At 72.7% G+C, this 56,028-nt stretch carries 53 protein-coding genes (1 of these 53 only partly in view); 14 read left to right on the top strand and 39 right to left on the bottom strand.

The window, feature by feature from the left end; translation table 11 throughout:
• From pheS to infC, 6 genes are all read right to left on the bottom strand, one after another.
• Positions 1-806 carry the 5' portion of a phenylalanine--tRNA ligase subunit alpha gene (pheS, locus tag ABT122_RS22725; protein WP_351555124.1) on the bottom strand. Its footprint begins 316 nt before the window's first position, so the window shows 806 of its 1,122 coding nt (coding positions 1-806); it begins with the start codon at positions 804-806; its stop codon lies off the left edge, out of view.
• Between the two features lie 213 nt (positions 807-1,019).
• Complete coding sequence (locus ABT122_RS22720; RefSeq protein ID WP_351555121.1) at positions 1,020-2,141, bottom strand: sensor histidine kinase; 1,122 nt, start codon at positions 2,139-2,141, stop codon at positions 1,020-1,022.
• A gap of 140 nt (positions 2,142-2,281) precedes the next feature.
• On the bottom strand, positions 2,282-3,118 hold the full coding sequence (locus tag ABT122_RS22715) for a TrmH family RNA methyltransferase (RefSeq protein WP_351555118.1): 837 nt from the start codon (positions 3,116-3,118) through the stop codon (positions 2,282-2,284).
• Between the two features lie 229 nt (positions 3,119-3,347).
• Positions 3,348-3,734, bottom strand: a complete 387-nt coding sequence (rplT, locus tag ABT122_RS22710; protein WP_351555115.1) for a 50S ribosomal protein L20 — start codon at positions 3,732-3,734, stop codon at positions 3,348-3,350.
• Positions 3,735-3,852: 118 nt separating this feature from the next.
• On the bottom strand, positions 3,853-4,047 hold the full coding sequence (gene rpmI, locus ABT122_RS22705) for a 50S ribosomal protein L35 (protein WP_250920741.1): 195 nt from the start codon (positions 4,045-4,047) through the stop codon (positions 3,853-3,855).
• A 127-nt stretch (positions 4,048-4,174) separates the two neighbouring features.
• On the bottom strand, positions 4,175-4,795 hold the full coding sequence (gene infC, locus ABT122_RS22700) for a translation initiation factor IF-3 (RefSeq protein WP_351555148.1): 621 nt from the start codon (positions 4,793-4,795) through the stop codon (positions 4,175-4,177).
• 376 nt (positions 4,796-5,171) lie between these two features.
• Here infC and ABT122_RS22695 point away from each other — a divergent pair, with 376 nt between their 5' ends.
• On the top strand, positions 5,172-5,552 hold the full coding sequence (locus tag ABT122_RS22695) for a DUF1844 domain-containing protein (RefSeq protein ID WP_351555112.1): 381 nt from the start codon (positions 5,172-5,174) through the stop codon (positions 5,550-5,552).
• A 21-nt stretch (positions 5,553-5,573) separates the two neighbouring features.
• Here ABT122_RS22695 and ABT122_RS22690 read toward each other — a convergent pair whose 3' ends face one another.
• The 3 genes from ABT122_RS22690 to ABT122_RS22680 all read right to left on the bottom strand — a co-directional run bounded on the left by ABT122_RS22690 (position 5,574) and on the right by ABT122_RS22680 (position 8,970).
• Positions 5,574-6,308 (bottom strand): SseB family protein, encoded by a 735-nt coding sequence (locus ABT122_RS22690; protein WP_351555109.1) that lies wholly within the window; start codon positions 6,306-6,308, stop codon positions 5,574-5,576.
• Positions 6,309-6,820: 512 nt separating this feature from the next.
• Positions 6,821-8,011, bottom strand: coding sequence for a type VII secretion-associated serine protease mycosin (mycP, locus tag ABT122_RS22685; RefSeq protein ID WP_351555106.1), 1,191 nt, complete (start codon positions 8,009-8,011; stop codon positions 6,821-6,823).
• Positions 8,008-8,970: a hypothetical protein gene (locus ABT122_RS22680; RefSeq protein WP_502976184.1), complete on the bottom strand. Its 963-nt coding sequence runs from the start codon at positions 8,968-8,970 to the stop codon at positions 8,008-8,010. Before ABT122_RS22680 ends, mycP begins: the two co-directional genes overlap by 4 nt.
• 871 nt (positions 8,971-9,841) lie before the next feature.
• Between ABT122_RS22680 and ABT122_RS22675 the strand changes: the two genes are divergently transcribed.
• Positions 9,842-11,044 carry an amino acid deaminase/aldolase gene (locus ABT122_RS22675; protein WP_351555103.1) on the top strand — a complete coding sequence of 401 codons (1,203 nt, stop codon included), beginning with the start codon at positions 9,842-9,844 and terminating at the stop codon, positions 11,042-11,044.
• A gap of 87 nt (positions 11,045-11,131) precedes the next feature.
• Here ABT122_RS22675 and ABT122_RS22670 read toward each other — a convergent pair whose 3' ends face one another.
• From ABT122_RS22670 to ABT122_RS22660, 3 genes are all read right to left on the bottom strand, one after another.
• The gene (locus ABT122_RS22670) at positions 11,132-11,914 is read right to left on the bottom strand and encodes a 3-oxoacyl-ACP reductase (protein ID WP_351555100.1); all 783 of its coding nucleotides are present in this window, start codon (positions 11,912-11,914) and stop codon (positions 11,132-11,134) included.
• A gap of 5 nt (positions 11,915-11,919) precedes the next feature.
• Positions 11,920-13,287 carry an aldehyde dehydrogenase family protein gene (locus tag ABT122_RS22665; RefSeq protein ID WP_351555097.1) on the bottom strand — a complete coding sequence of 456 codons (1,368 nt, stop codon included), beginning with the start codon at positions 13,285-13,287 and terminating at the stop codon, positions 11,920-11,922.
• Positions 13,288-13,351: 64 nt separating this feature from the next.
• Positions 13,352-14,716: a glutamine synthetase family protein gene (locus ABT122_RS22660; protein ID WP_351555094.1), complete on the bottom strand. Its 1,365-nt coding sequence runs from the start codon at positions 14,714-14,716 to the stop codon at positions 13,352-13,354.
• A gap of 80 nt (positions 14,717-14,796) precedes the next feature.
• On the opposite strand from ABT122_RS22660, the gene ABT122_RS22655 reads away from it, so the two are divergent.
• From ABT122_RS22655 to ABT122_RS22645, 3 genes are all read left to right on the top strand, one after another.
• Complete coding sequence (locus tag ABT122_RS22655) at positions 14,797-15,537, top strand: FadR/GntR family transcriptional regulator (RefSeq protein ID WP_351555091.1); 741 nt, start codon at positions 14,797-14,799, stop codon at positions 15,535-15,537.
• 96 nt (positions 15,538-15,633) lie between these two features.
• Positions 15,634-17,103 (top strand): ethanolamine permease, encoded by a 1,470-nt coding sequence (gene eat, locus ABT122_RS22650; RefSeq protein ID WP_351555089.1) that lies wholly within the window; start codon positions 15,634-15,636, stop codon positions 17,101-17,103.
• Between the two features lie 22 nt (positions 17,104-17,125).
• Positions 17,126-17,890 carry a gamma-glutamyl-gamma-aminobutyrate hydrolase family protein gene (locus ABT122_RS22645; RefSeq protein WP_351555142.1) on the top strand — a complete coding sequence of 255 codons (765 nt, stop codon included), beginning with the start codon at positions 17,126-17,128 and terminating at the stop codon, positions 17,888-17,890.
• A 150-nt stretch (positions 17,891-18,040) separates the two neighbouring features.
• On the opposite strand, the gene ABT122_RS22640 is transcribed toward ABT122_RS22645, so the two are convergent.
• Positions 18,041-18,982, bottom strand: a complete 942-nt coding sequence (locus ABT122_RS22640) for a LysR family transcriptional regulator (RefSeq protein ID WP_351555086.1) — start codon at positions 18,980-18,982, stop codon at positions 18,041-18,043.
• Between the two features lie 70 nt (positions 18,983-19,052).
• On the opposite strand from ABT122_RS22640, the gene ABT122_RS22635 reads away from it, so the two are divergent.
• Entirely contained in the window at positions 19,053-20,177 is a 1,125-nt protein-coding gene (locus tag ABT122_RS22635; RefSeq protein WP_351555083.1) for an SLAC1 family transporter, read from the top strand.
• On the opposite strand, the gene ABT122_RS22630 is transcribed toward ABT122_RS22635, so the two are convergent.
• The 4 genes from ABT122_RS22630 to ABT122_RS22615 form a co-directional block, all read right to left on the bottom strand.
• Complete coding sequence (locus ABT122_RS22630) at positions 20,143-20,862, bottom strand: helical backbone metal receptor (RefSeq protein WP_351555080.1); 720 nt, start codon at positions 20,860-20,862, stop codon at positions 20,143-20,145. The two genes, ABT122_RS22635 and ABT122_RS22630, sit on opposite strands and share 35 nt — an antisense overlap.
• 5 nt (positions 20,863-20,867) lie before the next feature.
• Complete coding sequence (locus ABT122_RS22625; RefSeq protein ID WP_351555077.1) at positions 20,868-21,455, bottom strand: helix-turn-helix domain-containing protein; 588 nt, start codon at positions 21,453-21,455, stop codon at positions 20,868-20,870.
• A 167-nt stretch (positions 21,456-21,622) separates the two neighbouring features.
• A complete protein-coding gene (locus ABT122_RS22620) occupies positions 21,623-23,419 on the bottom strand; it encodes an ABC transporter permease/substrate binding protein (protein ID WP_351555075.1) in 1,797 nt (598 codons plus the stop codon).
• Positions 23,412-24,536, bottom strand: coding sequence for a quaternary amine ABC transporter ATP-binding protein (locus ABT122_RS22615; protein ID WP_351555073.1), 1,125 nt, complete (start codon positions 24,534-24,536; stop codon positions 23,412-23,414). The genes ABT122_RS22620 and ABT122_RS22615 overlap by 8 nt, the downstream gene beginning before the upstream one ends.
• A 316-nt stretch (positions 24,537-24,852) precedes the next feature.
• On the opposite strand from ABT122_RS22615, the gene ABT122_RS22610 reads away from it, so the two are divergent.
• A complete protein-coding gene (locus ABT122_RS22610) occupies positions 24,853-25,758 on the top strand; it encodes a 5'-3' exonuclease (RefSeq protein ID WP_351555139.1) in 906 nt (301 codons plus the stop codon).
• A gap of 88 nt (positions 25,759-25,846) precedes the next feature.
• Positions 25,847-26,689, top strand: a complete 843-nt coding sequence (locus ABT122_RS22605) for a siderophore-interacting protein (protein ID WP_351555071.1) — start codon at positions 25,847-25,849, stop codon at positions 26,687-26,689.
• A 130-nt stretch (positions 26,690-26,819) separates the two neighbouring features.
• Here the strand turns inward: ABT122_RS22605 and ABT122_RS22600 are convergent, their stop codons facing one another.
• The gene (locus tag ABT122_RS22600) at positions 26,820-27,449 is read right to left on the bottom strand and encodes a MerR family transcriptional regulator (RefSeq protein ID WP_451066916.1); all 630 of its coding nucleotides are present in this window, start codon (positions 27,447-27,449) and stop codon (positions 26,820-26,822) included.
• Positions 27,450-27,594: 145 nt separating this feature from the next.
• Here ABT122_RS22600 and ABT122_RS22595 point away from each other — a divergent pair, with 145 nt between their 5' ends.
• Positions 27,595-28,614, top strand: coding sequence for a hypothetical protein (locus tag ABT122_RS22595; RefSeq protein WP_351555065.1), 1,020 nt, complete (start codon positions 27,595-27,597; stop codon positions 28,612-28,614).
• A gap of 356 nt (positions 28,615-28,970) precedes the next feature.
• Here ABT122_RS22595 and ABT122_RS22590 read toward each other — a convergent pair whose 3' ends face one another.
• From ABT122_RS22590 to ABT122_RS22535, 12 genes are all read right to left on the bottom strand, one after another.
• Positions 28,971-31,805, bottom strand: a complete 2,835-nt coding sequence (locus tag ABT122_RS22590) for a DEAD/DEAH box helicase (RefSeq protein ID WP_351555136.1) — start codon at positions 31,803-31,805, stop codon at positions 28,971-28,973.
• Between the two features lie 443 nt (positions 31,806-32,248).
• Positions 32,249-33,157, bottom strand: a complete 909-nt coding sequence (locus tag ABT122_RS22585; protein WP_351555062.1) for a diacylglycerol kinase — start codon at positions 33,155-33,157, stop codon at positions 32,249-32,251.
• Between the two features lie 71 nt (positions 33,158-33,228).
• Positions 33,229-34,131 (bottom strand): twin-arginine translocase subunit TatC, encoded by a 903-nt coding sequence (gene tatC, locus ABT122_RS22580; RefSeq protein WP_351555133.1) that lies wholly within the window; start codon positions 34,129-34,131, stop codon positions 33,229-33,231.
• 110 nt (positions 34,132-34,241) lie between these two features.
• The gene (gene tatA, locus ABT122_RS22575) at positions 34,242-34,526 is read right to left on the bottom strand and encodes a Sec-independent protein translocase subunit TatA (RefSeq protein WP_351555059.1); all 285 of its coding nucleotides are present in this window, start codon (positions 34,524-34,526) and stop codon (positions 34,242-34,244) included.
• 257 nt (positions 34,527-34,783) lie between these two features.
• Complete coding sequence (locus tag ABT122_RS22570; RefSeq protein WP_351555056.1) at positions 34,784-34,984, bottom strand: hypothetical protein; 201 nt, start codon at positions 34,982-34,984, stop codon at positions 34,784-34,786.
• Positions 34,985-34,995: 11 nt separating this feature from the next.
• On the bottom strand, positions 34,996-35,259 hold the full coding sequence (locus ABT122_RS22565) for a CpXC domain-containing protein (RefSeq protein WP_351555053.1): 264 nt from the start codon (positions 35,257-35,259) through the stop codon (positions 34,996-34,998).
• Positions 35,260-35,357: 98 nt separating this feature from the next.
• Positions 35,358-36,377, bottom strand: a complete 1,020-nt coding sequence (locus tag ABT122_RS22560) for a helix-turn-helix transcriptional regulator (RefSeq protein WP_351555050.1) — start codon at positions 36,375-36,377, stop codon at positions 35,358-35,360.
• Positions 36,378-36,392: 15 nt separating this feature from the next.
• Entirely contained in the window at positions 36,393-37,349 is a 957-nt protein-coding gene (locus ABT122_RS22555) for a helix-turn-helix transcriptional regulator (RefSeq protein WP_351555048.1), read from the bottom strand.
• Positions 37,350-37,499: 150 nt separating this feature from the next.
• Positions 37,500-37,871, bottom strand: a complete 372-nt coding sequence (locus tag ABT122_RS22550; protein ID WP_351555046.1) for an FKBP-type peptidyl-prolyl cis-trans isomerase — start codon at positions 37,869-37,871, stop codon at positions 37,500-37,502.
• Positions 37,872-38,003: 132 nt separating this feature from the next.
• Positions 38,004-38,942, bottom strand: coding sequence for an FKBP-type peptidyl-prolyl cis-trans isomerase (locus ABT122_RS22545; protein WP_351555043.1), 939 nt, complete (start codon positions 38,940-38,942; stop codon positions 38,004-38,006).
• A 176-nt stretch (positions 38,943-39,118) separates the two neighbouring features.
• Positions 39,119-40,480 carry a Pup--protein ligase gene (pafA, locus tag ABT122_RS22540; protein WP_351555041.1) on the bottom strand — a complete coding sequence of 454 codons (1,362 nt, stop codon included), beginning with the start codon at positions 40,478-40,480 and terminating at the stop codon, positions 39,119-39,121.
• A gap of 9 nt (positions 40,481-40,489) precedes the next feature.
• The gene (locus ABT122_RS22535) at positions 40,490-41,782 is read right to left on the bottom strand and encodes an MFS transporter (protein ID WP_351555038.1); all 1,293 of its coding nucleotides are present in this window, start codon (positions 41,780-41,782) and stop codon (positions 40,490-40,492) included.
• Positions 41,783-41,939: 157 nt separating this feature from the next.
• Between ABT122_RS22535 and ABT122_RS22530 the strand changes: the two genes are divergently transcribed.
• Entirely contained in the window at positions 41,940-43,025 is a 1,086-nt protein-coding gene (locus ABT122_RS22530) for a LacI family DNA-binding transcriptional regulator (protein WP_351555035.1), read from the top strand.
• 70 nt (positions 43,026-43,095) lie between these two features.
• On the top strand, positions 43,096-44,136 hold the full coding sequence (locus tag ABT122_RS22525) for a hypothetical protein (RefSeq protein ID WP_351555032.1): 1,041 nt from the start codon (positions 43,096-43,098) through the stop codon (positions 44,134-44,136).
• A gap of 224 nt (positions 44,137-44,360) precedes the next feature.
• On the opposite strand, the gene prcA is transcribed toward ABT122_RS22525, so the two are convergent.
• The 6 genes from prcA to arc all read right to left on the bottom strand — a co-directional run bounded on the left by prcA (position 44,361) and on the right by arc (position 50,116).
• On the bottom strand, positions 44,361-45,107 hold the full coding sequence (gene prcA / locus ABT122_RS22520; RefSeq protein WP_351555029.1) for a proteasome subunit alpha: 747 nt from the start codon (positions 45,105-45,107) through the stop codon (positions 44,361-44,363).
• A 57-nt stretch (positions 45,108-45,164) separates the two neighbouring features.
• The gene (prcB, locus tag ABT122_RS22515) at positions 45,165-46,010 is read right to left on the bottom strand and encodes a proteasome subunit beta (protein ID WP_351555026.1); all 846 of its coding nucleotides are present in this window, start codon (positions 46,008-46,010) and stop codon (positions 45,165-45,167) included.
• On the bottom strand, positions 45,962-46,180 hold the full coding sequence (locus ABT122_RS22510; RefSeq protein WP_451066922.1) for an endonuclease domain-containing protein: 219 nt from the start codon (positions 46,178-46,180) through the stop codon (positions 45,962-45,964). Before ABT122_RS22510 ends, prcB begins: the two co-directional genes overlap by 49 nt.
• A 5-nt stretch (positions 46,181-46,185) precedes the next feature.
• The gene (locus ABT122_RS22505; RefSeq protein ID WP_086569168.1) at positions 46,186-46,404 is read right to left on the bottom strand and encodes a ubiquitin-like protein Pup; all 219 of its coding nucleotides are present in this window, start codon (positions 46,402-46,404) and stop codon (positions 46,186-46,188) included.
• A 172-nt stretch (positions 46,405-46,576) separates the two neighbouring features.
• On the bottom strand, positions 46,577-48,088 hold the full coding sequence (dop, locus tag ABT122_RS22500; protein WP_351555022.1) for a depupylase/deamidase Dop: 1,512 nt from the start codon (positions 48,086-48,088) through the stop codon (positions 46,577-46,579).
• A 261-nt stretch (positions 48,089-48,349) separates the two neighbouring features.
• Positions 48,350-50,116, bottom strand: a complete 1,767-nt coding sequence (gene arc, locus ABT122_RS22495) for a proteasome ATPase (RefSeq protein ID WP_351555019.1) — start codon at positions 50,114-50,116, stop codon at positions 48,350-48,352.
• Between the two features lie 265 nt (positions 50,117-50,381).
• On the opposite strand from arc, the gene ABT122_RS22490 reads away from it, so the two are divergent.
• Positions 50,382-50,693, top strand: a complete 312-nt coding sequence (locus tag ABT122_RS22490; RefSeq protein ID WP_351555016.1) for a ferredoxin — start codon at positions 50,382-50,384, stop codon at positions 50,691-50,693.
• Between the two features lie 213 nt (positions 50,694-50,906).
• On the opposite strand, the gene ABT122_RS22485 is transcribed toward ABT122_RS22490, so the two are convergent.
• The 3 genes from ABT122_RS22485 to ABT122_RS22475 all read right to left on the bottom strand — a co-directional run bounded on the left by ABT122_RS22485 (position 50,907) and on the right by ABT122_RS22475 (position 54,142).
• Positions 50,907-51,497, bottom strand: coding sequence for a hypothetical protein (locus tag ABT122_RS22485; protein WP_351555013.1), 591 nt, complete (start codon positions 51,495-51,497; stop codon positions 50,907-50,909).
• Positions 51,498-51,741: 244 nt separating this feature from the next.
• Positions 51,742-52,629 carry a tRNA (adenine-N1)-methyltransferase gene (locus tag ABT122_RS22480; RefSeq protein WP_351555010.1) on the bottom strand — a complete coding sequence of 296 codons (888 nt, stop codon included), beginning with the start codon at positions 52,627-52,629 and terminating at the stop codon, positions 51,742-51,744.
• 244 nt (positions 52,630-52,873) lie between these two features.
• Positions 52,874-54,142, bottom strand: a complete 1,269-nt coding sequence (locus tag ABT122_RS22475) for a site-2 protease family protein (protein ID WP_351555007.1) — start codon at positions 54,140-54,142, stop codon at positions 52,874-52,876.
• A 116-nt stretch (positions 54,143-54,258) separates the two neighbouring features.
• Here ABT122_RS22475 and ABT122_RS22470 point away from each other — a divergent pair, with 116 nt between their 5' ends.
• Together ABT122_RS22470 and ABT122_RS22465 are read left to right on the top strand one after the other, a co-directional pair.
• Positions 54,259-55,227 carry a RecB family exonuclease gene (locus ABT122_RS22470; protein ID WP_351555004.1) on the top strand — a complete coding sequence of 323 codons (969 nt, stop codon included), beginning with the start codon at positions 54,259-54,261 and terminating at the stop codon, positions 55,225-55,227.
• Between the two features lie 10 nt (positions 55,228-55,237).
• Positions 55,238-55,909, top strand: a complete 672-nt coding sequence (locus ABT122_RS22465; protein ID WP_351555001.1) for a response regulator — start codon at positions 55,238-55,240, stop codon at positions 55,907-55,909.
• The last annotated feature ends 119 nt before the right edge of the window (positions 55,910-56,028 follow it).

Below are 56,028 nucleotides of genomic sequence, written 5' to 3'. Positions count from 1 at the left end.
CGCAGCCGGGTCTTCATGCCCTCGCCGAAGAGCGCCTGCACCATGTGGTCCAGGGTGCCCTTGAGGTCGGCCATGGTCAGGCCCTCGTCGACGGCGAGCAGCTCGACCTGGTGGAAGACGGGGGTGTGGGTCGCGTCCAGCTCGTCGGTGCGGTAGACCCGGCCGGGGCAGATCACATAGACCGGGGGCTCGCGGTCGAGCAGGGAGCGGATCTGCACCGGCGAGGTGTGGGTGCGCAGCACCACACCGGAGTCGGCGGACCCGTCGGGGGCGGCCACGAAGAAGGTGTCCGCCTCGCCGCGCGCGGGGTGGTCGGGGCCGATGTTCAGCGCGTCGAAGTTGAACCACTCGGCCTCGGCCTCGGGGCCCTCGGCGACCTCGTAGCCCATGGCGACGAAGACGTCCTCGATGCGCTCCGAGAGCGTGGTGAGCGGGTGGCGGGCGCCGGCCGGGACCCGGTCGTACGGAAGGGTGACATCCACCGCCTCCTCGACCAGCACCCGGGCGTCGCGCTCGGCCTCCAGCTCGGCCTGGCGGGCGGCGAGGCCCTTGCTGACCGCGCCCCGGGCCTGGCCGACGCGCTTGCCGGCCTCGGCCTTGGCCTGCGGCGGGAGCGCCCCGATCTCACGGTTGGCGAGCGCGAGCGGCGAGGCACCGCCGGTGTGCGCGACCTTCTCGTGGGCGAGCGCTTCGAGGTCACCGGCGGCGGCGAAGGCCGCGAGCGCCTCGTCCCGCATGCGCTCGATCTCTTCCGGTTTCAGTGCCTCGACCTCGACAGGGTCGTACGACTTGTTCGGTGCCGACATCTCTTCCCGTGCTTCCGATTGGCTGGTGCTGCGCTGAGTGCTGCGTGTACCGGGGAACACCCCCGGACCGAGCCACCCCCGCGCGGCGGGGCGAGGGCGCGAAGGTGCCAAAGATTCAGTCTAAAGGGCACGCCGGGGGTACCGGTCCGGGGGACGGTGGCCCCGGTCCCGCCGCGCGGCCCGGTGCGGCGGGTGCGGGAGGCCCGTGGGGGCTCAGGCCAGATGCGCCGGAGTGCCCACGGGCAGGATAAACCGGAACTCGGCGCCGCCCCCGGGCCCGCGGCCGACGGTGATGGTGCCGCCGTGGGCCTCGACGATGCCCTTGACGATATAGAGGCCGAGGCCGGTGCCGCCGCGCTTGCTGCCCCGCCAGAAGCGGGTGAAGACGCGGCCCATCGACTCCTCGGGAATGCCGGGACCCTCGTCGCTCACGGTGACGGCCGTGCCTCTCTCGTCGTCCTTCGCCGCTGCCGGCGCCACCTCGATGGTGACGGTTCCGGCGCCGTGGCGCACCGCGTTTTCCAGGAGATTGCCGAGCACCTGATCGATCTTGTCGGGATCGGCCCACAGAACGGGCAGCTCGCGCCGGATGCGGACGAAGAAGCGGTCCGGGCTCTGGCCGCTCGCGGTGTGCGCCTGGACATGCCGTCCGACGGCCGCGGCGATGTCCACGGGCTGCCGGCGCACCTCCAGCCGGCCGGAGTCGATCCGGGAGATGTCGAGCAGCTCGGCGATCAGCCGGGTGACCCGGTTGGCGTCGGCGTCGACGGTCTCCAGCATCAGCCGCTTCTGGTCGTCGGTGAACCGCTCCCACTTGGCCAGCAGGGTCGCGGTGAAGCCCTTGACCGAGGTCAGCGGGGAGCGCAGCTCATGGGCGACGGTGGCGATCAGCTCGGCGTGGCTGCGCTCGTTGCGGCGGCGGGCCTCGGTGCCGCGGATGCTGATGACCAGCCGCCGTATCGGCCCGGTGGGGCGCTCGCGGACGTACCGCGCGGAGACCAGGACCTCGCGTCCGCCGGGGAGCAGCAGATTCCGCTCGGGCTGGCCGACACGGGTGGAGAGGCCGCCGTAGGGGTCGGTCAGGGCCCACCAGCGGCGGCCCTTGAGGTCCTCCAGCGGCAGTGCGCGCTCCAGGGTCTGTCCCAGGGCCCGGTCCCGGTCGACGGCGGTGATCCGGGCGGCTGCCGCGTTGAAGCAGATCACCCGGCCGGCCTCGTCGGCGACGACGAGGCCGTCGGGCAGGTCGTCGGGGTCGAGCCCGAACATTCCGGGGTCGCCGACAGGGCACAGCAAGGCCCCGTGTGTCTCCATGGGCCTGCTCGTCCCGACTGACATCCCCGTATCCCCACCTCTCGGCCGGCACTCCAGTGGGCCCCCGAGCCCGTCACCCTACTAGCTGGATGTGACCCTGCGGAGCCCCCGGGCGAGTGCTCCCCCCGAGTGAGCCCGGCGTGCCGTGGCCGATGCCCCGGCCTTCAGCGCGCGCCCCCGGCGCGCTGGGCGCGCGCCGACGCGTAGAGGCAAACGGCCGCGGCGGTCGCCAGGTTCAGGCTCTCGGCCCTTCCGTGGATCGGCACGCGCACCACGGCGTCGGCGAGGGCCCGGGTCTCCTCGGGCAGCCCCCAGGCCTCATTGCCGAAGATCCAGGCGGTGGGGCCGCCCATGGTGCCCGCGTCGAGTTCGGCGTCGAGGTCGTCCTCGCCCGCGCCGTCGGCGGCGAGCACCCGCACTCCGGCGCCCTTGAGGGCCCGTACGGCCTCCTCGACGGGGACGCCGACGGCGACCGGGAGGTGGAAGTGGGAGCCGACGGAGGCACGGACGGCCTTCGGGTTGTAGAGGTCGACGGAGGCGTCGGTGAGGACGACGGCGTCGGCTCCGGCGGCGTCCGCGCACCGCAGCACGGTGCCGGCGTTCCCGGGGTCGCGCACATGGGCGAGCACGGCGACGAGCCTCGGCCGGGCCGCGACCACGGCGTCGAAGGGGGTGTCCAGGAAGCGGCAGACGCCGACGAGGCCCTGCGGGGTGACGGTGGTGGAGATGTCGGCGATCACCGTCTCGTCCGCGAGATGGACCTGGGCGCCCGCGTCCCGGGCGGCTCCGATGATGTCCGCGTACCGCTCGGCGGCGTCCAGGGTGGTGAACAGCTCGACGAGGGTCGCCTCGCCGTCCGTGCGGTGTCCGGCGGCCTCCCGTACGGCCTGGGGGCCCTCGGCGAGAAACAGCCGCTCCTTGCCGCGGAAGTTCCGCCTCGCGAGCCGGCGGGCGGCGGCGACGCGGGAGGAACGCGGGGAGATCAACTCGGGGGCGGCCATGGGCTCACTTTCGTCTGCACGGGGTTCTTCGTTCCGGCGTGCGGCCGGGGACACGGTTCCAAGTGGTGGCCGGCGCCGGGGCCGGCCACGGTCACGAGGGGGCCGCCCGGGCGGCGGGCCGGCCCGGATCAGGAGAGGGCCGCCCGGGCGGCGGAAGCACTCGGACCCGCAGGCCAGTGGCCTGCGGGTCCGGAAAGCACATGCCTCGGCGGCTGCCTCAGCGCACGGCTCAGGCCGCGGCCTTCGGCGCGTTCACGTCGGCCGGCAGAGCCTTCTGCGCGACCTCGACCAGCGCGGCGAACGCGTTGGTGTCGTTGACGGCCAGCTCGGCCAGCATCTTGCGGTCCACCTCGATGTTGGCGGCCTTCAGACCCTGGATGAGGCGGTTGTACGTCATGCCGTTCTGGCGGGCGGCGGCGTTGATCCGCTGAATCCACAGCTGGCGGAAGTCGCCCTTGCGCTTCTTCCGGTCGTTGTAGTTGTAGACCAGGGAGTGGGTGACCTGCTCCTTGGCCTTGCGGTACAGGCGCGAGCGCTGACCGCGGTAGCCGCTGGCGGCCTCGAGGATTGCCCGGCGCTTCTTGTGGGCGTTGACTGCCCGCTTGACGCGTGCCACTTGTTAACTCCTTGTAGCGGGGCCGTGGTGGTACCCACACGGCCCGAATTCGATGAGGTCCCGGTCTCGACGTCGATCCGTCCCCGGCTCCGTCACCGGAGGCGGGAACAGAGGAACGTCACTTGCCGAGAAGCTTCTTGATCTTCTTGGCGTCGCCCGGAGCCATCTCCGCGTTGCCCGAGAGGCGTCGCGTCAGCGTGGACGGCTTGTGCTCGAGCAGGTGGCGCTTGCCGGCGCGCTCACGGAGCACCTTGCCGGTGCCGGTGATCTTGAAGCGCTTCTTGGAACCGCTGTGCGTCTTGTTCTTCGGCATAGCGCCGTTATCTCCTCGTCAGTGGCGCTCCCACCGGCACACGGGGTACCGGCATGCGTGCGGGAGCGTCAGATCTTGGTTTCTGAATCCGGGCGGGACCGGGGGCGCCTCACGGCAGCCCCTCGGGTCACCCCTCGGAGGGCGCCTCGGCGGGCGCGTCGGCCTGGGCCTTCGCGACCTCGCGGTCAGCCTTCCGTGCGGCCTGGGCCTCACGCGCCTCGGCCATGGCCTCGGTCTTCTTCTTGTGCGGGCCAAGAACCATGATCATGTTCCGGCCGTCCTGCTTCGGGTTCGACTCGATGAACCCGAGGTCCTCGACATCGGACGCGAGACGCTGGAGCAGGCGGTAGCCAAGCTCGGGGCGGGACTGCTCACGACCACGGAACATGATCGTGATCTTGACCTTGTCACCCTGCTTGAGGAACCGGACGACGTGACCCTTTTTGGTGTCGTAGTCGTGCGGGTCGATCTTCGGCCGGAGCTTCATCTCCTTGATGACCGTGTGCGCCTGGTTCTTGCGCGCCTCACGGGCCTTCATGGCCGACTCGTACTTGAACTTCCCGTAGTCCATGAGCTTGCACACGGGCGGCCGGGCGTTCGCCGCGACCTCGACCAGGTCAAGGTCGTACTCCTGTGCGAGCTCAAGGGCCTTGGCGAGCGGGACGATTCCGACCTGCTCGCCGCTGGGACCGACAAGCCGCACTTCCGGAACGCGAATCCGGTCGTTGATGCGGGGCTCGGCGCTGATGGATCCTCCTCGGTAGCACTACGCGACCGACTGGCAGGCAGCCGCGCAACGTCTGTTTGGTAAGACCAACCGCGCCGGAACATGAAAAATGCCCCGGACGGGACACAGGCGGCAGCTCCTCAAAACCGGAGCACCGCCGCGGCCAGCCGCGAGGCGCACATCGGGCGACTTCCATCGTCCGTACGGAACGATGGGCGCCACCTGACCGGTGACCCGCCGTCCCGGAGGTCGGTCGGGTGGGAGATCGGAGCCTCCACTTGTGGGCCGGACACAGATGCGTCCAGCCGGTCGTCACACAAGGTTAGCAGCTCCGCCGGGATGGGGCTAACCGGTGGCCCCGGCCGTGTCGCGCGGGGCGGGGCATATCGTGTGCGTCATGAGTGACGCGACCCCTGACACCGATTTCACCGGATCTCCGGATTCTCCCGACTTCGACGCCATGACCCGCGACATCGCCGAGGTCCCCGCCGTCGAAGTGATCGTCACGGTCGCGGTGAACCTGATGAGCGCTGCCGCCGTCAAGCTCGGGCTGACCGAGGAGGGCGAGGAGCACAAGGACCTGGACGAGGCCCGCAAACTGGTCCACGCGCTGGCGGGGCTGCTCGACGCGAGCACCACCGAGATCAGCTCCTTCCACGCGGCACCGCTGCGGGACGGCCTGAAGTCGCTCCAGCTCGCCTTCCGCGAGGCGTCGCTGGTGCCGGACCAGCCGGGGCAGGGGCCCGGCGAGAAGTACACCGGGCCCGTCTACGGCTGATCCGCCGCCGCGCGGACCGCGCTACCGCACGAAGAAGGGCTCGCCCGGAGCGGCGGCACCGGCCGGCAGCAGTGCCAGGTCGAGGCCCCGCACCAGGCGGGCCCTCAGCGCGTCATGGCCCGCGAGCGCCTCGGCGACCCGGTGGGCGTCCCGGGCCGGGACGGCGTCCGGGGCGAGCACCAGGGCGAGGGTCCCGTCCGCGTCCGCGCCGCCCGGGCCCAGATGGGCGCGGACCACGGCGGGCTCGGCGGCCAGGATCTCGCGCACGGCGTCCGTGACGGCGGGGTCGTCGAGCGGGTCCGTGCTGGTGCGGCCCTCGGCGAGGGCCCGCAGCGCGGGGCCGGTGAGCTGGTAGGTGACGGGGCCCGCGAGATCCAGTACGAGCGTGTCCGCCCGCTCGTGGGCGGCTGCCTGGAGGGCCTGGTGGAGGGGGACGGCGACGGGGCGGGCCTCCGGGTTCCAGCGGGCCAGGGACGCGATGGAGGTGAAGGCGGGGAGGGCTCGGCGGGGGCCGGCGGTGAGGGTGGGGACGGCCATGTCGCTGGTCTTCTCCTGCGGGAGTCCGTTCGGCCCGATCTCGGTCTCGCCGAGGACGGCGACCACGGGGACGAGCAGGCGGGCGTCCCGGAGCGCCTCCAGCACCGGGGTCTCGGCGGTGCGGTCCGCGGCCCAGGTGGTGAGGGCTGCGGTGAGCCGGGGGTCGGCGGTGCCGTCGTCGTCGGGGAAACCGGGGTCCGGGATGTTCTTGAGCGCCACCCCTCGACCCTAATTCCTCCGCGGGTCCCGGCTGCCCCCGGGGGGCTCGGTCTCTTGCCGCGAGCCTCGGCGCTCCGGGCGTGCCGAGGCACGAAATCCAGCCCCTCCGGCATTTGAGGAGCGGGGGTTCGGGGGCTGGCCCCCGACCGTGGCCCGCGGGATGCGGGGTCCTGTGGCACAGGGTCCGTCCTCAAACTCCCCCAGAGCTGCCTCTGGGAGGTGCCCCCAGACGGGCTGAATTTGCTCGGGTTGCCCGTGGTGCGGGGTCCGTCCTCAAGCGCCGGACGGGCTGAAGATGCACAGGCGCGGGCACCTGTCGCACAGGGTCCGTCCTCAATCGCCGGACGGGCTGAAGATGCACAGGCGCGGGCACCTGTCGCACAGGGTCCGTCCTCAAACGCCGGACGGGCTGCATTTGCTCGGGGCGCCTCTGGGAGGTGCCCCCGGACGGGCTGGGGTTGCTCGGGGCGCCTCCGAGAGGTGCCCCCGGGTGGGCCGGGTTGGTCGGGGGGTCAGCGGCGGGGTGGGGGGCGGGGGGTGCGCCAGAGGGCGATGCCGGTCGCGAGGATCAGCGCCCCCGCACCCCCCGCCACCGGCGCCAGCCACTCCGCCGGCTCAGCCCCCACCTCCACCGGCTGCGGCCCCGGCCCGAAGAACTCCCTCCCGTACCCCGCCGTCGCCGCCTTCGGATCTCCCGCCCGCACCTTCCCCGCCTCCCGGATCGCCGCGGCGGGGTCCACCATCCCGTACCCCTTGGCGTCGTCCCGGCCGTTCTCGGGGCTGTCCCGGGCCGTCTCCGCGAGAAGCTTCTTGATCTGCGCCGGGGTCAGCTCCGGATGCGCCGAGCGCACCAGCGCGACCGCCCCGGAGACGAACGCGGCGGCGGCGCTCGTCCCCCACCCCTGGTAGTACTTCCGGTCGGGGTCGGGGATGACCACATCCACCCCGGGCGCGTTGACCGTGGCGTACCAGCGCTGGGTCGAGAAGGACGCGTGGGTCCCGTAGCGGTCCACCGCCGTCACCGCTATCACGCCGGGGTAGGCCGCCGGATAGGACACCCGGTCCCCCTTCTCCCCGCCGTTCCCCGCCGACGCCACCACCACGGCCCCCTTCGAGAGGGCGTACCGCACGGCCGCGTCCTCCCCCGCCTCCGCGTGCGCCGACTCGCTGTCGTCGCCGAGGGAGAGGTTGATGACGTCCGCACCGTGGTCGGCGGCCCAGCGGATGCCCTTCGCCAGGGCGGTGCCCCGGGAGTTGCGGGCCTTGTCCCGGGCCTTGTCGCCGCTTTCGAGGATCACCCGCACGGGCAGGATCTTCGCCTCGGGCGCTATCCCCATGACCCCGTCCCCGCCGGCCGGGCCGTGGCCGTGCGCCGCGATGATCCCGGCCATCGCGGTGCCGTGGCGGGCCCAGGCCCGGTCCCCCCGGGTCGCGCCGAAGCCGATCAGGTCCTTGCCGGGCAGGACATTGCCCAGCAGGTCGGGGTGCTGGTCGTCGACCCCGGTGTCGAGCACGGCGACGGTGATCCCCGCGCCCTTGCTCGTACGCCACGCCTCGTCCGTGTTGAGCGCGTCGAGGCCCCACTGCTGGGGCCGTATGCCGTCGGCGTGCGCGGGGGCCGCGGCCACCAGGGCGAGCGCGGCGGCCAGCAGGGTGGCGGCGAACCGGTGCCGGCGGCGCGCTCCGTCCGTTCCCGGGGTCATGACCGGGGCTCCGCGGCCGTGCCGAGGCTGGCGCGCAGGGCGCTCTCGATGCCGTCCGACAGGCCCTTGGCCTCATGGCCGAGCCCGGCCTGCGCCGGAGCCGATGTGGCGCCCTTGGCGCGGGCCTCGCCGGCGGGCCTGGGGTCGGTGACGGCGCGGCCGTCGGCGAAGCCGGAGACCGCGTAGACGACGACGGGCGCGTCGGTGAGGACGTCGATGCTCCAGCTGGCGCGCTGCCGCTCGCCGAACCGGGCGGCGACGGTGCCGGGGGCGGGGAAGGCGCGGGGCATCAGATCGGCGCGCTCGGCGAGGCGCTCGGTGGTGAAGCGGGACTCCAGGGCGTGCATGGACGCGGCGCCGCCCTTGGTGAAGACCATCCCGACGGTGGTGACATGGCTGGAGGTGGCGTCGGTGTAGGTGGCGCGCAGGACCCGGGTGCAGCCGACGGGCTGGAGTGCGCGGACGAGCAGGGGGTCGAGGCTCTCGGCGCAGCTTCCGTCGGGTGCCACGGCGACCCGGGTCCAGACCCGGTCGGCGCCGCCGGGCCCCGCGCCCCTGCCGTGGACGGTGCGGGGGAAGAGGGTGTCCACCGGCAGGCTGTACCAGAGGGTGCGGCCCTCGGTGTAGGCGGTCTGGGCGGTGGTGTCGGCGCTGGAGTCCCCGGTGAGCCAGCTCCCGGTGGCGGCGCCGCCGATGAGGCCGAGCCCGAGCACCACACAGGCGAGCGCGGCGGCGGTGCGTATGGGCCGTCGGGCGCGGACGGGCCGGAGCCGCGCGGTCGTCCCGGCCGGGTGTTCGGCCATGGGCAGGGCGCCGTACGCCTGGACGAAGGCCGGGGGCTCGGCGGGGGGCGCCGGACGGTAGCGCTCCGGGGAGACCCGGGGAGGGCCGGGCGGGCGCGGTGGCTCCCCGGGCGGGCCGGCGGCACGGGACGGGCCGGTGACCGCGTGGGGCGGCATCGGTCCGGGCCGCTCGGGCGAGGTCCGGGGCCGGGGTGGCGCGGTGCGGCCCTCGGGGGGCGACGGGGGGCGGGGCGGGGCCGCCCCGGGGCGGCGCGCGGGCCCGGGGGAGGGAGCGGGCCGGGGCGCGGAGGTCCGCGCCCGGTCGCCCGGGCCCGGCGCCCGGCGCAGGGAACGGGTGTCCTCGTCGGGCAGCGGCACGCGCCGGGTCCCGGGAGGGGCCGGGGGCGGCGGCGGTCCGGGGGGAGCCGACCGGGGGGCGGGCGACCGGGGAGCGGGAGGCCGGGGGGCGGGCGGTTCGGTACGGGGGTCCGGCGCGGGTTGCCGTGGTGCCGGGCGGGAGCCGGGCGCCGGGGGCTGCCGCCGCAGCGCACGCGTGTTCTCGTCGGACGCGACGGGCCGGCGGCGCGGGGCGCGGGGGGCCTCGCCGGAGGCGGCCGGCCCCCGCCGCAGCGAGCGGGTGTCCTCGTCGGCCGCGGCCGGCTCACGCTCACGGCGCGGTGCCCGGGCCTTCCCGTCGTCGCCGGGCGGCAGCAGATCGGTGAGTCCCGAGCGAGGGCCGGGCGGGGCGGGCTCGGGAGGGAGCAGCGCGTCCGGAACGCGCGCGGAGGGGGAGGGCGGAGGCGGGGTCTCGTCGGGGGCGGGGGAGCCTGGGAGGGGAGGGCGTTCCGCCTCCGTACTCATTCCGCCCCCCGTGATCTCGTCCCCGTGCACCGGCTGTTCCGCCCTTCCGGGGCGCCCGGTCCGGTACCGCGTCCCGCGTCACTCTACGGGTTGGTGCCCCTCCCGAGGGATTCTGACCCCGGCGCCGTGGGGATCTGCCCAGAACGTCCCCCTACCCCTCGGTAGTCCCTTCTGGCAGGCTCGCCCCATGATCCCCAGTGCTGTGGACCGGGCCCGTTACGACCGCGCCACCGCCCGTCTCGACGCCCCGCTCGCGGTGGTCGACATCGACGCCTTCGACGCCAACGCCGCCGATCTGGCGCGCCGGGCGGGCGGCAAGCCGATCCGGGTGGCGAGCAAGTCCGTCCGCTGCCGTGCGCTGCTGGAGCGGGTGCTCGCCGGGGACGGGTTCCGCGGGGTGATGTCGTTCACGCTGGCCGAGTCGGTGTGGCTGGCCCGGGCCGGGTTCGATGACGTCCTGCTGGCGTATCCGTCCGCCGACCGGGCCTCGTTCGCCGAGCTGGCGGGTGACGGGAGACTCGCCGCAGCCGTGACGGTGCTGGTGGACGACCCGGCGCAGCTCGATCTGATCGACCGGGCCCGCGCGGGCGGCACGGAGGAGATCCGGGTCTGTCTGGAACTCGACACCGCGCTGCGGCTGCTGGGCGGCCGGGTACGGATAGGGGCGCGCCGCTCCCCGCTGGCCGAGCCGGGCCAGGTGGCGGAGCTGGCCCGGACGGTCGCCCGGCGGCCCGGTTTCCGGCTGGTGGGGCTGATGGCGTACGAGGGGCATGTCGCGGGCGTCGGTGACTCGTACCCCGGCTCCCCGGTGACGTCCCGGGCGATACGGCTGATGCAGCACGTCGCCCGGCGGCAGCTGGCCGGGCTGCGGGCCGAGACCGTGCGGGCGGTGCGGGCCGTCGTCCCGGAGCTGGAGTTCGTCAACGGCGGGGGCACGGGCAGTGTCCAGCAGACGGCGGCCGAGAGCGCGGTGACGGAGATAGCGGCGGGCTCCGGGCTGCTGCTGCCCCGGCTGTTCGACCACTACACCTCCTTCTCGGGACGCCCCGCGGCGCTCTTCGCCCTTCCCGTGGTGCGGCGTCCCGGGGTGGGTGTGGTGACGGTGCTCGGCGGCGGCTATCCGGCGTCCGGGGCCGCGGGGCGGGACCGCTCGCCCGTCCCGTATCTCCCCGGGGGACTGCGCTACGTCCGCCAGGAGGGCGCGGGTGAGGTGCAGACCCCGCTGCTCGGGGCCGCCGCCGACGATCTGCTGATCGGTGACAAGGTCTGGTTCCGGCACGCCAAGGCCGGGGAGCTGTGCGAGCGTTTCGCCGCGCTCCACCTGATAGAGGGCGACCGGGTGACCGCCGAGGTGCCGACGTACCGGGGCGAGGGTCGCACCTTCCTCTGAAGACTCCTGAGGCCCCCGAGAGCCCGGAGGCCCCTGAGATCTCCGGGGCCTCCGGGCCCCGCAACGGCCCTCCGGGGCCTTCCGCCGCTAGAGGGGCGTGACGTACGCCCCCGACAGACCTCCGTCCACCAGGAAGTCGGTGGCGTTGACGAAGGAGGCGTCGTCGCTCGCGAGGAAGGCCACGGCCGCCGCGATCTCGTCCGCCTCGGCGAACCGTCCGACCGGGATGTGCACCAGCCGGCGGGCGGCGCGCTCGGGGTCGGAGGCGAACAGCTCCCGGAGCAGCGGGGTGTTGACGGGCCCCGGGCAGAGCGCGTTGACCCGGATGCCCTCGCGGGCGAACTGCACGCCCAGCTCCCGGGACATGGCGAGGACCCCGCCCTTGGAGGCGGTGTACGAGATCTGGGAGGTGGCGGCGCCCATGATCGCGACGAAGGACGCGGTGTTGATGATGGAGCCCCGGCCCTGGCGCCGCATATAGGGGAGGGCGGCCTTGCAGCAGAGGTAGACGGAGGTGAGGTTGACGTCCTGGACGCGCCGCCAGGCCTCCAGTCCCGTGGTGAGGATGGAGTCGTCGTCGGGGGGTGAGATACCGGCGTTGTTGAAGGCGACATCGACGGAGCCGTAGGTGTCGTGGGCGGCGCCGAAGAGGGCCTCGACCTGCTCGGCGTCGGTGACGTCGACCTGGACGAAGAGCCCGCCGACGGCCTCGGCGGCGGCGGTGCCCGCGCTCGCGTCGATGTCCCCGCAGACGACGTGCGCGCCTTCGGAGGCGAGCCGGCGGGCGGTGGCGAGTCCGATGCCGCTCCCCGCTCCGGTGACGACCGCGGTACGGCCCACCAGGCGGCGGCAGAGGGAAGTCTCGGTCATGGTGCTCAGGCCTCCGTGCTGAGGAAGACGTTCTTGGTCTCGGTGAAAGCGGTGAGGGCGTCGGGGCCGAGTTCCCGGCCGAGGCCGGAGTGCCGGTAGCCGCCGAAGGGGGTGGTGTAGCGGACGCTGCTGTGGGAGTTGACGGAGAGGTTGCCGGCCCGGACGGCGCGGGAGACCCGGATGGCGCGGCCGATGTCGCGGGTCCAGAGGGAGCCGGAGAGTCCGTAGTCGGTGTCGTTGGCGAGCCGGATGGCGTCGGCCTCGTCGTCGAAGGGGAAGACGGCGGCGACCGGCCCGAACACCTCCTCGCGGGCGGCCGGGGCGTCGGGCGCGAGGCCGGTGAGGACGGTGGGCGGGAACCAGAAGCCGGGCCCGTCGGGCGCGGTGCCCCGGATGCCGGAATGGCCGTCGGGGACGTACGACCGTACGCGGTCCCGCTGGCGCCGGGAGATCAGCGGGCCCATCTGGGTCCGCTCGTCGGCGGGGTCGCCGACCACGACGGCGGCGATGGCCGGGGCGAGGAGTTCCAGGAAGCGGTCGTGGACGGAGCGCTGGACCAGGATGCGGGTGCGGGCGCAGCAGTCCTGGCCGCTGTTGTCGAGGAAGGACATGGGGGTGGCGGCGACGGCGGCCTCCAGATCGGCGTCGGCGAAGACGATGTTGGGGCTCTTGCCGCCGAGTTCGAGGGTGACCCGCTTCACCTGGGCGGCGCACCGGGCCATGATGCCCTTGCCGACGGCGGTGGAGCCGGTGAAGACGATCTTGGCCACTCCGGGGTGGTCCACCAGGGCCTGCCCGGCGGTGTCCCCGGCGCCCGGCAGCACCTGGAAGAGGTCCTCGGGCAGGCCCGCCTCCAGGGCGAGTTCCGCGAGGCGCAGCGCGGTCAGCGGGGTGGTCTCGGCGGGTTTGAGGAGGACGGCGTTCCCGGCGGCGAGGGCGGGGGCGGTGCCCCAGGCGGCGATCGGCAGGGGAAAGTTCCAGGGGGCGATCACCCCGACGACGCCGAGCGGTTCGAGGAGGGTGATGTCGAGGCCGCCCGCGACGGGGATCTGCCGGCCGTTGAGGCGCTCCACTCCCCCGGCGGCGTAGTCGAGCAGATCGCGGACGTTGCCGGCCTCCCAGCGGGCGTTGCCGATGGTGTGGCCGGCCTGGAGCACCTCCAGCCGGGCGAGTTCCTCGGTGTGGCCGTCCACGACGGCGGCGAACCGGCGCAGCAGCCGGGCCCGGTCGGCGGGGGCGGCCCCGGCCCACGACCGCTGGGCGCGGGCGGCCCGGGTCACCGCGGCGGCGACCTCGGGGACGGTGGTCGCGGGTACGGCCCGGACGAGTTCGCCGGTGGCGGGGTTGAGGACTTCGTGGTGGGCGTGCGGCACGGCGCTCCTCGCGGTGACAGGGACAGGGGCGGCGGGTGGGGGGAAGGGAGTGGGAACGGGGTGGTCAGAGTCGTTCGAAGGAGCGGCGCAGCTCCCAGTCGGTCACCGCGGCGTCGTACGCGGCCAGCTCCACGCGCGCCATGTTGGCGTAGTGCGCGACGACGTCCTCGCCGAAGGCCGCAGCGGCCAGGGCGCTGTTCTCCCAGAGTTCGGCGGCTTCCCGCAGGGTCGCCGGGACCCGGGCGTGTCCCGCCGTGTAGGCGTTGCCGGGGGACTCACGGGGCAGCTCCAGCCGCTGTTCCACTCCGTGCAGCCCCGCCGCGACCAGCCCGGCGACCGCGAGATAGGGGTTGACGTCCCCGCCGGGCAGCCGGTTCTCGAAGCGCATCGAGCGCCCGTGTCCGACCACCCGCAAGGCGCAGCTGCGGTTGTCGTGGCCCCAGGCGACGGCGGTGGGCGCGAAGGAGCCGGGCTGGAACCGCTTGTACGAGTTGATGTTGGGCGCGTACAGCAGGGAGAACTCCCGCAGCGCGGCGAGCTGTCCGGCGAGGAAGTGCCGCATGAGGCCGGACATGCCGCCGGGTCCCTCGCCGGCCATCGCGTTGCCGCCGTCCGGCCCGGCGAGCGAGAGATGGATATGGCAGGAATTGCCCTCGCGTTCGTTGTACTTGGCCATGAAGGTGAGCGATACGCCCTCCTGTGCGGCGATCTCCTTCGCGCCGGTCTTGTAGACGGCGTGCTGGTCGCAGGTGACGAGGGCCTCGTCGTAGCGGAAGGCGATCTCGTGCTGGCCGGGGTTGCACTCGCCCTTGGCGGACTCCACGGTCAGCCCGGCGGCGGCCATCTCCCGGCGGATGCGGCGCAGCAGCGGCTCGATCCGTCCGGTGCCGAGGACGGAGTAGTCGGTGTTGTACTGGTTCGCCGGTGTCAGGTCCCGGTAGCCGCGGTCCCAGGCGTCCTCGTAGGTGTCCCTGAAGACGATGAACTCCAGCTCGGTGCCGACCCGGGCGGTGTAGCCCAGTTCCCCCAGCCGCTCCAGCTGGCGGCGGAGGATCTGGCGCGGGGCCGCCGTCACGGGGGAGCCGTCGCTCCAGGCGAGGTCGGCGACGAGCAGCGCGGTGCCCTCGTGCCAGGGGACACGGCGCAGGGTGGCGAGGTCGGGGCGCAGGGAGAAGTCGCCGTAGCCGCGGTCCCAGGAGGACATGGCGTAGCCGTCGACGGTGTTCATCTCGGTGTCGACGGCGAGGAGGTAGTTGCAGCCCTCGGCGCCGTGCTCCAGGACCTCGTCCAGGAAGAAGGGCGCGGCGAACCGTTTGCCCTGGAGGCGTCCCTGCATATCGGGGAAGGCGAGCACCACGGTGTCGATCTCTCCGCTCGCGACGAGGGCTCGCAGCTCCTCGGTGCCGAGCGGGGGTGTGCGGTCTGCCACGGGACGTACGCCTCCTTGGATCAGCCGGAAGCCATAAGGTATTGCTCAAGACCATTGCTTGGGAAGAGGACACCGTCGACGTGGCCAGGAGAGAAGACGAGACCGGCCGGCCGGTGCCCCCGCTGCGCCCGGTGCGGGCGGGGAACGGTTTCGAGGAGGCGCTGGAGCAGCTCCTCCAGCTGCTGCGGCTCGGGCTGGTGTCCGGCGGGGAGCGGCTGCCGGCCGAACGGGAGCTGGCCCGGCGTCTGGGGATCAGCCGGGTCACCCTGCGCGAGGTGCTCAAGGTCCTCGCCGACCAGGGTCTGGTGGAGAGCCGGCGGGGCCGGTACGGCGGCACCTTCGTGCTCGGCCGGGACGGCTCGGCCGGCGAGGAGGAGCTGCGGCGGCGGGTCGCCGGGGTCGATGTGGAGGACACCCTGCGCTTCCGCGAGGTGCTGGAGACCGGGGCCGCGGGGCTGTGCGCGGGTCACCGGCTCACCGGGGAGCGCGCCCGGCGGCTCCGTACCGCGCTGGCCGCGACCCGTGACGCGCCGCTGGCGGAGTACCGCCGCGGGGACACCCTGTTCCATCTGACCCTGGCGGAGCTGGCCGGCTCCCCCACGCTCGCCGGTCAGTACGCCGCCGTCCGCGCGACCCTCAACGACCTGCTGGACTGCATACCGCTGCTGGTGCGCAACCTCGAACACTCCCAGCACCAGCACACCGCGCTCGTCGAGGCGGTGCTCGACGGGGACGCGGACGGCGCGCGCGAGGTGATGCGGGAGCACTGCGAGGGGACGGCGGCGCTGCTGCGGGGGTTTCTGCCCGCGCGCACCCTCTGAGGGGCTGCCCGGGCACCGCTCCGCGCAGGAGGCTTGCGCATTCCGCACCCGGCCGCAAAGGTGTTCGCACAAACCTTTGCAAGCCAGGAGCTTCTCATGGCCGAAGGCACCACCGACCGCTCCCCCTCCCCTGTCTCCCCACCCGTGGACAGCCACCCCCACGACCCCTATCTCCGGCGGCGCGCCCTGCGCACGGGCAGCGCGGGGTGGCTGCTGCTCACCGGGCTCGGCGTCGCCTATGTCGTCTCCGGCGACTTCTCCGGCTGGAACATCGGTCTCTCCAAGGGCGGCTTCGGCGGGCTGGCCATCGCGACCCTGCTCATGGGAGTGATGTACGCCTGTCTGGTCTTCGCGCTCGCCGAACTGTCGGCGATCCTGCCCACCGCCGGCGGCGGCTACGGCTTCGCCCGGCGGGCGCTCGGCACCTGGGGCGGGTTTCTGACCGGGACCGCGATCCTGATCGAGTACATCCTCGCCCCCGCCGCGATCTCCATCTTCATCGGCGACTACGTCGAGTCGCTGGGTCTCTTCGGCCTCGAATCCGGCTGGCCGGTCTATCTCGCCTGCTTCGCGGTCTTCATCGGCATCCATCTCTGGGGCGTCGGCGAGGCCCTGCGCTTCAGCCTGGTCGTCACCGCCATCGCGGTGGCGGCGCTGCTGATCTTCGCGGTCGGCGCCTTCACCGAGTTCAGCGCCGCGCACCTCAATGACATCCCGGCCGACGAGGACGCCTTCGGCGCCAACTCCTGGCTGCCGTACGGACTCCTGGGGATCTGGGCGGCCTTCCCCTTCGGGATGTGGTTCTTCCTCGGGGTGGAGGGGGTTCCGCTCGCCGCCGAGGAGGCCAGGGACCCGGTGCGCTCGATGCCCCGGGCGCTCGCGGTCTCCCTGGGGGTCCTGGTCGTCCTCGCCGCCCTCACCTTCCTCGCCGCCACCGGCGCGCGGGGCTCATCGGCGATCCAGGAGGCCGGGAATCCGCTGGTGGTGGCGCTCCAGGGGGACGGTGACCCCACCGGGCTGAGCCGATTCGTCAACTACGCCGGGCTGGCGGGCCTCGTCGCGTCCTTCTTCTCCCTCATCTACGCGGGCTCCCGGCAGTTGTTCGCGCTCTCCCGGGCCGGATATCTGCCCCGGGTGCTCTCCCTCACCAGCCGCCGCAAATCGCCCTATCTCGGGCTGCTGATACCGGGAGCGATCGGGTTCGCGCTCGCCGCGTCCAGTGGCGACGGGGCCCGCATGCTGAACATCGCGGTCTTCGGCGCGACCATCAGCTACGCGCTGATGGCCCTCTCGCACATCGTCCTGCGCCGCCGGGAGCCCGGGCTGCACCGCCCGTACCGCACTCCCGGCGGCACGCTGACCTCGTCGGTGGCCTTCGTCCTCGCGCTCTGCGCCCTGGTGGCGACGTTCCTGGTCGACCGGGACGCGGCCTTCATCGCGCTGGGTGTGTACGCGGTCGCGCTGGCCTACTTCGCGATCTACAGTCGGCGTCATCTCGTCGCCAGGGCGCCGGAGGAGGAGTTCGCGGCGCTCGCGGCGGCCGAGGCGGAGCTGAAGCGCGACTGACCACCTCACGTCCAGTGGAGCCCTGGTGACCAAGCCGCTCATCGGAATCACGACCTATCTCAACCAGGCCGCCTGGGGGGTGTGGAGCATGCCCGCGGCGCTGCTGCCCGCGCAGTACCCGGCGCTGGTGCAGCGGGCGGGCGGGCTGGCGGCCATGCTCCCGCCCGACGCCGGCCCGGACTCCGCGCCGGAGGTGGTGGCGCGGCTGGACGGGCTGGTCGTGGCGGGCGGGGCGGATGTGGAGCCGGTGCGGTACGGGGCCGAACGGGACCCCCGCACGGGGCCGCCGGCCGCCGAGCGGGACGCCTGGGAACTCGCCCTGATCCACGCGGCGCTGGCGGCGGGGACACCGCTGCTGGGGATCTGCCGGGGCATGCAGCTGCTGAACGTGGCGCTGGGCGGGACGCTGGTGCAGCACCTGGAGGGGCACACCGGCGGCGAGGGCGTCTTCACCTCGCACACGGTGAAGCCGGTGCCGGGGACGCGGTACGCCGCCATCGCGCCGGAGGCGGTGGAGGTGCCGTCCTACCACCACCAAGCGGTGGACCGGCTCGCGCCGGGGCTGGTGGTGGGGGCCTGGGCGGAGGACGGGGTGGTGGAGGCGGTCGAGGTGGAGGGGTGCTGGGCGGTGGGGGTGCAGTGGCATCCGGAGATGGGGGGTGAGGAACGGTTGATGGCGGCGCTGGTGGGGGCTGCCGGCGGGGGCCGCGGGGCCGGGGGCGCGGGGCCCACGCCCGGCCCGGGCTCCTCTCGCACAAGGTCCGTCCTCAAACGCCGGACAGGCTGAAACGGCCCACCCCACAGGGGAAACCCGGGCACAGAAGCCCGAGGACCCACCCTCGGCCCGCGCACCTCCCGCACAAGGTCCGTCCTCAAACGCCGGACAGGCTGAAACGGCCCACCCCACAGGGGAAACCCGGGCACGGGGCCCGTGGGGCTATGGGGTGGGGCGGGGTGGGGAGGCGGTCGTCAGGGTGAGCAGCTCGCGCGCCGGGCCCGCGGGCAGGTGGGCGCGGCGCCAGACCGCGCGGAGGGCCCGGCGCAGCGGCACCCCCTGGAGGCGCACCTCCATGAGCCGCCGTGCCCCCACCTCCTCCCGCACCGCCAGCTCACTGAGCACCGCCGGCCCCGCCCCGCTCATCACCGCCCCCTTCACCGCCGTGGTCGACGCCAGCTCCAGCAGCGGCTCCGCCAGCCCCCCGTGCCCCGACAGCGCGGAGTCCAGCACCTGCCGGGTCCCCGACCCGCGCTCCCGCAGAATCAGCGGCGTCCCCGCCAGCTCCCCCGGGGTGAGCGCCCCCCGCCCCCCGGCCCACGGATGGCCGGGAGCCACGACCACCACCAGCCGGTCATGGCCGATCACCGCCCCGTCCAGCCCCTCCGGCACCGCCAGCCCCTCCACGAACCCGAGGTCGGCCTCCCCGGAGAGCAGCCGCTCCGCGACCGCCGCCGAGTTCCCCGCGTACAGCGACACCGCCGTCCCCGGCCGGTCCGTCCGCAGCGCGATCAGCCACCCGGGCAGCAGATACTCCGCGATCGTCATGGACGCGGCCACCCGCAGCCGCGAGTCCCGCTGCCCCCGCAGCGCCTGCGCCCCGGCGTCGAAGGCCTCCGCCGCCTCCACCACCCGTCGCGCCCAGTCCGTGACCAGCGCCCCCGCCCCGGTGAGCCGGGAGCCGCGCGGTGAGCGGTCCACCAGGGCGAGCCCGAGCCCGCGCTCCATGGACCGGATGCGGGCGCTGGCCGCCGGCTGGCTGATCCCCAGCTCCCGGGCGGCCCGGCCCAGGCTGCCGTGCCGGGCGACGGCGAGCAGCAGCTCCAGCGCGCCCAGGTCGGGCACCCGGTGCGCCAGCGGCACCTTCGCCTCGCTGTCACTCATCAACCCAGCTTATGACCCCATAGTCCGAAGACTCCTGGTGAGGGGGGCCGGCGGACCGGACAGTGGTGGCATGACCACCGTCGTACACCCCGGCCGGCGCCCCACCCCGCGCCTCGGGACACCCCTCGGGACACCGCCGCCCGGGCGCCTCCCCGCCCTGCGCGGTCTCGCCCCGAACTGGTACGCGGCGGTGATGGGCACCGCCGTGGTCGCCACCGCGGGCGCCGCGCTCCCCGTCCCCGGCGCCCGCCCGGCGCTCGCGGCCGTCTGGGCGGCGTCGGCGCTGCTCCTCGCGGCGCTGCTCACCGCGCGCGCCGGGCACTGGCTGTACCACCGCGATCAGGCCCGGGCCCATCTCCTCGACCCGGCGGTGGCACCCTTCCACGGCTGTCTGCCCATGGCCCAGCTCGCGGTGGGCACCGCCGCCCTGGCGGTGGGCGGGGAGGTGATCGGGGAGAGCGCGGCCGTGGTGCTCGCGTCCGTGCTCATCACCACCGGCACCCTCAGCGCCCTGGTGGTGGCGGCGGGAATCCCGTATCTGATGGTCGTGCGCCACCGGGTCGCCCCCGGCACGGCATCCCCGGTGTGGCTGCTGCCGGTGGTCGCCCCGATGGTCGCCGCCTCGTCGGCCCCGCTGCTCGTCCCGTATCTGCCCGAGGGGGCCTGGCGGGCGACGGTGCTGCTCGGCGCCGGCGCGCTCTTCGGGATGAGCGCCCTGGCGACGCTGCTGCTCCTGCCGCTGATCCTCTCCCGGCTGATCCACCACGGCCCGCTGCCGCTCGCGCTCACCCCCGCGCTGTTCCTGGTGCTCGGCCCGCTGGGCCAGTCGGTCACCGCCGCGGGCAACATGGCGGCGGCCGACACCCCGTACGCCGCCGCGCTGGCGCCGCTCGCGGTGGTCCACGGCGTCCCGGTGCTGGGGTTCGCGCTGCTGTGGCTGGCCATCGCGGGCGCGATGACGGTCCGCGCGCTCCGGCGCGGGATGCCGTTCTCGCTGAGCTGGTGGGCGTTCACCTTCCCGGTCGGCACCTGTGTCACGGGCGCGGCCGGGCTGGCGCACCGTACCGGCCTGACGGCCCTGACGGCGGTGGCGGCCGTGCTGTACGGGCTGCTGGTGGCGGCGTGGGCGGTGGCGGCGGTGCGCACCGCGCGCGGGGTGGTCAGCGGAGAGCTGCTCGCAGCGCCGCGCCGATGACGGCGGGCGCCTCGGCGAGGCTGGGCCCGTACCAGGTGAGGTGACGGCCGCTGACCAGGGCGCAGGGCAGCCCGGGGAAGGCCTCGGGGCCGTCGTCGGCGGTGAAGCGGTAGGGCTCGTCGGGGAGGACCACCAGGGCGGCGCCGCTCGCGCGCAGCTCGTCCAGGGGGACGCGTGGGTAGCGGTCGTGGTGACCGGCGTACACCTGGCGCACTCCGAGCCGGCGCAGCAGATCGCCCGCGAAGGTGTCCCGGCCGAGGACCATCCAGGGCCGCCGCCAGACGGGCACGACGGCGGGCAGCGACCGCTCCGGGGGCCGCAGCTCGGCCCAGGCGCTCTCGGCCTCGGCCAGCCAGCGCGGCCGGGCGAGCCCGCAGCCGTCCACGAGGACCCGTTCGAGTTCGCGGAACGCCTGGGGCAGCGCGCGCACCTCGGTGACCAGCACCCGGACGCCGGCGGCGCGCAGCGCGTCGAGGTCGGGGGCCCGGTTCTCCTCCTCGTTGGCGATCACGAGATCGGGGTTCAGCGCGAGAATCCCGGGGACATCGGGGTTCTTGGTGCCTCCGACGCGCACCACGTCGAGCCCGGCGGGCCTGTCGCACCAGTCGGTCGCGCCGGCCAGCAGCCCGGGGGCGCTGACGGCGACGGCCTCGGTGAGGGAGGGCACCAGGGAGACGACCCGCATACCGGCTACGCGTCCGGGGGTGTCTCGATGTGCTCGGCGACCATGACGACGACGATCCGGGTCTCGGGGACGGTGGCGCGCCACCGGTGCCGTACGCCACCCGAGAGGAACAGCGTGTCACCGCGGCCGAGGCGGTGGGCGCGGCCCTCGGCCTCGACCTCCACCGCGCCGTCGGCGACGTACATCACCTCGTCGTTGCGGTGCTGGAACTCGCCTCCGGTGTCGTACTCGCCGGTGAACTCCAGGGCCTCCAGCTGGTGGCGCCCGCCGACGAGCCTGCGGGCGGCGGGCGCGCCGGGGGCGGTGAGGCCCTCGTCGTCGGGGGCGCGGACGACGGCGATGGTGCGCGCAGCGTCGGACGCCTCGATCAGCTTGCCGACGGTGGTCTCCAGGGCGTCGGCGACCCGCTGGAGCGAGCGGGCGCTGGGACGGGCCCGCTCGTTCTCCACCTGGCTCAGAAAGGGCACGGAGAGCCCGCTGCGCTCGGAGACCGCGGCGAGGGTGAGATCGAGCGCCCGGCGGCGTCTGCGCACGGCGGCGCCCACCCGAAGGCGCTCGGCCTCCTTCGGGTCCTTGCCGTCCTTCACGTCCATGCGCCGGGCTCCCCTTCCTGGTCCTGTCTCACCATACGCAGCTTCCGGCTCCGGCCGCGCGCACAGGGTTCGCCGTATGCGGCCCGGACGGGGAAACGCGGGACGGGGCGGCCCTCGCCTCCGGCGAGAACCACCCCGTTCAGGTGAGCGGGAGCGCGGGCGTCCCCCTACCGCGGTGCCATCCGGTCCGCGACCCCGGGATTCGCCTTCAGCCAGGTGCGCACGGCGTCCTGCTCCTTGCCCGTGCCGGTCTTCTGGATCTCCGCCTCAAGGCTGGTGAGCTGCTTTTCGGTCATTTTGAAATCCTTGAGCCAGCCTCCGATCTCGGGGTGATCGGCGGCGAAGCCCTTGCGGGCGATGGTGTGGACACCGTCGCCCTCGCCCCAGGCCCCCTGGGGGTCGTCCAGCTTCTTCAGGTCATAGGTGCTGTAGGCCCAGTGCGGGGACCAGAGCGTGGTGACGATGGGCTCCTTCTTCTGGTACGCCCGCTTCAGCTCGGCGAGCATGCCGGGGGTGGAGCCGTCGACGACCTCGTACTCGCCCCTGAGGCCGTACGCGTCGAGGACCTTGTCATTGAGCAGGCCCATCATCCCGGCGCTGGGCTCGATGCCGATGATGCGGCCCTTGAAGGTGCCGGACTTGCCCTTGAGGTCCTCCAGGGAGTCGACGCCCCGCACATAGGAGGGCACGGACAGCTCCAGCGAGGTGGGGCCGAACCAGGAGCCGAGGTCCTCCAGGCGGTCGCCGTACTTCTTCCAGTACTGGGCGTGGGTGACGGGCAGCCAGCCGTCGGTCTGGAAGTCGATCTGGCCGCCGGCGAGCCCGGTGTAGAGCGCTCCGGCCTCCAGTTGCTTGGTCTCGACCTCGAAGCCCCGGCGCTCCAGGACCTCCTTCCAGAGGAAGGTGGAGGCGATGCCCTCGTCCCAGGGGATGTAGCCGATGGTGACCTCGCGCCCCTTGCCGATGTCGGCGGCGCCGGAGGGCGCGGCCGACTTCCCGGCGCCGAAGACGCCGAGGCCGCCCGCGACGAGCGCGAGGACGACCACACCGACGGCGGCGACGGCGGGCCGGGGGCGGTGGTCCCTGATCCTGGGGCGGCCGGCCAGCGCCTTGGCCTTGGCGATGGCGCGGCGGCCCAGCGGCGAGACCTGGCGGCCCAGCTCGCCGGTGATCCGGTCGAGGTACATGGCGAGGATGACGATGGAGATGCCGGCCTCGAAGCCGAGGCCGATGTCGACATTGCCGATGGCGCGGTAGACCGCGCCGCCGAGCCCGCCGCCGCCGACCATGCCGGCGATCACGACCATGGAGAGGCCGAGCATGATGACCTGGTTGACCCCGGCCATGATGGTCGGCAGGGCCAGCGGCAGCTGGACCCGCAGCAGGGTGTCGCGCGGGGTGGTGCCGAAGGCCTCGGCGGCCTCGACCAGCTCCTTGTCGACCTGGCGGATGCCCAGTTCGGTCATGCGGACGCCGGGCGGCAGGGCGAAGACGATGGTGGCGATGATCCCGGGGACCACGCCGACGCCGAAGAAGATGATGCCGGGGATCAGATAGACCATGGCGGGCATGGTCTGCATGAAGTCCAGCACCGGGCGGACGACGGCGCTGACGGTCCTGGAGCGCGAGGCCCAGATGCCGAGCGGGACGGCGATCGCCAGGGTGACCACGGTGGCCACCAGGACCAGCGAGAGGGTCGACATGGCGTCGTCCCACAGCTCGATGGAGTCGATCAGCGCGAAGCCCGCGAAGGCGAGGACACCGGCGAGCAGCCCGCGCAGCCACCAGGCGGCGACGGCGAGGATGCCCGCGAAGAGCAGCGGCTCGGGCGCGGAGAGGGCCGCGTCGATGCCGTCGTACATGCCGGTGACGAGGGAGCTGATCGCGTCGAACAGCCACTCCAGATGGAGCCGGAGCCAGTCCACTCCCCGGTCGACCCAGTCGCCGATGTGGATTCTAGGCACGGGCCACCGCCCTGGCGCCGACCGCGCGCGCGGTGGTGGCGGTGCCGGCGGGCGCGGACGGGGTCATCGGCTCGCCGAGGACGGCGAGCAGCCTCGACCGGGGTACGACCCCGACGAGCGCGCCGCCGGAGTCGGTGACGGCGACCGGGGACTCGCTGGTGGAGCAGGGGGTGAACAGCTCGATGATCGGCGTGTCGGCCGGTACGGCCGCCGGGGCGGCGGCGATCACCTCGGCCGGGGTCGCCGGCTGCCGGGCGGCACCGAAGGCGGTGTCGGCGTCGGCCATGATCGCGCCCGCGGTGAGCACCCGGGAGCGGTCCACGTCCTGGGTGAAGGAGGCGACGTAGTCGCACGCGGGGGTGACGAGGATGTCCTCGGCGCAGCCCTGCTGGACGATGCGCCCGTCGCGCATCACCGCGATGCGGTCGCCGAGCCGCATGGCCTCGTTGAGGTCGTGGGTGATGAAGACGATGGTCTTCTTCAGCGTCTTCTGGAGCTGGAGCAGCTGGTCCTGCATATCGCGGCGGATCAGCGGGTCCAGCGCGCTGAAGGACTCGTCCATCAGCAGCAGATCGGCGTCGGTGGCGAGCGCGCGGGCGAGGCCGACGCGCTGCTGCATACCGCCGGACAGCTCGTCGGGCCAGGAGTCCTCCCAGCCGGCGAGCCCGGCGAGGGCGAGCGCCTCGGTGGCCCGGCGGTCGCGCTCGGAGCGGGGAACGCCCTGGACCTCGAGGCCGTATCCGGCGTTCTCCAGGACGCTGCGGTGCGGGAAGAGCGCGAAGTGCTGGAAGACCATGCTGATCTTGCGGGAGCGGACGGCGCGCAGTTCGGCGGGGCTCAGGGCGGTCAGGTCCTGGCCGTCGAAGAGGACCCGGCCCGCGGTCGGGCCGAGGAGTCCGTTGAGCATCCGCAGCAGGGTGGACTTACCGGACCCGGAGAGGCCCATGACGACGAAGATCTGTCCTGGCTCGACGGTGAACGAGGCATCGATCACGGCGGCGGTCGTGCCGTCGGCGCGCAGTTCGTCGCGGTCGGCTCCCCCTTCCAGCCGTTGGATCGCTTCCTCGGGTCGTCTTCCGAACACTTTGTACAGATGTTCGGCCTGGAGCCTGGACACATACACCTCGCGCGTTGAAACGAAAGCGGTCCGCCACCCCCTGCCGGCGGACCGAAGAGCAGTGCGGGTTCCGCCCGCACACCCCGAAAGCTGTTGAAAATGCAACGGGGTCCGCTCCGGATGCGCGCCTGCCCTGATCTTCACAAGGCAAACACAACAGTGAGCCAGGTCACTCCGGGTGACCGGCGGGAGTGCCGGGAGTGCCGGGGGCGGCGGGGGCGGCGGGGGCGCTCGCGGCAGGGTGCCGCCTCGGGGGCGCCGTCAGAGGGGCGCTGTCGGTGGGGTGCGGCATGATCGGGGTGTGACGCGACGCCTGATGCTCCTCGACACCGCCTCCCTGTACTTCCGGGCCTACTTCGGGGTCCCCGACTCCGTCCGCGCCCCCGACGGCACCCCGGTCAACGCGGTGCGCGGGCTGCTCGAATTCATCACGCGGCTGGTCCAGGACCACCACCCGGACGACCTCGTGGCCTGCTGGGACAACGACTGGCGCCCCCAGTGGCGGGTCGACCTGATCCCCTCGTACAAGGCGCACCGGGTCGCCGTGGAGACGGCGGCGGGGCCCGACGAGGAGGAGACCCCGGACACCCTCGCCCCCCAGGTCCCGGTGATCGCCGCGGTGCTGGACGCCCTCGGTATCGCCCGGGTCGGCGCCGACGGCTACGAGGCGGACGATGTGATCGGCACCCTCACGGCACGCGCCTCCGGCCCGGTGGACATCGTCACCGGTGACCGCGACCTCTTCCAGCTCGTCGACGACGCGCGCGGGCGCCGGGTGCTCTACCCGCTCAAGGGAGTGGGATCGCTCCAGCTCACCGACGAGGCATGGCTGCGCGAGAGGTACGGAGTGGACGGCCCCGGCTATGTGGATCTGGCCCTGCTGCGAGGCGACCCGAGCGACGGGCTGCCGGGGGTGCCCGGCATCGGCGAGAAGACGGCGGCCAAGCTGCTGGACGCCTTCGGTGATCTCGCGGGGATCATGGCGGCCGTGGACGACCCGGCGGCGAGGCTCACCCCCTCCCAGCGCCGGCGGCTCGACGAGGCCAGGGCGTATGTGGCGGTGGCGCCGACGGTGGTGCGTGTGGCGTCCGACGTGGCACTTCCCGCCTTCGACCCCGCGCTGCCCACGGAGCCGCGCGACCCGGCGGCGCTGGAGGAACTGGCGGCGCGCTGGGGGCTGGGTGGTGCGCTCCAGCGGCTCCTGACGACCCTTCGGCGGTGAGCGCGCCGGTCGCCCCGGGCTGAGATTCGACTTCCGTAGTGCTAACTTAGGTAAGCCTAAGCAGCCTAGGAGTTCGAGGGAGACCGCCGTGGCAGAGCAACCCGTCCGCAAGACATCGTCCGCCTACGAGGCACAGGTGATCCACACCGAGCGGATCGCGCCGCACATGGTGCGGGTCGTCCTCGGCGGTGAAGGGCTGGCGGGGTTCGCTGTCGACGGCTCCACCGACAGCTATGTGAAGCTCCTGTTCGCGCCGGAGGGCGTGAGCTACCCCGAGCCGTTCGACGTGGACCGCATCCGGGCGGAGTTCCCGCGCGAGCAGTGGCCCGCCAACCGCACGTACACCGTGCGCGCCTGGGACGCCGCCCGGAACGAGTTGACGATCGACTTCGTGGTCCACGGCGACGAGGGGCTCGCGGGCCCCTGGGCCGGGCGCGCGCAGACCGGTGACACCCTGTGGATTCTCGGCCCCGCCGGGGGTTACGCACCCGACCCCGCCGCCGACTGGCATCTGCTGGTGGGCGACGAGAGCGCGCTTCCCGCGATCGCCGCCGCGCTGGAGAACATGCCGGCGGGCGCGCTGGTGCACGCCTTCGTCGAGATCGACGGATCCGCCGACGAGCAGAAGATCGTCACGCCGGACGGGGTCGGCGTCAGCTGGCTGCACCGCGCGGGCCGCCCGGTGGGCGAGGCGCTGCTGGCGGCGGTGACCGCGCTGGAGTTCCCCGAGGGCCGGTTGTGCGCCTTTGTGCACGGCGAGGCGGGGTTCGTGAAGGAGCTCCGCCGCCATCTGCGCCTGGAGCGCCAGGTGCCGCGCGAGCACCTGTCGATCTCGGGGTACTGGCGGCTCGGCAAGACCGATGAGGCGTGGCGCGAGGTGAAGCGCGAGTGGAACGCCCAGGTCGAGCGCGAACAGGAAGCCGCCGCCTGACCCACCGCCCCCTCCTCGACGACCCCCGGCCGCACCCGCGCCGGGGGTCGCCCCCGTCTCCGCCCGCCCGCCGGAAGGCCCCGGCTCGCCGGCGAGACCGAGCAGCCCGGGCCCGGGCCCCGCGCGGCGCTCACCCCGGCCCGGACGCGGCTCCCTCCGTGGCGGCGCGGCGGGCCTCGTACATCCCCGCCGAGATGCTCACCTGGGCGAGATGGCGCAGGGCGTCGAGCATCGCGTCCCCCAGGACCGTGCCGACGATCGCGCGCTCCACCACCGCGTCGACCCCCGCGCTGCCCCCCACATAACCGAGGTCGGCGCGCGCGGCGATCTCCGCCGCGTCGGCGTAGGAGTCCATCACCCCGGCGAACTCCTGGTGCCCGACGCGCTCCAGCGCCGTCAGCGCCGTGGCGAGTGCCTCCCGCGCGGGACAGTCCTCCCCCACCCGCCAGCCGCGCCGTGCGATCAGCTCGGACACCTGGGCACGGGAGGCCGCGAGCGATGTCCCGTCCCCGCTCTCCGGGTAACGGGCCACCAGCAGATCGGTGGCGACGCCCAGTATTTTATGGACCGATCTGCCGGGATCGTCCACTGCCGCGAGCACCTCCGCGATCGCGGACACCTTCAGCCCGCCGACATCGAGCAGCGCCCGGATCAGCCGGAGCCTGTGCTCGTGGGTCTCGCCGTAGGACGCCTGATTGGGGCTGGTCAACTGCCCTGCGGGGAGCAGCCCTTCCCGGACGTAGTACTTGATCGTCGGCACCGGAACCCCGGTCCTGCGGCTCAACTCGCCAATGCGCACGGCCCGTTCGCCCTTTCCGTCTTGCCCCTGTCGCTCCCCATCATAGATAGTGGGCACAACGGATAGTGGACAGCTCCACTATCCATCACCCACGGGGGGTACACCCATGTCTTCCTGGCGCACCTGGCACCGGCCGCTCCTGGCCGTCTCCGCGCTGATGGCTCTCACGGCGGTCGTCTCCGCCGTCGGCCTCGCCACCGACGACCGCACACTCGTCGGTTCACCCATCTGGCTGAAAGCCTTTAAATTCGCCATATCCTTTGGCATATACGGACTCTCACTGGCCTGGATGCTCTCCCTGAGCACCCGCGCCCGCCGCACCGGCTGGTGGGCCGGGACCTCTGTCGCGGTGACCACGGTCGTCGAGATGGCGATCATCGTCGCCCAGGTCATCCGGGGCAGACAGAGCCACTACAACCAGGGGACCGAACTCGACGAGACGCTCTGGAGCATCATGGGCAACACCATCGTGGTGCTCTGGGGCGCGAGTCTGCTCATCGCCATCCTGCTCTTCCGCTCCCGGCTCTCCGACGCCGCTTCCGCCTGGGCCCTGCGGCTCGGCGCGGCGATCACGCTGGCGGGCGCGGCGCTCGGCTTTCTGATGACCTTCCCCACCGAGGAGCAGTCGGCGGCCGAGGACCGCGGTGAGACCCCGGACATCGTCGGAGGCCATGCCGTGGGCGTGGCCGACGGCGGCCCCGGCATGCCGCTGACCGGCTGGTCCACCACCGGCGGGGATCTGCGCATCCCGCACTTCGTGGGGATGCACGCCCTTCAGCTGCTGCCCCTGCTGCTGCTCGGACTGCTGCTGCTCGCCTCCCGGCTGCCCCGGCTCCGTGACGAGCGGGTCCGGCTGCGGCTGGTCCTGACGGCCTCCGGGGTCTACGCGGCGCTGATCGCCCTCACCACCTGGCAGGCGCTGCGCGGCCAGCCGCTGATCCACCCGGACGCCGCGACCCTCACCGCCCTGGCCGCCGTCCTGGTGTCCGGGGCCCTGGGCACGGCCCTCTCCCTCCGGCTGCGCACCGGGAACAGCGGGAAGCCGGGCGGCCCGGAGGCGGCCCCGGGGAACAGCGAGGGCGCCGGGGACCGGGAGGACCGGGAGGACCGGGAGCTGGTGCCCTGACCGGCCGGGCCGGCCCCGCCCCGTCGGGGGAGGGCGGGGCCGGCCCGCGCGGAGTCACTCCCCGGGAAGGAGTCGGGCCGCGCGCGCCGGGCCGGGCCGGGCCGGGGCCGCGCTGAGCGGCACCCCGGCCGGTGAGGGTGAGCACCCCGGCCGGTCACGGTGAGGCACCCCCGGCCCGGGGCACCGCCGCGCCGCCTCGTCCCCCGCCTCGCGGCGCCCGCGCGATGCGTCCGCTCCCCGTTCGCGGAACCGGAAGGCGAGCACCGGGCGGAGGCCCCGGGCGCCCGGGGCCTCCCGGGGCCTCCCGGGGCCTCCCGGCGCCTCCCGGCGCCGCTCCCGCCGGAAGGGCCGCCTTCTCACCCCACCGAGCTGTAGGCCACCACACCCCGCAGCAGCGACTCCACGGCCTTCCGGGCATTCCTCGCGACCGTGCCGCCGTCGGCCGGGGCGGCGGCGGCGATCTGGCCCAGGACGTCGATGACCTGCTTGGTCCAGCGCACGAAGTCCCCCGCGGGCATCTCCGCCTCGCGCAGCACCTCGTCCAGGCTCTTGTCGGACGCCCACTGGTACGCCGCCCAGGCGAAACCGAGGTCCGGTTCGCGCTGGCCCACACCCTCCGCCTGGTTGATCTTGAAGTCCTCCTCCAGGGCGTCGAGCCGGCCCCAGATGCGGACCATCTCGGCGAGCGCCTCCTTGGCCTTGCCGCCCGGGACCTTCGGGGCCACCGCGTCGTCCGACTGACGGGCCTCGTAGACCAGCGCCGAGACACAGGCCGCCAGCTCCGCCGGGCTCAGCCCGTCCCAGACCCGCTCGCGCAGACACTCGCTCGCGAGCAGATCCAGCTCCCCGTACAGCCGGGCCAGCCGCTTGCCGTGCTCCGTGACCTCATTGCCCCGGAGGTAGTCCAGCTCCGTCAGCAGGGCCACGATCCGGTCGAAGGTGCGGGCGATGGTGTTGGTGCGCCCCTCGATCCGGCGCTCCAGCTGCTGGGTGTCGCGCTGGAGGCGGTGGTACCGCTCGGCCCAGCGGGCGTGGTCCTCCCGCTCGTCGCAGCCGTGGCAGGGGTGGGCCCGCAGCGCGGCCCGGAGCCGGGCGATCTCGCGGTCGTCGGCCGCCGCGGACCTCGACCTGTGGTGCCGGTCGGGGACGATGTGACCGGCCTTGGTCCGCAGCGCGGAGGCCAGATCCCGCCGTGACTGCGGTGAGCGCGCGTTGAACGACTTGGGAATCCGCATCCGCTCCAGCGCCTCCACCGGCACCGGGAAGTCGATCGACGCCAGCCGCTTGACCTGCCGTTCGGCGGTGAGCACCAGAGGGCGGGGCCCGTCGTTCATCTCGAAGCCCCGGTGGCCGTGACCAGGGGAGCGGCCGGCCGGAATCCCCGGGTCGAGGACGAGCGCCAGCCCGGCGAACTTTCCGGTGGGGACATGGATGACATCCCCCGGCTTCAGCTTCTCCAGCGAGCCGGCCGCGGCGGCCCTGCGCTGCGCCGCGCCCTGCTTGGCCAGCTCCGTCTCCCGGTCCTTGAGGTCGCGGCGCAGCCGCGCGTACTCCTCGAAGTCGCCGAGGTGGCAGGTCATGCCCTCGCGGTAGCCCTCCAGGCCCGTCTCGTTCTTCTGCACCTGGCGGGAGATGCCGACGACCGAGCGGTCCGCCTGGAACTGCGCGAACGAGGTCTCCAGCAGCTCGCGCGAGCGGTGCCGCCCGAACTGCTGCACCAGATTGACCGCCATGTTGTACGACGGCCGGAAGCTGGAGCGGAGCGGATACGTCCGGGTGCCGGCGAGGCCCGCGAGGGCGGCCGGGTCCATCGCCCGCTGCCACAGCACCACCGCATGGCCCTCGACATCGATCCCGCGCCGGCCGGCCCGGCCGGTGAGCTGGGTGTACTCGCCGGGGGTGATGTCCGCGTGCTGCTCGCCGTTCCACTTGACGAGCTTCTCCAGGACCACCGAGCGCGCGGGCATGTTGATGCCGAGGGCGAGGGTCTCGGTGGCGAACACGGCCTTGACCAGACCCCGGACGAACAGCTCCTCGACGACCTCCTTGAAGGTCGGCAGCATGCCGGCGTGGTGCGCGGCGATGCCCCGCTCCAGGCCCTCCAGCCATTCGTAGTAGCCGAGGACATGGAGGTCCTCGGTGGGGATGGCGGCGGTCCGCTCCTCGACGATCTCGCGGACCCGGGCCCGCGCGGCGTCGTTGTTGAGCCGCAGCCCGGCGTGGAGGCACTGCTGCACGGCGGCCTCGCAGCCCGCGCGGCTGAAGATGAAGGTGATCGCGGGCAGCAGCCCCTCCGCGTCCAGCCGGTCGATGACCTCGGGGCGGCCCGGGGTCCAGATCCGGCTGCGCTGGCGGCGCTCCCGCTCCCGGTCGGCCTCGCGGACCATCTTGCCGCGGCGGCGGTCGCGCGGGTTGTAGCCGCGCTGGTTCTCCATCCGGGCCAGCCGGACGAGATCGGGGTTGACCTCGCGCCGGCCGGTGCCGCGCCCGCCGTGGTCGCTCTCCTCCTCGAAGAGGTCGTACATCCGGCGGCCCGCCATCACGTGCTGCCAGAGCGGCACGGGCCGGTGCTCGGAGACGATCACCGCGGTGTCGCCGCGGACGGTGTCCAGCCAGTCGCCGAACTCCTCGGCGTTGGAGACGGTCGCCGACAGTGACACCAGGGTCACCGACTCGGGGAGGTGAATGATCACTTCCTCCCAGACGGCGCCCCGGAAGCGGTCGGAGAGGTAGTGCACCTCGTCCATGACCACATGGCCGAGGCCGAGCAGGGAGTTCGAGCCCGCGTAGAGCATGTTCCGCAGGACCTCGGTGGTCATCACGACCACCGGCGCATCGGCGTTGACACTGTTGTCGCCGGTGAGCAGGCCGACCTTGTCCGCGCCGTAGCGCTTGGCGAGATCGGTGTACTTCTGGTTGGAGAGGGCCTTGATGGGGGTGGTGTAGAAGCACTTGCGGCCCTGCTGGAGGGCGAGGTGGACGGCGAATTCGCCGACGATGGTCTTCCCTGAGCCGGTGGGCGCGGCGACGAGCACACCCCTGCCCGCTTCCAGGGCCTGACAGGCTTCGATCTGGAAGGGGTCCAGGTCGAATTCGTACATCTCGCGGAAGGGGGCCAGCGCGGTGGCCTCCTCGGCGGCGCGGATGCGGGCGGCGGCATAGCGCTCGGCGGGGGAGAGATCCTCGGTCATCTTGCTCACGAGCCTACCCAAGAGGTACGACAGTCAGCGCGGGCTTAATGCCCCGGCCCGCCCCGGCACCCGCCCGTGACCTCCCCGGCAACGACCCCGGGAGCCGGCCGGAGGCACCTCGGGAAGCCGGACCGGGACCGGCCGGAGGCACCACCGGCAGCCGGACCGGCACCGGCCCAAGGCACCACCAGGAGCCGATGCGCGACCCGGCGAAGGCCCCACCGGAAACCGACACTCGACCGGACGGAGGCCCGGCCATGCCCACGGACCGGAACCGGCCGAAGGCACGACCGACAGCCGGACGGGCACCGGCCGGAGCCCAGGCCGGCAGCCGACACGCGACCCGACGAAGGCCCGGCCCGGACCACGGGCCGGCCGGTCCCGCGCCCGCACCCGCACCCGTGCCACGGAGCCCCGCGCCCCGCGCCCCACCCCGGCGGTCGTCAGCCCCGTGCCGCCCCCGGAGCCGTCAGCACCCCCACCGCGCCGGGTACGCACTCGGCCGTCAGCGGCAGCGGCCCCAGCCGCTCCCCGTCGGCGTACCCGCTGATCCCGGGCGCCGCCAGCTCGACGGAGCGGGCCCGGTGCACACTGACCCTCGGGTGGCTCAGATGGGTCCCCCGGTACACCCTCGGGAACACCCGGAGCAGGGTCTTCCGGTCGCACTCCGCGACCACGGTGACATCGAGAAGGCCGTCGTCCAGTTCCGCCCCCGCGCACATCCGCATCCCGCCCCCGTAGGAGCCGCCGTTGCCCACGGCGACGAGGGTGGCCTCGATCTCCCTGGTCCGGCCGCCGTCGAGGGTGATCCGGTACGGGATGGGGCGCAGCGCCGCCAGTTCGGCGAGCATCGCCAGGTCGTAGCGGAACCGGCCGACGGGCAGCCGCATCCGGTTGCCCCGGTCGTTCACCCGGGAGTCGAAGCCGGAGGCGAGGATGGTGCCGAACCAGGTCTCCCCCACCCGCCCCAGGTCGATCCGCCGGACCGTCCCGCCGCGGAGCGCCGCCGCGATCAGTCCGGCGGCGCGGGCGGGGTCGCGGAGCGGCAGCCCGAGCGAGCGGGCGAAGTCGTTGCCGGTGCCGACGGCGATCACACCGAGCGGGGTGGGGGTCCCGGCGACGGCCTGGAGCGCCAGCGACATCAGACCGTCGCCGCCGACGGCTATCAGCGCGCCGGTGCCGGCGCCGACGGCCTCGCGGGCCCGGCGCAGCGCGTCGGGAGAGTCCTCGCCGAGGATGGTACGGACGGAGAATCCGGCGTTCCGCAGTGTCCGGGCGGCGGGCTGCGCGGCCCGCGCGCCCCGGCCGCGTCCGGCGGTGGGATTCACGAAGAGGGTGATCTCGCTGGTCACCCGCGTGACGTTACTGCACCCCCGGAGGCGGGCCGGGGGCTCACACCCCCGGCCGGTGCCGCCGTCCGGTCTCAGGTGATGTCGTCGTAGCCGTTGACCCGGTGCGAGCGGGCGCCGTCCGATTCGCCGCTCGCCTGCTCGGGCAGTGCGCGGGAGGCGGTCACGGGCTCGACCGCCGCGACACCGTCCGGGTCGAGGTCGAGCGGGGCGGCCTCGTCGTCGTCGAGCGCGGCGTCGGGATCGTTGCGGGCACGGCGCTTGTCGTTGAGGAGGGAGAAGCCCACGGCCGCGTAGTAGAGCACGACGATCGGGCCGGAGAGGGCCATCATGCCGATCGGGTCCGTGGTGGGGGTGGCGACCGCGCCGAAGACGAAGACCCCCATCACCACACCGCGCCACCAGCCGGCCATGCGGCGGCCGGTGACCATGCCGACCAGATTCAGCATGATCAGGATCAGCGGCAGTTCGAAGGCGAGTCCGAAGACCAGCACCATCCGGACGGAGAAGTCGAGGACGTCGTCGAGTTCGAGGAGGTTGCCCGCGGCGTCGGGGGTGATCTTCAGCAGCATCTCGAAGCTGATCGGCATGACCAGGTAGGCGAGATAGGCGCCGGAGAGGAAGAGCGGGACGGCCGCGGCGACGAAGTAGTACGTGTACTTCTTCTCGCTCCTGTGCAGGCCGGGCGCGACGAACGCCCAGAGCTGGTAGAGCCAGATCGGGCAGGAGAGTACGACACCGGCCAGCAGGGTCACCTTGACCGTGGTGGTGAAGGGCGACAGCAGCTTGTTGAAGACGATGTTGGCGCACTGGCCGCCGGAGTTGGACTCACCCGGCTCGCACGCCGGTACGGGCGCGGCGAGGAAGTCCATCAGCTGCTTGTTGTAGAAGGCCGCGATGATGCTCATGACAACGATCGCCAGCAGCCCCTTGGCGAGCCGGTTGCGCAGCTCACGCAGATGCTCGGCGAGCGGCATCCGCCCCTCGGGGTCCTTCGCCGTGTTCTTCGAGCGGGCAGGCTTGAGCAACCCACGTCCTCATCTCGTGCGTGCGGACCGACCGCCCTGACGGGAGACGGCCTGGGTGGTCAGCGCTGGGCGGAGTCGGTGGGCTCGGCGACGGGGCGGGCGCTCTGCACATCGCCGGGCGACGCCTGGATGGTCCGGGGAGCGGGCTGGACCGGGTCCTGGTCCTTCGGCTCGGCGGGCGCGGCGGCCGGCTGCCCCTCGGACTTCATCTGCCGGGCCTCGCTCTTCAGGATGCGCGCCGACTTCCCGAGGGAACGGGCCATGTCCGGAAGCTTCTTGGCGCCGAAGAGGAGGATGACGACGAGGAGGATGAGAACAATCTCCAACGGACCGAGGTTCGGCATAATTCTGGTCTACCTTCTCACCGAGGCGGCATGGTCTGAGCTGAGGCCGTGACCGGGAGATCCAGGCCACAGCCACGTGCGATCGTAACTCTCACGGGTGAACACAGGGCAATCCCCCCGCAGACTCCCGCCGGCGTCCGGTGCCTCATCACATGGACCGCCGCCCTTCAGGGTACCGGTCGCCGGAGCCGTGTATCAGGGTCCGCCGGCCACCATCTGTACCAGCCATCCACACCGCCGGTTCCCGGACCCGGCGGTCAGGGGCGGAGGGTCTCCCCGGTCCGGGCCAGCCTCGCCGCCGCCCGCTCCAGGTCCTCGGAGGCGCGGCTGATCCGCTCCGCGGTGCGGGCGACCTCCCGGCCCAGGCGCTGGGCCTCGATGAAGACCCGGATGCCGAGGACGGCGAGCACGGCCGTCCCGAGGAAGCCGAGGGCGATGGCGATCATGGGCCAGAGCATGAGGGAAGAACCTAGACCGTTCCGGAGCCGGGGGTGAGACGGAGGGTGCGCACGCCGCCGCCGGTGAGCAGTTCGACGATCCGCTCCCCGGCGGGCTTGCGCACGGACGCGCCGCACTCGGGGCAGGTGAAGGAGTAGAAGGTCGTACGGTGGCTGGCGCCGATCGCCAGCCGCAGCGACTCGGCGGACAGCTCGAAACTGGCGCGGCAGTCGGGGCAGGCGGCCCGGAAGTGCACCGGGCCCATCGAGGCCGCGATCTCCGACATCAGCGACATGGGTGGTGAACCTCCCTCTCCCCGCCCGGCGGGGGCGGTACGTTCCTCGACCGTCGCGGGCCCCGCGCTCCCGGCCGCCGGCCGGGCACCGGCGGCCATCAGCCGCCCGCTCCGGTGGTGGCGGGGCCGGCGCTCTCGTACACCGGGGCGGCGAGGGCGTCCCCGGTTCCGCTCTCGTAGGCCGCGAGGGCCTCGCGCGCCGCCGTGCGGGCGCTCTCCGCCAGGTCCCGCGGTGCCACGATCCGCCCGTCCTGGCCCAGCCGCAGCGCGAGACGGCGCAGCGAGGCGGGGGACGGCGTCCGCAGGGTGACGCGCAGACCGCCGCCGGGGAGTTCCTCGGCACTGTCGTGCGGGTAGTACTCGGCGACCCAGCGGCCGGCGGGCTCCACCTCGATCACCACCTCGGGATCGTCGGCGGAGGGCTGCACCAGCCCCTCGGAGAGATCCCGCAGCTCGATCTCGGGCGGCGCCGAGGGGGCGTCCAGCAGCCGGATCTCGGCGACCCGGTCCAGCCGGAAGGTCCGGCGGGCCTCCGAGAGCCGGCACCAGGCCTCCATATAGGTGTGGCCCACGGCGAAGAGCCGGATCGGGTCGACCTCGCGCTCGGTCAGCTCGTCCCGGGCGGGCGAGTAGTAGCGCAGCCACAGCCGGCGCCGCTCCGAGATCGCCCGGTCCACCTCGGCGAAGACACCGCCCTCGGACTCGAAGGTCACCGAGAGCCGGGAGGACGCGCCGGCGGCCTCGCCCGCCGCCGTCTCCAGCTTGGCGGTGGCGCGCAGCAGCGCCTCCCGGTCGCCCTCGCGCAGCCCCGGCAGGGTGGCCACGGCGCGCGCCGCGACCAGCAGCGCGGTCGCCTCGTCGGCGGCGAGCCGCAGCGGCTCGGCGACATCGTCGGGGTTGTGCCACCAGATGCGGTCGCCGTCGGTGTCGATGTCGAGCAGATCGCCGCCGCGGAAGCTGGTCCCGCACATGGGCAGGACGTCGAGGTCGGAGATCAGCTCGTCCTCGGTGATGCCGAAGGCGCGGGCGACATCCCCGACGCGGGCGCCGGGGCGCTCCCGCAGATAGGTCACCAGCGACAGCATCCGCCGGGTCTGGTCAATGGCGTTGGCAGCCATGATCGACGACTCCCCTCAGCCCTGGGCCACGGCGCGCAGCCGGTCCATCACATCGGCCCGCAGATCCGCGGGTCCCACCACCACGGCGTCGGGGCCGAACTCCACCAGCCAGGCGTCCAGACCGTGTCCGTACGGAATCTCCAACTCGTCACAGCCCCCGCCGAGTTCCCGCACCGACCGGGCCCTGGCGCGCAGTGGGTAGCCGCAGCCGGAGCGGAGCCTGATCCGCGCGGTGCGGGTGGCGGTCTCCCCCGCCCAGCTCTCCACGGTCTCCCGCACGGTCACCACATCGGGCACGGGCGCGGTGAAGGCGCCGGCGCGGGAGCGGACCCGGCCGGTGATCCGGGAGAGCCGGAAGACCCGTTCGGCGCCCCGGTCGCGGTCCCAGCCCGCGAGATACCAGTGGCCGCGCCAGCACTCCAGGGTCCAGGGCTCGACCTGGCGCTGCGCCGGGGTGGCGGCGGTGGCCTTGCGGTAGTCGAAGATCACGGGCCTGCGGTCACGGCAGGCGAGCATCAGCGGCTCGAAGGCGGCCTCATGCACCGGAATGCGCGGCTCCAGCGCGCTGGGCTGGGCGTCGAAGGCGTCGTCCGCCTCCGGCATCCCGGCCGCGCGCAGTTTCTGGAGGGCGCCGCTGGCGGCGCCGGCGAGCCTGGCCTGCTGCCAGACCCGGGCCGCGAGGCCCAGCGCCGCCGCCTCCTCGCCGTCCAGGGTGATCGGCGGCAGCCGGTTGCTGTCGCGGCGGGCGAGATAGCCGACCTCGCCGTCGAGGTTCTCCACCGTCGCGATGACCAGGCCCAGCTCGCGGAGATCGTCCTTGTCGCGCTCGAACATCCGGTTGAAGGCGTCGTCCGCGCCGGCCTCCAGATAGGCCTCGATGGAGGCCCGCAGCTCACGCTTGCTGAGCGGGCGCCTCGTACCGAGCAGGCACAGCGCCAGATTCATCAGCCGCTCGGCCTTGGCAATGGCCATCGACGCCCCGCACCTCTTCTGCTCTGCGCGCTCTTCTGCCCGAGTCGCGTCCGCCCTGACGACCGTACCGCCCCGGGGTGTCGGGACAAAGCCGAGGCCCGTGCTCCCCGGGGGAGCACGGGCCTCGCGCCGGCCGCGGACGGCGCCGGATCAGACCGCGATCAGGTCGACCACGAAGATCAGCGTCTCGCCCGGCTTGATCCGGCCGCCCGCGCCGCGGTCGCCGTACGCGAGGTGCGCGGGGATGGTCAGCCGGCGGCGGCCGCCGGTCTTCATGCCCTGGACACCCTGGTCCCAGCCGGCGATGACCTGTCCGGCGCCGAGCTGGAACTTGAACGTCTGGCCGCGGTTCCAGGAGGCGTCGAACTCCTCACCGGTGGAGAAGGACACGCCCACGTAGTGGACGGTGACGAAGTCGCCCGCCTTGGCCTCCTGGCCGTCGCCCTCCCAGAGGTCCTTGATCTCCAGGTCCGCCGGCGGATTGCCCTCGGGGAAGTCGATCTCGGGCTTGTCGATGCTCACTGAACTGCTCCTCAAGAAATGATGTACGGGCAACCGGGACAGTCTTTCATCCTCACCCGGCGAAGACGGTCCCGGCACGGGGGGCGCGGCCGTGCCGGGCTCATCGGCCCGGGGCACGGCCGCGCGCGGCCCCTATTTCGTCAGCAGATCGACGGTGAAGACCAGGGTGGAGTTCTTGGGCACGCCGTTCTCCTCCTTGGTGCCGAAGCCCTTGTCCGGCGGGATCACCAGCAGCACCCGGCTGCCGACCTTCTTCCCGGCCAGCCCTTCCTTCAGGCCCTCCAGCGGGATCTGGGACAGCGCCCAGGTCGCGGTCGTGTCCGTCGGGTAGGTGCTGCCGAACTGCTTGCCGTCCTTCCAGATGAAGGCGTCGTACTTCGCGACCACGGTGTCCTTGTCGGTCAGCGCGGGGCCGGTGCCCTCCAGGACGTAGTTGGAGACCAGCTTCGACGGCGGGTCCGTCTTGGGGATCTTCACCGAGGGGGCCTTGCCGTCGGTGTTCACGCCCACCTTCGGCAGGGCGGCGTCCTTCTGCGGGACCTCGGTGCCCTTGGCGGAGGCCGGGACGTTCTTCACGATGTCCATGACGAAGACCAGGGTGGCGTTGGGCTTGATGCCGTTCTGTCCCTGGGCGCCGTAGGCCAGCTCCGGCGGGATCGACACCTCCAGACGGCTGCCGATCTTCTGGCCCTTCAGCGCCTCCTGCCAGCCCGGGATCACACCCTGGCCGCCGACGGTGACGGCGAAGGGGGCGCCTCGGTCGAAGCTGTTGTCGAAGGGCTTGGTCTCGTCCCACACCTGGCCCAGGTAGTTCACCTGGGTCTGGTCGCCCTTCTTGAGGACGGCGCCCTTGCCCTCGCTGAGGACCTCCACCTTCAGCTTCTTCGGCGGAGTGCCCTCCCCCTTCGCCAGCGTCGGCTTCTCGCCGAACTTGGCGCCGTCGGTGATGGCGGGCAGCCCGCCCTGGGACGCGATGGAGTCGGAGCCCTTGTCCTTGTCCTCGCTGCTTCCGCATGCGGCTGTCGAGAGCAGCAGCGCGGGGATGACAAGAAGGCCGGCGAATCGGCGCACGTGTTCCTCAGATCTCAGACGTCGGATTGGATTCCTCGACACTCTAGGACGTGCCGAGGGCCCCGTACGAGCAACGTACGGGGCCCCGGTGACGTTCCGGCCGACCGGCGGATACCGACGGGTACCGATGGGCACTGGCGTACGGCCGTCGGCCGTGTGCCCCGCCCGCCCGGCGGCTACATGCCGGCGATGAGCTTTTCCACCCGGTCGTCCACCGAGCGGAACGGGTCCTTGCAGAGCACCGTGCGCTGCGCCTGGTCGTTGAGCTTGAGGTGGACCCAGTCGACGGTGAAGTCCCGCCGCTGCTCCTGGGCCCGCCGGATGAAGTCGCCGCGCAGCCGTGCCCTGGTGGTCTGCGGGGGCACCGACTTGCCCTCGAAGATCTTCAGGTCGTTGCAGATCCGGGCGGCCTGGCCCTTGCGCTCCAGCAGGTAGTAGAGGCCGCGGCGGCGGTGGATGTCGTGGTACGCGAGGTCTATCTGCGCGACCCGGGGGTGGGACATGGTCATGTTGTGCTTGGCCCGGTACCTCTCGATGAGCTGGTACTTCATGACCCAGTCGATCTCGGTGCCGATGCGGTCCAGGTCCTCCGCCTCGATCGCGTCCAGCGTGCGGCCCCAGAGTTCGAGCACCTGCTCGACGGTGCCGGTGCGGATGCCCCGGCGGTCGACGAAGTCCACCGCCTTCTCGTAGTACTCCCGCTGGACCTCCAGGGCGGAGGCCTCACGGCCGCTGGCCAGCCGCACCTTGCGCTGGCCGGTGATGTCATGGCTGACCTCGCGGATCGCCCGGATCGGGTTCTCCAGGGTCAGATCGCGCATCACCGTGCCCGCCTCGATCATGCGCAGCACCAGATCGGTCGCGCCGACCTTGAGGAGCATGGTCGTCTCGGACATGTTGGAGTCGCCGACGATGACATGGAGCCTGCGGTAGCGCTCGGCGTCCGCGTGCGGCTCGTCCCGGGTGTTGATGATGGGGCGCGAGCGGGTGGTCGCCGAGCTGACGCCCTCCCAGATGTGCTCGGCGCGCTGGCTGACGCAGTAGACCGCGCCGCGCGGGGTCTGGAGCACCTTGCCCGCGCCGCAGAGCAGCTGCCGGGTGACCAGGAAGGGGATGAGGATGTCCGCGAGCCGGGAGAATTCCCCGTGGCGGGCGACGAGATAGTTCTCGTGGCAGCCGTAGGAGTTTCCCGCCGAGTCGGTGTTGTTCTTGAAGAGATAGACGTCGCCCGCGATTCCCTCCTCGTGCAGGCGGCGTTCGGCGTCGACGAGCAGACCTTCGAGAATCCGCTCACCGGCCTTGTCATGGGTGACCAGCTCGGTCACGTTGTCGCATTCCGGTGTGGCGTACTCCGGATGCGAGCCCACGTCGAGGTAGAGGCGGGCGCCGTTCCGCAGGAAGACATTGCTGCTGCGGCCCCAGGAGACAACTCGGCGGAAGAGGTAGCGCGCCACTTCGTCAGGTGACAGTCGGCGCTGTCCCCTGAACGTGCACGTGACGCCGTACTCGTTCTCCAGCCCGAAAATGCGGCGGTCCATGTCTGAACATTACGCCTCAACGCCTGAGCTGAAACCGGGTTCGGCGGCACCATTGCGATCATTTTCGGCTGACCGGGCCGGGGGGTCACCGGCCGGGAGCGCGATCCCCGCCCCCGGCTCCGGCTCGGCGAGGGCCCGCCGCGTGGCCAGCAGAACGGCGAGCGCCGCGATTCCGCCCGCGCCGGTGACCACGAATCCCCACGCGGTGGAGCCCGACTCGACGGCGGGGCCCGCCGCCGCGGTGCCGGCCGCCGCTCCCACGCCGAAGGTGGTCACCAGCCACGAGAACGCCTCGGTGACCGTGCCGCGCGGCGCGTGCCGGTCCACGGCGACGAAGGCACAGGCGAGCGCGGGCGCGAGGAAGAGCCCGGCGAGCACGGAGAGCGCGGTCATCGCGACCACCCCGGGCGTCAGCGCCAGCGGCAGATAGCCGAGCGCCAGCAGCGCGACGATGATCCGCAGCCGCCGCTCGGGCGGGCCGCTCCAGCCCCGGGAGCCGTAGAACACCCCGCCGACCAGGGCGCCGAAGCTCAGCGCGGCCAGCAGCCAGCCGTAGACCGCGCCCCGGCCGTGGTCGTCGGCGTAGGCGATCCCGGCGACGGTGATCGAGCCGAGGGCGAGACCGACGAAGAAGAAGGAGCCGAGCAGCGCCAGCAGCCCCGGCGAGCGCAGCGCCCCCAGCCAGTGCGCCTCGCGGGGAGCAGAGCGCCAGGCGCGGGAGGGTGCGGAGAGGACCACGGCGAGCGCTCCGAGCAGCCCGATGACATTGATCACCACCAGCGCGGCACCGGCGGACCAGAACGCGACGAAGAGGGTGATCAGCAGCGGGCCGACCGTGTACATGATCTCCTGGGCGACCGCGTCCAGGGCGTACGCCCGGTGCACCCGGTCCTCCCGCCCCAGCACGCTCGGCCACAGCGCCCGCAGCCCCCCTTCGAGCGGCGGGGTGAAGAGCCCGGCCACGGCGACGGCCGCGTACGCGAGGGGCAGCGAGCCGGTCCCGGCGACGGCGAACAGCACCATCCCGAGCGCGGACACCACGGCGGCCGGGAGCAGCACCCGCAACTGGCCCCGGAGGTCGACGGCGCGCCCCAGCAGCGGCTGCCCCACGGCGGTGGCTATCCCGTGCACGGCGGCGAGGCCGCCCGCGAGGCTGTAGCCGCCGCCCTCCGCCCGGGTGAAGAGCACGATGGCGACCGGCCCGGTGGCGTGGGGCAGCCGGCCCACGAGGGTTCCGGCCAGCAGCCGTGCGGCGTGCGGTGCCTTGAGGATGTCCGCGTATCCCGTGGCCTCGGTGGCCATGTCCCGCCCCTCTCCCCCGGCCGACCGGGGTGTTACGTATAACGTGCCGGAGTCATACGTACCATGGCGGCAGTCCGCGGGTCCACAGCGCCGCCACGCCGCGGACGTGCGGACAGCCGCGCGGAACGCGGGCGGCGCGACGGCGGAGGACGGCACCATGGCAGAGCGGCAACGGGAGCTCGCGCACGGCGGCGACGGATCGGGCCCCTGGCCGCCGCCCGGCGCCCAGACCTCCGCCGGCGGCGCCCCGGCACACCGTCCCACCAGCCGCGATGTCGCGCGGGCCGCCGGGGTCTCGCAGGCGACGGTCTCCCTCGTCCTCGGGGACAAATGGCGCGGCAGGGTCTCCGAGCGGACCGCGGGGGCGGTGCGCGACGCCGCCCGGGGCCTGGGGTACCGGCCCAATCTCGCCGCGCGCAGCCTCCGGCTCGGCCACACCAGAACCGCCCTGCTGGTCGTTCCCGCGCTCACCAACGAGTTCTTCGCCCGGGTCTACACCGGGGCCGCCGCCGTCGCCGAACGGCACGGCTTCGGCGTGGTCGTCTACCCCTCGCCCGACGGCACCGGGCCCGCCAGGGACCCCTTCGCCTCGGCGCGGGCCGCGCTCGACGGCGTCATCGCCTCCTCCATGGCCGCCGCCGCGCTCGGCCCCCTGCGCGGAACGGACCTCCCCCTGGTGATGCTGGACAGCGACCCCGCCGACCGGGAAGCCGCCGCCCATGTCAATCTCGCCATCGGCGACGGAATCCGGCAGATCGCGGACCACCTCCTCGGCCTCGGGCACCGGCGGTACGCCCATCTCGCCTCCGCCGTCGACTCCTGGACCTTCGAGGTGCGCGCCCGCTCCCTCGCCGAGGCCCTCGGCGCGGCCCCCGACACCGCCCGGGTCCCGTTCGACGTGAACGCGGCGCGCGAGGCCGCCCACCGGCTCCTGACCGGCCCCGGGCCCCGGCCCACCGCTCTCGTCTGCGACGGGGACCTGCTGGCCGCGGGCGCCTGCAAGGCCGCGCGGCGGCTGGGGCTGCGGGTCCCCGAGGACCTCTCGGTCACCGGCTTCGACGACTTCGCCCTCGCCACCGCCGTCGAGCCCGAGCTGACCACGGTGCGCCTCCCGGCGGAGGAGGTCGGCGAGCAGGGCATGCGCGCCCTCCTCGCGACCCTGGAGGGGAAGGCTCCGGTCCCGGTCGAGCTCCCCGTCGAACTGGTCGTACGGGAATCCTCCGGGCCGGCGCCCGCCGGGTGACGGCGCGCCCCGGCCGGTGCTCCGGAAACAGCCCTTGAGGCCGCGGGGCCGCCGTGGAACGATCCCGATCATGACGAGTACGGCGGAGACCCCGATCGACGCTGCTCTGGTCGGGACGGTCCGCGCATCCGGTTCGGTGACCCCGCTCGCCGAGGGGCGGCTGGCCGTCACGGACGACCGGCTGCTGGAGATCCACGACGCCAAGACCTTTCTGTCCGGCGCCCTCACCCCCGTACACACCCTGGCCCTGCCGGCCCGCTCCACCGCCGCCGCGCTCGACGACGGCGCGATCATCTGCGAGGCGGCCGGAATCCGCCGGGTGACGGCGGCGGGAGCCACCCGCTGGGAGCTGCCACACGCTCCCTGGCACGGCCCCCACCACGACCCGCGCCCGCCGGGGCCGCCCGCCCCGCACCCCGGCGGTGCCGTGGTGAGCGCCCTGGTGCCGGCCCTCGCCGGGGGCATGGAGGACGGGGGCCGGGAGCGCTACACCCACGACACCCTGCTGCTGCTCGACACCGACACCGGGCGCATCCGGGCCCGCCGGCCCATCGGCAGGACCTCGTCCGTCGCCACCCAGCGCTGGCATCCGGACGGGGAACTGCTCGCCCTCTCCAGCTGGACCACCTGGTACAGCTGGTCCAGCTGGTGGATCGAGCCGCGCCGCGACGGGCTCCACATCAGGGGCGGCACCACCATGCGGGAGATCATCGACTTCCTCCCGGGCCCGGTGGGCGATCCGCCGCGACCGCTCACCCTCCGCCGTGCCGAGGGGATCGCCGCCAACGACGACCGCAATGAACTCGCGTCCCACGATGTGGCCACCGATGAGCCGCTGGCGCTCTACGACCTGAGCCGGATCACCGGGGACCGCGCGGACGACGAGTTCGACGGGGCGTTCCTCCTGGACGGCGACCACCTTCTGGTCACCGGCCGAATCCACCCTCCGGGCCGCCCCGCGGTCACCCGCCACTGGCTCTGCGACGCCCGGACGCTCCAGCCGCTGGGCCGCATCCGCTATCCGGCCCCCGTCGGCTGGGTCACCCCGCTGCTCGACGGCACCTGGCTCACCCGAACCCCCTCGGGCCACCACCACTGGTCCCTCCCCTGACCAGGGACCGGCCACGGAACCAAGGGCAGCGGAATCAAGCCCCCGCGGCGTCCGGGGGTGGCGGAGCGGGGGTACGGGGGCCGGCCGCCGACCGGAGAGACCCACCCCGCGGCGGTGCGGGCGCCCCGGGCCGGCCCGGCCCTCCGGCCCCAGGCCGCGCCGGAAACGCACGGCGCCCCGGACCACCCTCATCAGGCGGCCCGGGGCCCCGTCTCCACCGCGAACTACTCGTCCGTGTCCGACGGAGCGTCCGTCGGCGCCGACGCCGCCCCGTCCGCCTCCAGCAGCCTCGCCAGCTGCCGCCCCACGATGCGGCGGAACTTGCGCTTCTGCGGCCGGGTCCGGTCCAGCACCGCCACCTCCAGCCGCTCGGCCGGAATCTCCCGGTCCGTGCCATTGGTCTGGTTGGACAGCGCCTGGACGGCCAGCTTCAGCGCCTCCGCCAGCGACATACCGTCCCGGTGGCGCTGATCGAGAAACGCGCTGATCTGCTCGGCGTTGCCACCGACCGCGACCGATCCGTGCTCGTCCACGATCGATCCGTCATGCGGCAGCCGGTAGATCTGATCGCCGTCGGGGGTCGGTCCGACCTCCGCGACCACCAGCTCCACCTCGTACGGCTTCTCGGCCGAACTGGAGAAAATGGTGCCCAGGGTCTGGGCGTAGACATTCGCCAGACCACGGGCGGTCACATCGTCGCGGTCATAGGTGTATCCGCGCAGATCGGCGTAGCGGACTCCGCCGATACGGAGATTCTCGTACTCGTTGTATTTACCGGCGGCGGCGAAGCCGATCCGGTCATAGATCTCGCTGAACTTGTGCAGCGCGCGGGACGGGTTCTCACCGACGAAGACAATGCCGTCGGCGTATTGCAGCACAACCAGGCTGCGGCCACGGGCGATGCCCTTCCGGGCGTATTCCGCCCGGTCCTGCATGGCCTGTGCGGGCGAGACATAGAACGGCGTCGTCACCGGTTATCCGTCCCTTTCTGTCAGTGGCATGGGGCCCCGCGATGACTGGGGATGCATTCAGAGCAGTGCGGCGCGCGGTCCGTCCGGCTGCTCCAGCCGGCGCTCCAGAATCGACCGGGCGATCTCCGAGGACTCGTCGTCGGTGAGCCGGCGGAATCCCTCCTCGGTGATCACCGTGACGATCGGGTAGATCCGCCGGGCCACATCGGGGCCGCCGGTCGCCGAGTCGTCGTCCGCCGCGTCGTACAGCGCCTGCACCACCAGTGTGGTGGCCTGCTCCTCCGTCAGATCGTCGCGGTAGAGCTTCTTCATCGAGCCCCGCGCGAAGATCGACCCCGAGCCGGTGGACGCGAAGCCCAGCTCCTCGGAGCGGCCCCCGGTCACGTCGTACGAGAAGATCCGGCCCCGGCCCCGGTCCACGTCGTACCCCGCGAAGAGCGGAACGACCGCGAGACCCTGCATGGCCATGCCCAGGTTGCCCCGGATCATGGTCGAGAGCCGGTTCGCCTTGCCCTCCAGCGAGAGCTGCGCGCCTTCGACCTTCTCGAAGTGCTCCAGCTCCAGCTGGAAGAGCTTGACCATCTCCACCGCGAGCCCCGCGGTGCCCGCGATGCCCACGGCCGAGTACTCATCGGCCGGGAAGACCTTCTCGATATCGCGCTGGGCGATCATGTTCCCCATGGTCGCGCGGCGGTCGCCCGCGAGCACCACACCGCCGGGGAAGGTCGTGGCGACGATGGTCGTGCCGTGCGGCGCCTCGAAGGCGCCCTGCACGGGCGGGAGGGAGCGCTTCCCCGGCAGCAGCTCCGGGGAGTGGTTCCCCAGGAAGTCCATGAAGGAGGACGAGCCGGGCGTCAGGAAGGCGGCTGGCAGACGCCCGGTGCCACGAGTGTTGGCTTCCACGAGTTTCCTTCCACGTTGGCGGCAGCCCGCCGGACGGCGCCGGGATCGTCTCCCAACGCGCCGATGGCCTCATCGCAGTTGAAGCACAGTACGCCACGGACCTTACCCGTCTCGCGGCAGTGATCCATAGGTGCGGCGAGAGCCGCGGGACTGCCGCGGCGTTCACCCACGTGGACTACTGTCCACCCTTCTGAACGAAGGAGCGCACAAAGTCCTCCGCGTTCTCCTCCAGGACGTCGTCGATCTCGTCCAGGACGGAGTCGACATCGTCCGAGAGCTTCTCCTGGCGCTCCTTGAGATCCTCGGAGACCTGCGCGTCCTGCGCCTGCTCCTCGACCTCCTCCGTGGAACGCGTGGCCTTCTGCTGCCCGCCGCCGGTGTCCTTGGTCGCCATGTCCCTCACCCCGCTCGGTTTGCCCTGACGTGAGTTCGTTCCTGTCAAGATCAGACCCTACAAGCCCGGTCCGACATCGGCCCCGCACTTTTCCCAACGTCCGGAGACCATCCCCACGATTCCCGGTGATGATTCCCGAACCAGGACCTTTTAGCCCCGTGACCGGGACCTTTCAGCCCCCGGACAGCACCCGGACCAGGTCCTCCGCCGTCCTGCAGCGGTCCAGCAGCTCCTTGACGTGGTTACGGGTGCCGCGCAGCGGCTCCAGGGTCGGGACCCGCTGGAGCGAGTCACGGCCCGGCAGATCGAAGATCACCGAGTCCCAGGAGGCCGCCGCCACATCGTCCGCGTACTGCTCCAGACAGCGGCCCCGGAAGTAGGCCCGGGTGTCCTCGGGCGGCTTGGTGCGCGCCCGGACGACCTCCTCCTCGTCGAGCAGCCGTTTCATCCGGCCGCGGGCCGCCAGCCGGTTGTAGAGGCCCTTCTCGGGCCGTACGTCCGCGTACTGGAGGTCCACCAGATGCAGCCGGGCGGCGTCCCAGTCCAGGTCGTCCCGGCGGCGGTACCCCTCCATCAGCTCCTTCTTCGCGATCCAGTCCAGCTCGCCCGCCAGGCTCATCGGATCGTTCTCCAGCCGGTTGAGCGTGTCCTCCCAGCGGCTCAGCACATCCCGGGTCTGCTCGTCGGCGTCCGCCCCGAAGCGCTCCTCGACATACTTCCTGGCCAGCTCGTAGTACTCCATCTGCAGCTGCACCGCGGTGAGTGTCCGGCCGCTGCGCAGCGTGACCAGCCGGCGCAGACCGGGGTCGTGGGAGACCTGGTGGAGCGTGCGCACGGGCTGGTCGACGGCGAGATCGACGGCGATGAAGCCGTCCTCGATCATGGAGAGCACCAGGGCGGTGGTGCCCAGCTTGAGATAGGTGGAGATCTCCGAGAGATTGGCGTCGCCGATGATCACATGGAGCCGGCGGTACTTCTCGGCGTCGGAGTGGGGCTCGTCGCGGGTGTTGATGATGGGGCGCTTGAGGGTGGTCTCCAGGCCCACCTCGACCTCGAAGTAGTCCGCCCGCTGGCTGATCTGGAAGCCGTGCTCATGGCCGTCCTGCCCGATGCCGACCCGCCCGGCGCCGGTGACCACCTGCCGGGAGACGAAGAACGGCGTCAGATGGCGCACGATGTCCGAGAACGGGGTCTCCCGCTTCATCAGATAGTTCTCATGGGTCCCGTAGGACGCGCCCTTGTTGTCGGTGTTGTTCTTGTAGAGATGGATCGGCTGGGCGCCGGGGAGCTGGGCCGCCCGCTCGGCGGCCTCGGCCATGATCCGTTCGCCGGCCTTGTCCCACAGGACGGCGTCACGGGGGTTGGTGATCTCGGGAGAGCTGTACTCGGGGTGCGCGTGGTCGACGTAGAGCCGGGCCCCATTGGTGAGGATCACATTGGCCAGGCCGATGTCCTCGTCCGTGAGCTGGCTGGAGTCGGCGGCCTCGCGGGCGAGGTCGAAGCCGCGGGCGTCCCGCAGCGGATTCTCCTCCTCGAAGTCCCAGCGGGCGCGGCGCGCCCGGTGCATCGCCGCCGCGTAGGCGTTGACGATCTGGGATGAGGTGAGCATGGCATTGGCGTTGGGATGACCCGGGACGGAGATGCCGTACTCCGTCTCGATTCCCATTACTCGCCGTACGGTCATGCGGCCCTCCTTGCCCTGCGACGCTCCCGTCCGGGGGCGGCGCTCAAGTACCGCGGGGTGCTCCGGTGCGCATGCGGTGCCCGTCCCGCGCTGCGCGACCCGGCGGTACCGAAGAGCCTAGAACGCCTCCGCGCCGCTGGGGAGATCGATTGACTCTTTGCTGCGGTGTGGCTCATGCGGTCGGGTGGGTCCGGCACGGGCGCGCGGCGGGGAAAGCAGCCGGCTGCGGGTGCCCGGCCGGGCACCCGCAGCCGGTGCCCTCTACAGGTACTGTCCGGTGTTCGCCACCGTGTCGATGGAGCGACCGGTGTCGGCGCCCTGCTTTCCGGTGACGAGGGTGCGGATGAAGACGATCCGCTCGCCCTTCTTGCCGGAGATGCGGGCCCAGTCGTCCGGGTTGGTGGTGTTGGGCAGGTCCTCGTTCTCCTTGAACTCGTCCACGCACGCCTGGAGGAGATGGGAGACGCGCAGACCCTTCTGGTTGTGGTCGAGGAAGGCCTTGATCGCCATCTTCTTGGCCCGGTCCACGATGTTCTGGATCATCGCTCCGGAGTTGAAGTCCTTGAAGTAGAGGACTTCCTTGTCACCGTTGGCGTAGGTGACCTCCAGGAAGCGGTTCTCCTCGGACTCCGCGTACATCTGCTCCACGACCGACTGGATCATCGCGTGAGCGGCGGCTTCCTTGGAGCCGTTGTGCTCGGAGAGGTCGTCGGAGTGCAGCGGGAGCGAGGCGGTCAGGTACTTGGCGAAGATGTCCTTCGCCGCCTCCGCGTCCGGGCGCTCGATCTTGATCTTCACATCGAGGCGGCCGGGGCGCAGGATCGCGGGGTCGATCATGTCCTCGCGGTTGGACGCGCCGATCACGATCACGTTCTCCAGGCCCTCGACGCCGTCGATCTCGGCGAGGAGCTGGGGGACGATGGTGTTCTCCACATCGGAGCTGACACCGGACCCGCGGGTGCGGAAGAGGGACTCCATCTCGTCGAAGAAGACGATGACGGGGGTGCCCTCGCTGGCCTTCTCACGGGCCCGCTGGAAGACGAGCCGGATGTGGCGCTCGGTCTCGCCGACGTACTTGTTGAGGAGCTCGGGTCCCTTGATGTTGAGGAAGTAGCTCTTTCCGGCCGGCTGGCCGGTGACTTCGGCGACCTTCTTCGCAAGGGAGTTGGCGACGGCCTTGGCGATGAGCGTCTTGCCGCAGCCGGGCGGGCCGTAGAGCAGGATGCCCTTCGGCGGTCGCAGTTCGTGCTCCTTGAAGAGGTCCGGGTACAGATAGGGGAGCTCGACCGCGTCGCGGATCAGCTCGATCTGATTGCCCAGGCCGCCGATCTTGTTGTAGTCGACGTCGGGGACCTCTTCGAGGACGAGCTCCTCGACCTCGCTCTTGGGGACCACTTCGTAGACATAGCCGGAGCGGGGTTCGAGCAGCAGGGCGTCGCCGGGGCGGATGGTGATGTCCAGCAGCGGCTCCGCGAGCCGCACCACCCGCTCCTCGTCGGTGTGGCCGATGACCAGGGCGCGCTCGCCGTCCTCCAGGATCTCCTTGAGGGTGACGATGTCGCCGGCGCGCTCGTACGCCATGGCCTCGACCACGTTGAGCGCCTCATTGAGCATGACTTCCTGGCCGCGCCGGAGCTCGTCGAGCTCGACCCCGGGGCTGACGTTCACCCGGAGCTTGCGGCCCCCGGTGAAGATGTCACACGTGCCGTCCTCGTTCGCCTGAAGAAAAACTCCGAAGCCGGCCGGTGGCTGTGCGAGCCGGTCGACCTCCTCCTTGAGGGCCACGATCTGGTCGCGGGCCTCACGGAGTGTGTTGGCGAGCCGCTCGTTCTGTGCGGACACGCCGGCCAGATTGGTCTGCAGTTCGACGATCCGCTCTTCGAGAATCCTCGTGTGACGCGGAGAGTCGGCGAGCTTGCGGCGCAGGACGGCGATTTCCTGCTCAAGATAGGCGACCTGGCCGGCTGGGTCTTCAGACCCCCGCCCCGGCCGGATGCCGCGGTTGATGTCGTCGTCGTGGGCTGCCACGGTCCTCACCTCCTCCAAGGGGAGCTGGACGCTTCCTGACCCTACCTGGGTGGGTGGTGATTGAAACCCCTAGATCACAAAGACGGTAGGGGCGTGTCCGATCTTCACCCTTGCGCTCTCCCTCGTGCCAGGGGAATACCCACCCATCAACATCGGAAAGCGGGCGGTTGTATGGTCGAAGTGTTCAACACCCGTCAGGGCTGGCGCGACTTGCCTCACATCCCTTGGCTGAACGCTCGACCCGACGCAGGAAACGGCAGGAGACATGACCGTGCAGCACGAGGCCCCGTCCGATGGCGCCGCAGAGGCCCTGGAGGTCTGGATCGACCAGGACCTCTGCACCGGGGACGGGATCTGTGCTCAGTACGCCCCGGAAGTGTTCGAGCTGGACATCGACGGTCTGGCCTATGTCAAGAGCTCCGACGACGAGCTGCTGCAGAATCCGGGGGCTTCCACTCCGGTTCCGCTGCCGCTGCTGCGGGACGTGGTGGACTCCGCCAAGGAGTGCCCCGGTGACTGCATCCACGTACGTCGGGTTTCGGACAGGGTGGAGGTCTACGGACCGGACGCCGAGTAGCCGTCCGGCCACGGGACGCGGGGCGCGAGGGCACCGGGTGCCGCGCCTCCGGTTCCGCTGTCCGCCGGCCCCGCCGGCAGCCGTGTCCGCCGGCCACCGTCCCCCGCGAACCCTCCCGGCCGTGCCGCGCCCCGGCCCCGAAAGGGCCCGGGGCCTCCCGTCAGAAGGCCGTGCCGCCGCACCGCCCGGCGGGGGCTCCGCTCCGCCCGGCGGTCACAGGGCCCGTGGCTCGCTCTGCGCGGTACGGAGGAACTTGCCGCCCTTCCACCGCCATTCGGCCTTGTCCCGCACATCGGGACAGCAGCTCGGCACATCCGGCGAGGAGTAGCCGAACAGGGTCGCCGCGACCGCGCCGTCCCGTACCGCCAGCTCCCCCACGCTCTGCCGCTCGGCGGGGTCGAGCAGGGTGGCGACCACGCGCGGAGCGCCCTTCCGGTCGGCGGCGAGCACATAGATCCCGCTGGGCGGATTGCCGCCGCCCGCGTCACAGCGTGCCGCGACGACGGTCTCGGGCCGGCCGTCGCCGTCGAGATCCCCGGTGGCCTCTTTCACCACCACGGCGGCGGCCCGGCCGCACTCCGGCCCGAGGGTGACCCGGTCGGGGTCGGGGGCGGGTGCGGCGGTGTCCGCCGGCCCGGGGCCGGAGCGGGTGGTGGGCCCCTCCCCGGCGTGGGAGGCGGTGGCGGCGCCGGGCTGGACGAGGCCCGCGAACGCGACGACGGCGGCCATCGCGGCGGCGGTGGCGAGCCAGTGCACCGGGCGGGTCCTGGTGTGCGCGAGGTCCGGGAGCGCGGAGGTCTGCACGCGTGAAGTCTCCTGTGAAGGCGGAGCCGGCTGAGCGGCGTCGGGAGGGAGGTTTGCATCGTGCCACAGGTCACAGGGCCCGGACACGGCAGGGTTGTCAGGGTTCGGTAACTGTCCCGGGGGCGAACAGCACGACGCCGCCGCGGAGTTCCCGTTCGCGAAGTGCGGTACGGCGGGAACTCCGCGGCGGCGGTGTCACGTTGTTCGGTCGAAGGACCGGAAGGTCTCCCGGGAAGGGAGGGGATCAGCCCTTGTTGGGGCCCTCGTAATCGTCCCCGTAGGCGCCCTTGGCGGGGCGGCGGCGGCGCATCGGGGGCTCGACACCGTCGGCGAGCCGCCGGGCGGTGACCAGGAAGCCGGTGTGCCCGATCATGCGGTGATCGGGGCGGACGGCCAGGCCCTCGACGTGCCAGTTGCGGACCATCGACTCCCAGGGCTGCGGCTCGGCGAAGCAGCCGATCTCGCGGATGGACTCGACGGTGCGCGCGAGCTGGGTGGTGGTCGCGACGTAGCAGCAGAGGATGCCGCCGGGCACCAGCGCCTTGGAGACGGCGTCCAGGCACTCCCACGGGGCGAGCATGTCGAGGACCACCCGGTCGACATCGGCGTCGCTGAGGTTGTCCTGGAGATCGCCGACGGTGAGCTGCCAGGCGGGGTGCGGACCGCCGAAGTAGCGCTCCACGTTCTGCTGGGCGATCTCGGCGAAGTCCGCGCGCCGCTCGTAGGAGTGCAGCATTCCGTGGTCGCCGATGGCGCGCAGCAGAAAGGCGCTGAGAGAGCCCGAACCCACACCCGCCTCGACGACGCGGGCGCCGGCGAAGATGTCGGCGAAGGCCAGGATCTGCCCCGCGTCCTTGGGGTAGACCACGGCGGCGCCGCGGGGCATGGACAGGACATAGTCGGGGAGCAGGGGGCGCAGCGCGAGGTAGGCGACGTTTCCCGTGGTTCGGACAACACTGCCCTCGGGAGCACCGATCAGCTCGTCGTGCGGGAAGGACCCTTTGTGGGTGTGGAAATTCTTCCCGGCTTCGAGCGTGAACGTGTAGTGGCGTCCCTTGGGATCGGTGAGCTGGACCTGGTCCCCGACCTTGAAGGGCCCGCGACGGCGGGCGGCACCGGTCGGTTCGGACATGTGACCAGCGTACCGGGCCCGGGGAGGGGCTGAGCACCTGGGCGAGCGGGGGCGGGACCCGCGGGGCCCGGCGACCGGCCCCGGAGCGGACGCCGCGCGGGCTGCCGCGGCGGCGCGGAGGCCCGCTGTCCGGCCCGGCCGCCCCGGCGCGCGGCTCCCGTGCCGGGGCGGCCGGGACGGGGCGGCCGGGAGGGCGGGGCCGGGTGCGCGGGCCCGGAGGGCGGAGGGGGCGGGCCCGGGGCTCTCAGCCGCCCGGGGAGTGGGGCCGGGCCATCGCCGCGACGAAGGCCCGCTCGACATCGGCGGTGGAGAGTACGCCGTAGATCTCGCCGGTCTCCTCGACCACGAGGTACTCGGTGGCCGGGGTGGCCCGCAGCCGGTCCAGGAGGGCCTCCCCGGCCAGATCGGCGGGGAGCCGCATGCTGTCGGTGAGGTCCTGGGCCAGTCCGCTGACAGCGACCCAGGGACGGCGGTGCTCGGGCACGCCCACGATGGAGGTCTCGCGGACCAGGCCGGTCGGCTCGCCCTGCCCGTCGACGACCACCAGGGCACGGGCCCCCGCCTCGTTGGCGCGGCGGAGAGCCTCGGAGAGCGGTGTGGCGGATTCGACGGGGACGGCGCGCCGGGTGAGGGTGCGGGCCTCCAGCTCGGGGAGGTGCTCGCGCAGCCGGGCCACCCGCAGGCTGTTGCCCGCGCCGGTCCAGATGATGGCGGCCAGGATCGCGGCGAGCAGCGCGTCGGTGACGGTCTCCATGCCGCCGATGTCCTGGGCGGGGCTGCCGAGGGCGCCGGTGTGGGTGAGCAGCGGCAGGCCGATGAGGACGGCGACGGCCAGGGCGCGGCCGACCCAGGCGGCGGCGATGGTGCCGCTCATGGGTTTGCCGGTGATCTTCCAGACGACGGCACGGAGCATGCGCCCGCCGTCGAGCGGCAGGCCGGGGAGGAGGTTGAAGGCGGCGACGATGAGGTTGGAGATCATCAGGCCGGCGAGGAGGACACCGGGGACGGTGCCGGCCTCCACGGTCTGCATGCCGAGGTAGAAGACCCCGGCGAGGACCAGGGAGAGCAGCGGGCCGACGAAGGCCAGGACGAACTCCCGGCCCGGGGTCTCGGTCTCCTTCTCGATCTCGGAGACGCCGCCGAAGAACTGGAGCTGGATGCGCCGCACGGGAAGCTTGAAGCGGAGCGCGGCGACGGTGTGGGCCAGCTCGTGGACGAGCACCGAGGCGTAGAAGGCGACGGCGAAGAAGAGGGAGACGAGATAGCGGGCGCCGCCCAGCTCGGGCAGGACCCGGTCGAGCTGGCCGCCGAAGACCCAGGTGATCAGGGCGGCGACGAGGAACCAGCTGGGGGCGACATAGACGGGCACGCCGAAGGGGCGGCCCATGAGGATTCCGCCGCCCGGGCCGTCGGAGCGCTTCGGCTTGCCCTTGCGGTCGCTGCCCCGGGGGTCCTTCCCCTGGGCGTCGGTGTGCGCCCGCTTGCGCTCGCCTCGCGTGTCGTCCTCGTTCACGGGTTCCCTTCGTCTCGGTGCCGGAGTGGCTCCGCTGCTTCGATCATGCGGTGTACCGGCCTCTGACGTCGATGGTATTGCGCTCGCTGTCAGTGGCGGGCCGTAGGGTCTGGGTCATGAGGACAAGTCAGGCGTCGGTGCCCGGTCGGCCCCCCATGTCGCTGTCGCCCTCGCGGGCGAGCGATTTCATGCAGTGCCCGCTGCTGTACCGGTTCCGGGTGATCGACCGGCTGCCGGAGAAGCCGAGCGAGGCGGCCACCCGGGGCACCCTGGTGCACGCGGTGCTGGAGCGGCTCTTCGACACCCCGGCGGCCGAGCGCACGGCGCCGCGCGCCAAATCGCTGGTCCCGGGAGAGTGGGACCGGCTGCTCGCGGACCGGCCGGAGCTGGCCGGGCTGTTCGCGGGCGAGGAGGGCGGCGAGCGGCTGGCGCGCTGGCTGGGCGAGGCCGAGGGGCTGGTGGAGCGCTGGTTCTCGCTGGAGGACCCGACGCGCCTGGAGCCGGCGGAGCGGGAGATGTTCGTCGAGGCCGAGCTGGATTCGGGGCTGCGGCTGCGCGGAGTGATCGACCGGGTCGATGTGGCGCCGACGGGCGAGGTGCGGATCGTCGACTACAAGACCGGCAAGGCCCCGCGTCCGGAGTACAGCGAGGGCGCGCTGTTCCAGATGAAGTTCTACGCCCTGGTGATCTGGCGGCTGAAGGCCGTGGTGCCGCGCCGGCTCCAGCTGGTCTATCTGGGCAGCGGCGATGTGCTGACGTACGACCCGGTCCCGGCGGATCTGGAGCGGGTGGAGCGGAAGCTGCTCGCGCTCTGGGAGGCGATCCGGGCGGCGACGGAGTCGGGCGAGTGGCGCCCCCGGCCCACGAAGCTGTGCGGCTGGTGCGACCACCAGGCGGTGTGTCCCGAGTTCGGCGGCACTCCCCCGGTGTATCCGCTGAGTGTTCCCCCGGCCGGGTCGGTGCCCGCGCCGGCCGGTCCGGAGCCGGTGCCCGCGGTCCCCCGGCCGGAGCCCGCGGGAGCCGCCGCGGAGGCGGTCGGCCCCGCTCCGGAGGGTCAGGGCAGAATGGTGCCCGACCAAGTGTGAGGAGTTCCCCGTGGCCATCCGCGTTCTGCTGGTCGACGACCAGCCCCTGCTGCGCACCGGTTTCCGGATGATTCTGGAGGCGGAGCAGGAAATCGCGGTCGTCGGTGAGGCCGGGGACGGTCTCCAGGCGCTCGACCAGGTACGGGCGCTCCAGCCCGATGTGGTGCTCATGGACATCCGGATGCCCCGGATGGACGGGGTTGAAGCGACCCGCCAGATCACCGGTCCCGGACGGGACGGTCCGGCGAAGGTCCTGGTGCTGACGACCTTCGATCTCGACGAGTACGTGGTGGAGGCCCTGCGGGCGGGGGCGAGCGGCTTTCTGCTGAAGGACGCGCCCGCGGACGAGCTGGTCCAGGCGATCCGGGTGGTCGCGGCCGGGGAGGCGATGCTCGCGCCGAGCATCACACGCCGGCTGCTCGACAAGTACGCGGGCCATCTGCCGTCCGGCGAGGAGCCGGTTCCGGACACGCTGCACACGCTGACCGACCGCGAGGTGGAGGTCCTCAAGCTCGTGGCCCGCGGTCTGTCGAACGCGGAGATCGCCGCGGATCTCTTCGTGAGCGAGACGACGGTGAAGACGCATGTCGGTCATGTGCTGACCAAGCTGGGTCTGCGCGACCGGGTGCAGGCGGCTGTCTACGCGTACGAGAGCGGTCTGGTGCGCCCCGGCGCCCAGTAGCGGACGGCCCCCGGGCGGGACAGTGAAGCGGGGGGGGGGGGGGGGGCGGGGGGCCCCCCCCCCCCCCCAACGCCGGCGGGGGCGGGCTCTCCAGGTGGGGGGGCCGCCGCAAGCTCGTC

This window comes from Streptomyces sp. NPDC001985 (assembly GCF_040296845.1).
GTDB lineage: Bacteria > Actinomycetota > Actinomycetes > Streptomycetales > Streptomycetaceae > Streptomyces.
The sequence above is the reverse complement of the archived record's forward strand: the minus strand, read 5'-3'. Positions and strand labels throughout refer to the sequence as shown.

Excerpts from the sequence above, each read along its gene's own strand:
- ABT122_RS22720 (WP_351555121.1), bottom strand. The coding sequence starts at position 2,141 with ATGTCAGTCGGGACGAGCAGGCCCATGGAGACACACGGGGCCTTGCTG.
- ABT122_RS22525 (WP_351555032.1), top strand. The coding sequence starts at position 43,096 with ATGACGAGTACGGCGGAGACCCCGATCGACGCTGCTCTGGTCGGGACG.
- ABT122_RS22635 (WP_351555083.1), top strand. The coding sequence starts at position 19,053 with ATGACCACCGTCGTACACCCCGGCCGGCGCCCCACCCCGCGCCTCGGG.
- ABT122_RS22715 (WP_351555118.1), bottom strand. The coding sequence starts at position 3,118 with ATGGCCGCCCCCGAGTTGATCTCCCCGCGTTCCTCCCGCGTCGCCGCC.
- ABT122_RS22640 (WP_351555086.1), bottom strand. The coding sequence starts at position 18,982 with ATGAGTGACAGCGAGGCGAAGGTGCCGCTGGCGCACCGGGTGCCCGAC.
- ABT122_RS22695 (WP_351555112.1), top strand. The coding sequence starts at position 5,172 with ATGAGTGACGCGACCCCTGACACCGATTTCACCGGATCTCCGGATTCT.
- ABT122_RS22680 (WP_502976184.1), bottom strand. The coding sequence starts at position 8,970 with ATGCCGCCCCACGCGGTCACCGGCCCGTCCCGTGCCGCCGGCCCGCCC.
- ABT122_RS22610 (WP_351555139.1), top strand. The coding sequence starts at position 24,853 with ATGCTCCTCGACACCGCCTCCCTGTACTTCCGGGCCTACTTCGGGGTC.
- ABT122_RS22470 (WP_351555004.1), top strand. The coding sequence starts at position 54,259 with ATGAGGACAAGTCAGGCGTCGGTGCCCGGTCGGCCCCCCATGTCGCTG.
- ABT122_RS22675 (WP_351555103.1), top strand. The coding sequence starts at position 9,842 with ATGATCCCCAGTGCTGTGGACCGGGCCCGTTACGACCGCGCCACCGCC.
- rpmI (WP_250920741.1), bottom strand. The coding sequence starts at position 4,047 with ATGCCGAAGAACAAGACGCACAGCGGTTCCAAGAAGCGCTTCAAGATC.
- pafA (WP_351555041.1), bottom strand. The coding sequence starts at position 40,480 with ATGGACCGCCGCATTTTCGGGCTGGAGAACGAGTACGGCGTCACGTGC.
- ABT122_RS22490 (WP_351555016.1), top strand. The coding sequence starts at position 50,382 with ATGACCGTGCAGCACGAGGCCCCGTCCGATGGCGCCGCAGAGGCCCTG.
- ABT122_RS22590 (WP_351555136.1), bottom strand. The coding sequence starts at position 31,805 with ATGACCGAGGATCTCTCCCCCGCCGAGCGCTATGCCGCCGCCCGCATC.
- tatC (WP_351555133.1), bottom strand. The coding sequence starts at position 34,131 with ATGCCGCTCGCCGAGCATCTGCGTGAGCTGCGCAACCGGCTCGCCAAG.
- ABT122_RS22625 (WP_351555077.1), bottom strand. The coding sequence starts at position 21,455 with ATGGACGTGAAGGACGGCAAGGACCCGAAGGAGGCCGAGCGCCTTCGG.
- ABT122_RS22555 (WP_351555048.1), bottom strand. The coding sequence starts at position 37,349 with ATGGCCATTGCCAAGGCCGAGCGGCTGATGAATCTGGCGCTGTGCCTG.
- ABT122_RS22530 (WP_351555035.1), top strand. The coding sequence starts at position 41,940 with ATGGCAGAGCGGCAACGGGAGCTCGCGCACGGCGGCGACGGATCGGGC.
- dop (WP_351555022.1), bottom strand. The coding sequence starts at position 48,088 with ATGACCGTACGGCGAGTAATGGGAATCGAGACGGAGTACGGCATCTCC.
- ABT122_RS22560 (WP_351555050.1), bottom strand. The coding sequence starts at position 36,377 with ATGGCTGCCAACGCCATTGACCAGACCCGGCGGATGCTGTCGCTGGTG.
- ABT122_RS22535 (WP_351555038.1), bottom strand. The coding sequence starts at position 41,782 with ATGGCCACCGAGGCCACGGGATACGCGGACATCCTCAAGGCACCGCAC.
- tatA (WP_351555059.1), bottom strand. The coding sequence starts at position 34,526 with ATGCCGAACCTCGGTCCGTTGGAGATTGTTCTCATCCTCCTCGTCGTC.
- ABT122_RS22505 (WP_086569168.1), bottom strand. The coding sequence starts at position 46,404 with ATGGCGACCAAGGACACCGGCGGCGGGCAGCAGAAGGCCACGCGTTCC.
- ABT122_RS22480 (WP_351555010.1), bottom strand. The coding sequence starts at position 52,629 with ATGTCCGAACCGACCGGTGCCGCCCGCCGTCGCGGGCCCTTCAAGGTC.
- eat (WP_351555089.1), top strand. The coding sequence starts at position 15,634 with ATGGCCGAAGGCACCACCGACCGCTCCCCCTCCCCTGTCTCCCCACCC.
- ABT122_RS22595 (WP_351555065.1), top strand. The coding sequence starts at position 27,595 with ATGTCTTCCTGGCGCACCTGGCACCGGCCGCTCCTGGCCGTCTCCGCG.
- ABT122_RS22670 (WP_351555100.1), bottom strand. The coding sequence starts at position 11,914 with ATGACCGAGACTTCCCTCTGCCGCCGCCTGGTGGGCCGTACCGCGGTC.
- ABT122_RS22570 (WP_351555056.1), bottom strand. The coding sequence starts at position 34,984 with ATGCTCTGGCCCATGATCGCCATCGCCCTCGGCTTCCTCGGGACGGCC.
- ABT122_RS22565 (WP_351555053.1), bottom strand. The coding sequence starts at position 35,259 with ATGTCGCTGATGTCGGAGATCGCGGCCTCGATGGGCCCGGTGCACTTC.
- mycP (WP_351555106.1), bottom strand. The coding sequence starts at position 8,011 with ATGACCCCGGGAACGGACGGAGCGCGCCGCCGGCACCGGTTCGCCGCC.
- ABT122_RS22630 (WP_351555080.1), bottom strand. The coding sequence starts at position 20,862 with ATGCGGGTCGTCTCCCTGGTGCCCTCCCTCACCGAGGCCGTCGCCGTC.